General features: G+C 70.1%; 41 protein-coding genes (2 of these 41 only partly in view). 21 read left to right on the top strand and 20 right to left on the bottom strand.

The window, feature by feature from the left end; genetic code table 11:
• Both G361_RS0112690 and G361_RS0112685 read right to left on the bottom strand, forming a co-directional pair.
• A protein-coding gene (locus G361_RS0112690) for a sensor histidine kinase (protein WP_019927457.1) crosses the window boundary here: on the bottom strand, positions 1-952 show its 5' portion. It extends 329 nt beyond the left edge of the window; 952 of the gene's 1,281 nt are visible here — the first part of the coding sequence; the start codon lies at positions 950-952; its stop codon lies off the left edge, out of view.
• A gap of 77 nt (positions 953-1,029) precedes the next feature.
• Entirely contained in the window at positions 1,030-1,482 is a 453-nt protein-coding gene (locus G361_RS0112685) for a hypothetical protein (RefSeq protein WP_019927456.1), read from the bottom strand.
• 179 nt (positions 1,483-1,661) lie between these two features.
• On the opposite strand from G361_RS0112685, the gene lanKC reads away from it, so the two are divergent.
• The 5 genes from lanKC (at position 1,662) to G361_RS0112645 (ending at position 10,735) form a co-directional block, all read left to right on the top strand.
• Positions 1,662-4,244 (top strand): class III lanthionine synthetase LanKC, encoded by a 2,583-nt coding sequence (gene lanKC / locus G361_RS0112680; protein ID WP_019927455.1) that lies wholly within the window; start codon positions 1,662-1,664, stop codon positions 4,242-4,244.
• Positions 4,245-4,807: 563 nt separating this feature from the next.
• Positions 4,808-6,061, top strand: coding sequence for an MFS transporter (locus G361_RS0112660; RefSeq protein WP_019927452.1), 1,254 nt, complete (start codon positions 4,808-4,810; stop codon positions 6,059-6,061).
• On the top strand, positions 6,061-8,130 hold the full coding sequence (locus G361_RS0112655; protein ID WP_052172655.1) for a prolyl oligopeptidase family serine peptidase: 2,070 nt from the start codon (positions 6,061-6,063) through the stop codon (positions 8,128-8,130). The genes G361_RS0112660 and G361_RS0112655 overlap by 1 nt, the downstream gene beginning before the upstream one ends.
• Positions 8,131-8,174: 44 nt before the next feature.
• Positions 8,175-10,061, top strand: a complete 1,887-nt coding sequence (locus tag G361_RS0112650; RefSeq protein WP_019927450.1) for a long-chain fatty acid--CoA ligase — start codon at positions 8,175-8,177, stop codon at positions 10,059-10,061.
• On the top strand, positions 10,058-10,735 hold the full coding sequence (locus G361_RS0112645) for a PAS and ANTAR domain-containing protein (RefSeq protein ID WP_019927449.1): 678 nt from the start codon (positions 10,058-10,060) through the stop codon (positions 10,733-10,735). Before G361_RS0112650 ends, G361_RS0112645 begins: the two co-directional genes overlap by 4 nt.
• On the opposite strand, the gene G361_RS43430 is transcribed toward G361_RS0112645, so the two are convergent.
• Positions 10,698-11,561: an enoyl-CoA hydratase/isomerase family protein gene (locus G361_RS43430; protein WP_019927448.1), complete on the bottom strand. Its 864-nt coding sequence runs from the start codon at positions 11,559-11,561 to the stop codon at positions 10,698-10,700. The two genes, G361_RS0112645 and G361_RS43430, sit on opposite strands and share 38 nt — an antisense overlap.
• A 76-nt stretch (positions 11,562-11,637) precedes the next feature.
• Here G361_RS43430 and G361_RS0112635 point away from each other — a divergent pair, with 76 nt between their 5' ends.
• Entirely contained in the window at positions 11,638-12,096 is a 459-nt protein-coding gene (locus G361_RS0112635; protein ID WP_019927447.1) for a helix-turn-helix domain-containing protein, read from the top strand.
• Between the two features lie 69 nt (positions 12,097-12,165).
• The gene (gene ligA, locus G361_RS0112630) at positions 12,166-14,157 is read left to right on the top strand and encodes an NAD-dependent DNA ligase LigA (RefSeq protein WP_019927446.1); all 1,992 of its coding nucleotides are present in this window, start codon (positions 12,166-12,168) and stop codon (positions 14,155-14,157) included.
• Between the two features lie 43 nt (positions 14,158-14,200).
• Here ligA and G361_RS0112625 read toward each other — a convergent pair whose 3' ends face one another.
• From G361_RS0112625 to G361_RS0112580, 10 genes are all read right to left on the bottom strand, one after another.
• Positions 14,201-14,641 carry a roadblock/LC7 domain-containing protein gene (locus G361_RS0112625; protein ID WP_019927445.1) on the bottom strand — a complete coding sequence of 147 codons (441 nt, stop codon included), beginning with the start codon at positions 14,639-14,641 and terminating at the stop codon, positions 14,201-14,203.
• A gap of 377 nt (positions 14,642-15,018) precedes the next feature.
• Positions 15,019-16,491: a FadR/GntR family transcriptional regulator gene (locus tag G361_RS43425; protein WP_019927444.1), complete on the bottom strand. Its 1,473-nt coding sequence runs from the start codon at positions 16,489-16,491 to the stop codon at positions 15,019-15,021.
• Positions 16,492-16,711: 220 nt separating this feature from the next.
• Positions 16,712-17,590: a mycofactocin-coupled SDR family oxidoreductase gene (locus G361_RS0112615; RefSeq protein ID WP_019927443.1), complete on the bottom strand. Its 879-nt coding sequence runs from the start codon at positions 17,588-17,590 to the stop codon at positions 16,712-16,714.
• Positions 17,591-17,639: 49 nt separating this feature from the next.
• Positions 17,640-18,857 carry a cytochrome P450 gene (locus tag G361_RS0112610; protein ID WP_019927442.1) on the bottom strand — a complete coding sequence of 406 codons (1,218 nt, stop codon included), beginning with the start codon at positions 18,855-18,857 and terminating at the stop codon, positions 17,640-17,642.
• Between the two features lie 14 nt (positions 18,858-18,871).
• The gene (locus G361_RS0112605) at positions 18,872-20,356 is read right to left on the bottom strand and encodes an aldehyde dehydrogenase family protein (RefSeq protein WP_019927441.1); all 1,485 of its coding nucleotides are present in this window, start codon (positions 20,354-20,356) and stop codon (positions 18,872-18,874) included.
• A complete protein-coding gene (locus tag G361_RS43420) occupies positions 20,349-21,374 on the bottom strand; it encodes an SDR family oxidoreductase (protein ID WP_019927440.1) in 1,026 nt (341 codons plus the stop codon). Before G361_RS43420 ends, G361_RS0112605 begins: the two co-directional genes overlap by 8 nt.
• Positions 21,367-22,506, bottom strand: a complete 1,140-nt coding sequence (locus G361_RS0112595; protein WP_026342973.1) for a spirocyclase AveC family protein — start codon at positions 22,504-22,506, stop codon at positions 21,367-21,369. Before G361_RS0112595 ends, G361_RS43420 begins: the two co-directional genes overlap by 8 nt.
• A gap of 2 nt (positions 22,507-22,508) precedes the next feature.
• Positions 22,509-23,624, bottom strand: a complete 1,116-nt coding sequence (locus G361_RS0112590; RefSeq protein ID WP_019927438.1) for an ABC transporter substrate-binding protein — start codon at positions 23,622-23,624, stop codon at positions 22,509-22,511.
• Between the two features lie 100 nt (positions 23,625-23,724).
• Entirely contained in the window at positions 23,725-24,555 is an 831-nt protein-coding gene (locus tag G361_RS0112585) for a CbbQ/NirQ/NorQ/GpvN family protein (protein ID WP_019927437.1), read from the bottom strand.
• 185 nt (positions 24,556-24,740) lie between these two features.
• A complete protein-coding gene (locus tag G361_RS0112580) occupies positions 24,741-26,396 on the bottom strand; it encodes a nitric oxide reductase activation protein NorD (RefSeq protein WP_019927436.1) in 1,656 nt (551 codons plus the stop codon).
• Between the two features lie 247 nt (positions 26,397-26,643).
• Here G361_RS0112580 and G361_RS0112575 point away from each other — a divergent pair, with 247 nt between their 5' ends.
• The 3 genes from G361_RS0112575 (at position 26,644) to G361_RS0112565 (ending at position 30,398) form a co-directional block, all read left to right on the top strand.
• Positions 26,644-27,924, top strand: a complete 1,281-nt coding sequence (locus G361_RS0112575; protein WP_019927435.1) for an amidohydrolase family protein — start codon at positions 26,644-26,646, stop codon at positions 27,922-27,924.
• Between the two features lie 125 nt (positions 27,925-28,049).
• Positions 28,050-29,378, top strand: coding sequence for a TetR/AcrR family transcriptional regulator (locus G361_RS0112570; RefSeq protein ID WP_019927434.1), 1,329 nt, complete (start codon positions 28,050-28,052; stop codon positions 29,376-29,378).
• Between the two features lie 174 nt (positions 29,379-29,552).
• Entirely contained in the window at positions 29,553-30,398 is an 846-nt protein-coding gene (locus G361_RS0112565) for an MBL fold metallo-hydrolase (RefSeq protein WP_019927433.1), read from the top strand.
• A 57-nt stretch (positions 30,399-30,455) separates the two neighbouring features.
• Here G361_RS0112565 and G361_RS0112560 read toward each other — a convergent pair whose 3' ends face one another.
• From G361_RS0112560 to G361_RS43415, 4 genes are read right to left on the bottom strand one after another with little or no spacing between them, the layout of a single operon-like run.
• Positions 30,456-31,274: a carbohydrate ABC transporter permease gene (locus G361_RS0112560; RefSeq protein WP_019927432.1), complete on the bottom strand. Its 819-nt coding sequence runs from the start codon at positions 31,272-31,274 to the stop codon at positions 30,456-30,458.
• Positions 31,275-31,305: 31 nt separating this feature from the next.
• The gene (locus G361_RS0112555) at positions 31,306-32,268 is read right to left on the bottom strand and encodes a carbohydrate ABC transporter permease (protein WP_019927431.1); all 963 of its coding nucleotides are present in this window, start codon (positions 32,266-32,268) and stop codon (positions 31,306-31,308) included.
• Positions 32,265-33,641, bottom strand: coding sequence for an ABC transporter substrate-binding protein (locus G361_RS0112550; protein ID WP_019927430.1), 1,377 nt, complete (start codon positions 33,639-33,641; stop codon positions 32,265-32,267). Before G361_RS0112550 ends, G361_RS0112555 begins: the two co-directional genes overlap by 4 nt.
• Before the next feature lie 32 nt (positions 33,642-33,673).
• Positions 33,674-34,804, bottom strand: a complete 1,131-nt coding sequence (locus tag G361_RS43415) for an ABC transporter ATP-binding protein (protein ID WP_019927429.1) — start codon at positions 34,802-34,804, stop codon at positions 33,674-33,676.
• Between the two features lie 328 nt (positions 34,805-35,132).
• Here G361_RS43415 and G361_RS0112535 point away from each other — a divergent pair, with 328 nt between their 5' ends.
• The 3 genes from G361_RS0112535 (at position 35,133) to G361_RS0112525 (ending at position 39,585) form a co-directional block, all read left to right on the top strand.
• Positions 35,133-36,080: a LysR family transcriptional regulator gene (locus G361_RS0112535; RefSeq protein WP_026342970.1), complete on the top strand. Its 948-nt coding sequence runs from the start codon at positions 35,133-35,135 to the stop codon at positions 36,078-36,080.
• Positions 36,081-36,256: 176 nt separating this feature from the next.
• The gene (locus G361_RS0112530; RefSeq protein WP_019927426.1) at positions 36,257-37,834 is read left to right on the top strand and encodes a PfaD family polyunsaturated fatty acid/polyketide biosynthesis protein; all 1,578 of its coding nucleotides are present in this window, start codon (positions 36,257-36,259) and stop codon (positions 37,832-37,834) included.
• Positions 37,831-39,585 carry a long-chain fatty acid--CoA ligase gene (locus G361_RS0112525; RefSeq protein WP_019927425.1) on the top strand — a complete coding sequence of 585 codons (1,755 nt, stop codon included), beginning with the start codon at positions 37,831-37,833 and terminating at the stop codon, positions 39,583-39,585. Before G361_RS0112530 ends, G361_RS0112525 begins: the two co-directional genes overlap by 4 nt.
• Positions 39,586-39,588: 3 nt before the next feature.
• Here the strand turns inward: G361_RS0112525 and G361_RS0112520 are convergent, their stop codons facing one another.
• On the bottom strand, positions 39,589-40,119 hold the full coding sequence (locus G361_RS0112520; protein ID WP_081635373.1) for a PaaI family thioesterase: 531 nt from the start codon (positions 40,117-40,119) through the stop codon (positions 39,589-39,591).
• Positions 40,120-40,380: 261 nt separating this feature from the next.
• Here G361_RS0112520 and G361_RS0112510 point away from each other — a divergent pair, with 261 nt between their 5' ends.
• The 4 genes from G361_RS0112510 to G361_RS43405 all read left to right on the top strand — a co-directional run bounded on the left by G361_RS0112510 (position 40,381) and on the right by G361_RS43405 (position 52,392).
• Complete coding sequence (locus G361_RS0112510; protein ID WP_019927422.1) at positions 40,381-41,583, top strand: NAD(P)/FAD-dependent oxidoreductase; 1,203 nt, start codon at positions 40,381-40,383, stop codon at positions 41,581-41,583.
• 13 nt (positions 41,584-41,596) lie between these two features.
• On the top strand, positions 41,597-42,211 hold the full coding sequence (locus G361_RS0112505) for a GDSL-type esterase/lipase family protein (protein WP_019927421.1): 615 nt from the start codon (positions 41,597-41,599) through the stop codon (positions 42,209-42,211).
• An 84-nt stretch (positions 42,212-42,295) separates the two neighbouring features.
• Positions 42,296-49,504 carry a type I polyketide synthase gene (locus G361_RS43410; protein WP_019927420.1) on the top strand — a complete coding sequence of 2,403 codons (7,209 nt, stop codon included), beginning with the start codon at positions 42,296-42,298 and terminating at the stop codon, positions 49,502-49,504.
• A gap of 539 nt (positions 49,505-50,043) precedes the next feature.
• Positions 50,044-52,392 (top strand): beta-hydroxydecanoyl-ACP dehydratase, encoded by a 2,349-nt coding sequence (locus tag G361_RS43405; protein WP_155981425.1) that lies wholly within the window; start codon positions 50,044-50,046, stop codon positions 52,390-52,392.
• Between the two features lie 119 nt (positions 52,393-52,511).
• Here G361_RS43405 and G361_RS0112485 read toward each other — a convergent pair whose 3' ends face one another.
• Together G361_RS0112485 and G361_RS0112480 are read right to left on the bottom strand one after the other, a co-directional pair.
• Complete coding sequence (locus G361_RS0112485) at positions 52,512-53,429, bottom strand: alpha/beta fold hydrolase (RefSeq protein ID WP_019927418.1); 918 nt, start codon at positions 53,427-53,429, stop codon at positions 52,512-52,514.
• A gap of 14 nt (positions 53,430-53,443) precedes the next feature.
• Entirely contained in the window at positions 53,444-53,974 is a 531-nt protein-coding gene (locus G361_RS0112480; RefSeq protein ID WP_019927417.1) for a PaaI family thioesterase, read from the bottom strand.
• A 190-nt stretch (positions 53,975-54,164) separates the two neighbouring features.
• Here G361_RS0112480 and G361_RS0112475 point away from each other — a divergent pair, with 190 nt between their 5' ends.
• The 4 genes in view from G361_RS0112475 to G361_RS0112460 are tightly spaced (at most 34 nt apart) and all read left to right on the top strand, a layout consistent with a single transcriptional unit that may run on beyond the window.
• Positions 54,165-55,112, top strand: a complete 948-nt coding sequence (locus G361_RS0112475; protein WP_019927416.1) for a PDR/VanB family oxidoreductase — start codon at positions 54,165-54,167, stop codon at positions 55,110-55,112.
• Between the two features lie 26 nt (positions 55,113-55,138).
• Complete coding sequence (locus G361_RS0112470) at positions 55,139-56,683, top strand: acyl-CoA carboxylase subunit beta (protein ID WP_019927415.1); 1,545 nt, start codon at positions 55,139-55,141, stop codon at positions 56,681-56,683.
• Positions 56,684-56,717: 34 nt separating this feature from the next.
• Positions 56,718-56,909 carry an acyl-CoA carboxylase epsilon subunit gene (locus G361_RS0112465; protein WP_019927414.1) on the top strand — a complete coding sequence of 64 codons (192 nt, stop codon included), beginning with the start codon at positions 56,718-56,720 and terminating at the stop codon, positions 56,907-56,909.
• Positions 56,906-57,671 carry the 5' end (the start) of an acetyl/propionyl/methylcrotonyl-CoA carboxylase subunit alpha gene (locus G361_RS0112460; protein ID WP_019927413.1) on the top strand. It continues 1,007 nt past the right edge of the window, so only the first 766 of its 1,773 coding nucleotides appear in the window; its start codon is at positions 56,906-56,908; the stop codon falls past the right edge of the window. Before G361_RS0112465 ends, G361_RS0112460 begins: the two co-directional genes overlap by 4 nt.

The following is a 57,671-nucleotide window of genomic DNA, read 5'->3' as shown; positions in this document are numbered from 1 at the left end:
CCTCGCTGCGCACCCGCAGCCCGGTGCGGTGCGCGGTGTCGAGCAGGCCGTCGACCTCGGTGAACCGGTGTTGCGGGGCGGCCGCGCCGGGGGAGCGCAGCAGGCCCAGCATGGAGTGCAGTTCGGTCATGGCCTGCGCACCCGCCTGCTCGATCACGTGCAGCGCCCGGCCGACCCGCGGATCCGCGCCGGTGGTCATGGCCCGCGCGGCGGCGGCGTGCAGGATCATGCCGGCGACCGCGCCGGAGACGCTGTCGTGCAGTTCGCGCGCGAGTTGCAGGCGTTGTTCGGCCAGCGCCTGTTCGGCGGCCGCGACCAGCCGCTCCCGTTCCGCGCGCGCGTGCTGTTCCCGGCTGTACACCAGCCGGCCGAGGCCCCAGGCGACGGCGAGGATGATCGCCCAGATCGCGGCGGCGGGCAGGAAACCACCCACCTCGTGCTGGGCGGCGGACCGGGCGGAGCGGTAGCTGAACAGGGTCAGCGGCAGTGCCGAGGCGACGAGTACCAGACGGGCGGCCGGGCTCGGCGCCCGCCGCGCGACCGTGTACACCGCCACCAGCAGATAGGCGAACGGATAGTATTGCGGCACAGCGAGATTGATCGCGGTGAACAACCAGGTCGCCACCCACACGGTGAGCGGGAACCGATGCCGCAGCAGTAGCGCGCAACACAGGGCCACGGTCAGCGTGGGCAGTCCCCACCACGGCAGCCGGCCGCCGCCGGTCAGATCGCGGTGCGCCCCGCCCCAGACGGCCATGTCCACCAGGCCGACCACGACGACCAGGGTCACGTCGGCGATCCCGCGGCGCAGTGCGGCCGCCCCGGTCCGCGCCGGTGGTCGCCGGCTCGTCGCGGCCGGACCGCCGCCACCGCGCGCGGTACGCAGACGCGCGAGCACCGGCCGGCGAACCGGTGCGGGTTCGCCCGGATCCGTCGGCTCGGGCCGCTGCATACCCGTCAGTGTCCCACGGGCCCCGCCGCCGGTCGTGGCCATCGGGACGGCTTCCGGGAGAAGGGGGTCCGGCCGGTTCAGTCGTTGCCGAACACGTGCAGCAGCCAGCGGATCGGGTCGTTCACGAACGATACGGACGATCCGGCCGGGGCCGGTGGCGGCGGCTCGGCGAGCACCGCGCGCAGTGCGTCGACGACCTCCGCCCGGGTGGGCTCGGGGGTGGGCGCGCCGCCGTCCGGCGTCGTGACCGGTATCTCGTGCGGGGGCGCCGCCGACGCCGAGAGTAGTTGCAGCAGAACCAGTTCCGGCGCGTCGGGAATCACGCGGACGCGCGCGACGTCGATCACCTCGGTGACGCCGGGGGCGGATACGCCGATCCGCAGCGCGTGGAGGCCGCTCGCCAGTTGCTCGTTCAGCGGTCGGTCGACGAGGGCGTATTCCGGATCGACCAGGGTGGCCGCGCCGAGCCGCGGGCCGGTGGCCCCGTCGTCGCCGACCGTGTACACCGCGACGAAGGTCTGCGTCGTCATGGACAGCAGTGTCGCACGGAACCCGGTGCTACCGCGGGGCGATGAGCATCCTCATCGCGCCGCGGTAGGCGCGGAACACCGCAGCGGGCCGATTCGCGCGAGGGCCGCGCCGGGCCATTCTTGCCTTGTTCGATTCCCACCCCGGCGGATCCCGCCGAAGCCAGAAGGGCAGCAGCACAATGCTTCACGACGCAGCATTCGCGTTCGCCCACCCCGACCACTACGAGCCGTACGAGCGCACCGATCCGGGCACGCGATTCAATCCCACGCGGCCCCCGGCCGGCTGGACGCGGCACGAGTCCGACGTGTGGACGCAGTGGACGCCACCGCACACCGAACTGCCCGAGCAGGGCTGGAAGGTGCACGTGTCGAGCGCACTCGCCACCACCGGCCAGGTGCTCGACGTGGTGAGCGCGATCTGCGCCGAACTGGTTGTGCCGTTCAAACATCCGACCGGTCTCAACTATTTCGCGTGGATGCACGGCAAGCACAGCAGCCGCGTGCAGAGCGGCAAGTTCTGCACCCTGTATCCCGCGACGGCGGACCTGGCCGCGACCCTGCTGGCCCGGCTGGAAGCCGAATTGTCCGGAGTCGCCGGGCCGTATGTGCTGACCGACCGGAGATTCGGTGCCTCGCAATGCGTTTCCTACCGCTACGGCGCCTTCCGGGCGCGGTACCGGCTGGAGCCCGACGGCACCCGGGTGCCGGTCGTGCGCCTGCCCGGCGGCGCCGACATCCCCGACGAGCGCCGTCCCGAATTCGTCCTGCCCGAGGGTGTCGCGGACCCGTTCCAGCCGGCCGACGAGCCGGATCCGGACGAGGAGGTGAGCTTCCACGGCTACACCTTCGACAGCGTGCTGCGGCACAGCAACGCCGGCGGCGCCTACCGCGCGCACCGGGCCGACGGCACCGTCGTCTTCGTGAAAGAGGCTCGGGCGCATACCGGTTACGTCGGGGACGAGGATGCCGGCACCCGGCTGCGGCGCGAATATCTCACGCTGCGGGCCCTGCACGCGGCCGCGCCGGGCCTGGCGCCGGAACCGGTCGAACTGTTCACCGAATGGGAACACACCTATCTGGTCACCGAATTCGTGCCCGGCGCCACGCTCGACAAGTGGATGGTCGCGAACACCCCGCTGATCCACGCGGGGGAGGAGTCCGCGGTCCTCGCCGACTACTACCGGCGGTGTACGCACATTCTCGACCGGGTCACCGCCCGGCTGGCGGAACTGCACGAGCTCGGTTACGCCTTCGTGGACGTCTCGCCCGGCAACATCCTCGTCGACGCCGGAGATACCGTGCGGCTGATCGACTTCGAGGCGACCCAGCCCGCCGACCGTCCGCTGGGCCTGCTCGGCACACCGGGTTACGAACCACCGGAATCGCGGTCGCGCAGCGGCCGGGCCACGACCGATCCGTTGCATGTGGACGCCTACGGGTTGTCCGCGCTCGCGCAACTGCTGGTCTTCCCGATGCACGAGGCCGCCCGGCGGTGCCCGGAGACGCTGGACCACCTGTATGCCGAACTGGCCGAACGGTGTCCGCCACCGGCGCCGCTGTGGTCGGCTGTGCTGCGGAACCGCCCCGGCCGGACCGTGCGGTACCTGCCGGGCCCGGCGCGGGTGCGCTCGGCCCCGGCGGAGGCGGTGCGCCTGCTGCGCGACCGCACCGCCGACGCGCTGGAGCGGATGGCCGAGCCCGGCAATCCACGCTGGGTGTATCCCACCGGGCCGCAAGGACATCGGACCAACACCCGATGTGTGGCGCACGGGACCGCCGGGGTGCTGCACGCCCTGCGCGCCGCCGGTCGCGAGATCGACCCGGCGGTGTCGAACCGGCTGCGCGCCGATGCGCTGCGCGAACGTCGTGCCACCGGCCCGGGACTGTTGTTCGGCAATGCCGGAATCGCCTGGGTCCTGGACGATCTCGGTGAGCACGACGCCGCGGCGGAACTGCTCGCCGCGGCCGGCGCGCACCGGCTCGCGACCGAATCACCCGGCTGGGGCGGCGGCGCGGCGGGTGTCGCGACGACCCACCTGTCGTTCTTCCACCGCACCGGTGATACGTACCACCTCGACCGGGCGCAACGCCTGCTCGACGGTATCCCCGACGGTGACGCGCTGACCGCCGCGCTGGGGCCGGACCATCCGTCCGGCCTGGTGCGCGGCCGTCCCGGTATCGCCCTCGCGCTGTACTACCTGGCCGCCTTCACCGGGAGCGACGAGCCGTTCGAGCGCGGATTACGCCTGCTGCGTGACGAACTCGTCCACGCCGAGCCACTGCCGGTGGGCGCCACCGGATTCCGGATGTCGGCCACCGATCGGCGCAACATGCCGTATCTGAGTTGCGGCAGTGCGGGTTTCGCACTCGTCGCGGCCCGGTACCTCGGCCGCCGGCCGGATCCGGAACTCGCCGAACTGCTGCGCACCTGCGTGCGGGCGGTCGACATCCGGTTCACCGCGAGCCCTGGCCTGTTCCAGGGGCAGGCCGGAATGGCGCTCGTACAGGCCGATCTCGCCGCCCGCTTCCCGGCCGGGAACTTCCTGCCGGATCCGGCCGCCCGGCCCACGGCCCTGTTCAAGTACGCGATCGCCGACGAGACCGGCGTCCGCTGGCTCGGCACCTCCGGGCAGCGGCTCACCGCCGAACTGGCCAGCGGATCCGCGGGCATCCTGCTCGCCCTCCAGCACGCCACCGCCGGCGTCACCGATCCGCTGTTCACCCTCGACCACTGCCTCGAACCCGCCCTGTGCGCGCGCTGACCGGCACCCATCCCCCCGACCCCCGAACCCGACGAGCCGACGAAAGGAGGTGAACGACATGACCAAGGTTCTGAAGCTGCAGCTGCAGTCCGATCCCGAGCTCGGTGACGACGCCCCGATCAGCACGCAGAGCAACGGCCCCGTGTGCATGGGCGTCGACGAGGCCGTGGCCTGAGCCGAGCGCACTCCCCCCGACCCCGACGAAGCGACGAAAGGAGGTGAACGACATGACGAAGGTTCTGAAGCTGCAGTTGCAGTCCGATCCGGAGCTCGGTGACGACGCTCCGATCAGCACGCAGAGCAACGGCCCCGTGTGCATGGGCGTCGACGAGGCCGTGGCCTGATCCCGGCGTCTCGGCCGGTAGCGATTCGCCGGACCCGGCATGTGGTGCCGGGTCCGGCGGATCGGTTCGTACCCACCATGATTCGAGAGGAAACAACGATGAAGAGAACCAATCCGGTCGCGCTGGCGGTCATGATCTCCGACGACGAATTGTTCGACGACGTGCCGATCAGCGTGCTGTCCATCACCTATTGCGACGACGCGTATTTCGGGTGACGTCATGAGAATCACGGCTACCGCGACCCCCGCCGCCGATCTGCGGCGGTACCGGGTGGCGCAGACGGCCTCGACCTTCGGCAGCACCCTCACCGCGACCGCGGTCTCCGTGGTCGCGGTCGTCGGGCTGGGGGCCGGGCCGCGCGGGACGGCCTGTGTCGTGGCCGGCGCCATGATCCCGTCCCTGGTACTCGGTCCGGCGGCCGGCGTGCTGCTGGACCGGGTGCGCCGACCGCGGCGGCTGCTGCTGACGGCCGATCTGGTCGCCGCGGCCGCCGTGCTCACCTGCGCGGTGGCGACGACCGCGGGCGCGCTGACCCTCGCCGGACTGATCGCGCTGTCCGTCGTACTCGGCACGGCCCGGGTGGTGATCGAGGGCGTCTACTTCGCCCATCTGACCACGCTCGGGGTGACCGACCTGGGCCGGGCCCGCGCCGGACTGCAATCGGCCACCATGGCTTCGCGGTCCGTCGCGGCCACCGTCGCCGGGCCGCTGGTGACCACGGTCGGCGCGGCCGCGATGTTCGCCGGTGACGCGATCACCTACCTGTTCAGCGCGTACTGCCTCGTCCGCATCACCGCGCCGGATCTGCGGCCGACCGAGCCGCGGCAGGGCTTCGCCCGCGAATTCGCCGACGGCGTACGGGTGGTGCGCGGCCATCCGTTGCTCGCGGCGCTGGCGCTGTACGTGCTCGCCGGTGGCGTCACCGCGGGCGGGGTCAGCGCGCTGCGGGCGGTGTTCCTGTTGCGCGTGGCGGCGTTACCCGTTGCGGCGTACGGGATTCCGGCGGTGATCGCGACCCTGGCCGCGGCCGCCGGTGCGCTGGTGGCGCCGCGGCTGCACGTCCCGGCGGGCCGGGTGCTGTCGCTGTCGGTGCTCGGCGCCGCGCTCGGCACCGCGGTGCTGCCGGCGGCATCGGGGCCGGTCGCGGTCGTCCTGGTCACCGCCTGCGTGGCGACCGCGGTGCCGATGTTCTTCGGCGCGCTGTTCAACATCGCGCTGGTGACGGTGATCGGTGACGGCGCCGGTGACGGGTATTTCGCGCGGATCGGCGCCCTGCTCGCCACCGGGACCACCGCGGCGGGCCTGCTCGGCGCGGTGCTGGGCGGGACGCTCGGCGAACGTTTCGGGGCCCGCACCGCGATCGGGATGTTCGTCGTCGCCGATCTCGTTGTGGCGGTGGCCTTTCTGGTGGCCGTCGAGCGGGTGGGCGCCGCGCGCGCCGCCACCGCCGACCCGACCGTGGCGGTGGCGTGATGTGCGCCGGACATCCCCGGCCGCCCCGGTCGGATACGTGGGATACGTTGCACGGCATCCGGATTCCGGATCCGTACCGCCGATTGGAGGATCCGGCGGACCCGGACGTGCCGGGCTGGCTGGCGGCCCAGCGGCAGCGCACCGACGCCTGCCTGGCCGGCCTGCCCGGTCAGCAGCGGCTGCGCATGCTGGTGCGCGACATCCTCGTTCCGGGACCGACCGCCTCGCCGGTGAAAGCCGCTGGCGCGCACCGGTTCCGGGTCGGCCGGGCGAATCCGGCGGGACCGTGGCACCTGCAGATCGCCGACGGCCCGGATGCGGACTGGCGAACCCTGCTCGACGCGACATCCCTGGGCGCACGGCCGATCCTGCGCCGTTGGGTGCCCGCGCCGGACGGCCGGTACCTCGCCGTACAGGCGAGTATCGGCGGGTCGGAGGACACCACCCCGCTGTCGCTGATCGACACCGCGACCGCGACCGTGGTGGAGACCTGCCCGCTGACCCGGTACTCGCCGGTGGAGTGGCTGGCCGACGGCAGCGGCTACTTCTATGTGCGCCGCCACGGGAACCGTTGCGGCAGTGGGGTGTACCGGCATCTGCTGGGAACCCCTCATACCGCCGACGAACTGCTGATCGGCGACGAGGATCCGGTCGGCCGCTACCACCTCGCCCTCTGGCACGATCGCTGGCTGGTCGTCACCGGCCGATCCGGCACCAGCCGCAGCACCCGGGTCTGCGTCGCCGACGTGGTCGCGGGCGGGCCGCCGCGCGCGGTCGGGCTCGGCGGGCTGTCCTCGGCCGGCATCGTGATCGACGGCGCTGACCGGATGCTGGCATTGTCCACCGCGGCAAGCGAATTCGGGCAGCTGCTGGTGGCCGACCCCGTACCGTCGGGTGGCTGGGGCCCGTGGCGGGTGCTGGTGCGGGCCGACGAGCCCGCAGTGCTGTCGGCCTTCGCGGTGGCCGCGGCCGGCGAGGAGGATCGGCTGCTGATCGTGCGGGAGCGGGACGGGTGCGTGACCCTGTCGGTGCACGACGCGCACGACGGGACCTGGCTGCTGGACGCGGATCTGCCCGGCGCGGGCACGGTCGCGGCGATCACGGCCGGCGACGAGCCGGGCGTACTCGTGCTCAGTTACACCGATTGGCTACGGCCGCTGGGCATGTGGCGGCTGGACGTGCGGACCGGGGCCGTCGCCGCGGCCGATCCGGCGGCGCGCGCCCTGTCCGGAATCACGGTCACCCGCACCACCTTCCGCTCCGGTGACGGCACCGAGGTGCCGCTGACCGTGCTGGCTCCGGCCGGGCCGCGGATACCGCGGCCCACCATCCTGAGCTGCTACGGCGGTTTCGGCATCACCCTGCGGCCCGGATATCAGCCCGACGGGCTGACCTGGGTGCGGGCCGGCGGGGTGATGGCCATCGCGGGGGTCCGCGGCGGCGGCGAACGCGGCCGGCAGTGGCATCGCGACGGCGCAGGCGTGCACAAGCCCAACGCCTTCGCCGATCTGCACGCGGCGGGGGACTGGCTGGTGGCCTCGGGCTGGACCCGGCGCGGCGGGCTGGCGCTGCAGGGCGGCAGCAACGGCGGGCTGATGGCGGTCGGCGCGATGGTGGCGCGGCCGCGGGACTACGCCGTGGTCGTCAGCGCCGGCGCCCCGCTGGACATGGTCCGCTACGAACGCTGGGGGCTGGGCCGGGCCTGGCGCGAGGAGTACGGCTCCGCGGCCGATCCCGTCGCGCTGCGGGTCCTGTTGCGGTACTCGCCCTATCACAACGCCGTCGCGCGGGCCGGCACGCCGTGCCACTGGCCGCCCACGCTGCTGACCACCGGCGACAGCGACACCCGGGTCCCCGCGGTGCACTCGCTGAAGATGGCCGCCGCGCTGGACTGCGACGGCGGCGGGCCGGTCCTGCTGGACGTGATCGCGGGCATGGGCCACGCCGGGGGCGGCCGGGACCCCGAACTCGCCCTCGTCCGCCTGCTCGCCTTCGTCGCCCGCCACACCGGATTACGACTGGACTACGACCCCGAATCCGCTGATCCGGCCCCACCGCAGCCGGGCTAAGTTAACATCGATTCTCCAGGCTCGGATCGGCAGTGGAGTGGACGATGTTGCACCGGCGCGGTCCGTTGGTCACCTTCGGGCATGCGTCGGGGGCGGTGGTCGTGACGCTACCGGAGGCGTTCGGGGAGACCGTGTCGATGCGGCCGGACGCGATCGCGCTGTGCACCCAGGACGGTGACCGCGCGCTGACCTGGGCCGACTACGACGGCGAGGTACGCCGGATCGCGGCGGGTCTGGCGGCACTGCTGCGGGGGTGGGGTGAGACGATCGGGCTGCTGCTGACCAACCGGATCGAATTCCATCTCGTCGACACCGCGGCACTGCATCTCGGCGCGACCCCGTTCTCGATCTACGCGACCCTGCCCGCGGCCCGGATCGCCGAGATCTGCGCGAACGCCGGCAACCGGATCCTCGTCACCGAGCGGCAGTTCTTGAATGTGGTGTGGGACACCGGGATCGCGTTCGCCTGTGTGATCTGTGTCGACGGGCCCGCGTCGGGTGCGGTCGATCTCGCCGACGTGATGCGAAATCCACTGCCGCACTTCGATTTCGACGCGATCCGGCGTCAGGTGCGGCCGGAGGATCTGGCCACGATCGTCTACACCTCCGGCACCACGGGCGCGCCGAAGGGCGTCGAGCTGACCCACGCCAACATCCTCGCCCAATTGGCCGCGCTCGCAGTGGAATTGCCGACCGGCGGCGGCGATCGCATCATCTCCTATCTGCCCGCCGCGCACATCGCCGACCGTGTCACCGCGCACTACGCGAACATCGCGCGCGGGATGCGGGTGGTGCCGATCGCCGATCCGCACCGGTTCGCGGACGCGCTGGTCGCGGTGCGGCCCACCGTCGTGTTCGGGGTGCCGCGGGTCTGGCACAAGGCGCAGGCCGCGATCGAGGGGGCCGTGGCGGCTGACCCGCGGCGGCTGCGGCGCCGGATGGCCCGCTGGGCGCTGGGGGTCGGGGTGCGGGCCGCGCGCGCCGAGCGGGGCCGGGGCTGCGGGCCGCTGCTGCGGCTCCGGTATCGGATCGCGGAAACCCTTGTGCTGGCACGTATCCGGCGCCGGATCGGACTGGACGAGGTGCGGTTCGCGGCGTCGGGCGCCGCGCCGATCTCGGCGGAGGTCCTGGAGTTCTTCCACGGCCTGGGGATCCGGCTGACGGAGGTGTGGGGACTGTCGGAGGCCGCCGGGGTCAGCACCGCCACCACCGTGACCGAGCCCGCGCTCGGTTCGGTCGGAAAGGCCGTGCCCGGAACGGAACTCGCGCTGGCTGCGGACGGTGAGATCATGCTGCGCGGCCCGATGGTGATGCGCGGCTACCGCCGGGACCCGGGCCGGACCGCCGCCACGTTCACCCCCGGCGGCTGGCTGCTGACCGGCGATCTCGGCATGCTCGACCCCGACGGCAATCTGCGCATCATCGGCCGCAAATCCGAGATGATCATCAACGACTCCGGGAAGAACATCGCCCCGGCGCTCATCGAGAACGCCGTGCGCGCGGCCTCCTTCCTGATCGGACATGTGGTGGTCGTCGGCGAGGGCCGGCCCTATCTGGTGGCGCTGATCACCCTCGACGGCGACGCCATCGGCAGCGACGCCCGGACCCAGGGCGTGGTCGCCGCGGACGTCGCGGAACTCGTGCGGCGCGCCGGCGTGCGGGAGCGGGTCGTCGCCGCGGTCCGGTCCGCCAACGCCACCGTCTCCCGGCCGGAACGGATCAAACGGTTCGTGCTGCTGGATCATGTCTGGCAGCCCGGCAGCGACGAACTGACCCCGAAGATGTCGGTGCGCCGCGCGGCCGTCGAACGCAACTACGCCGACGTGATCGAGGACCTCTACGCCGACGCGCCCACCGGGGATGTGCAGGATACGGTGGATCCGACCCCCCGTCGTCCCGAGCCGGTCCGCAGACGGAGAATGACGCGATGACCACACCGAACCCGTCCGAGACCCCCGCGCACGCGACGGCCGACACCGAGGCCGGCAGCGGGCCGGTCGTCGGCGCGTTCACGTTCTGGTTCGCCACCCGGCGCTGGGAATGGTCGCCGGAGGTGTACCGGATGCACGGCTACACCCCCGGCGACGTCGAACCGTCCACGACGCTGTTGCTGTCCCACGTCCACCCCGACGACCGGGCCCGGGTCGCGGACCTGATCACCGAGACGGTCGAACGCGGTGAGCCGTTCTCCAGCCGGCACCGCATGGTCGACGTCGACGGGCAGGAGCACGCGGTGATGGTCGTCACCGACCAGCTGCATCACGAGGACGACACCCCGGTCGGCGTCAGCGGGTACCACATCGACCTGACCGACACCCTGCTCGACACCACGCTCGCCGACACCACCGACGACAACCGCGCCATCATCGAGCACCGCGCGGTCATCGAGCAGGCCAAGGGGGTGATCATGCGGACCTACGGCATCACCGCCGACCAGGCGTTCAAGGTGCTCGCGTGGCGGTCCCAGGAGACCAACGTCAAACTCCGCGACTTCGCGGCCCGGCTGGTGGCCCAACTGCCCACCATCCCACCCCCGCCGGCCACCACCGCCTTCGATCACCTCCTGCTCACCGCGCACGATCGCGTTCCGCCCCAACCGGATTGAATGCCGCCGGGCCGCAATGCTCGATCAGGCTCTCCAGCTCGAGCTCGCCGGCCCGGGTCTGGGCCCCGGCCGCCAGTGCCGCCGAAAAGCGTTGCCGGGCATCGTCTCCGGTGAACAGCGGCAGCAGCAGCTCGGTCTCGCGGGCCAGCCCCTCGGCCAGCGGCAGTTCCGCCGCGGCCCGTACCGCCCGGAGCGCGGCGGCCACCGCGGCCGGTGGCTGCCCGGCGATGCGGCGGGCCAGATCGTCGACGAATTCGCCGAGTTCGGCGGCGGGCAGCGCGCGATCGATCCAGCCGTACCGTTCGGCGGTGCGCGCGTCGTGCAGCCCGCCGCCCAGGACGACCTCGAGCGCGCGGGAACGCCCGATCAGCCGCGGCAGCAACTGGGTTCCGCTGCCGCCGGGGAAGATCCCGAGTCCCACCTCGGGCTGCCCGAACCAGGCGTGATCCAGTGCGGCATAACGCATGTCGAGGGACAGCAGGAATTCCGCGCCGCCGCCGCGCACCCGGCCCGCGATCTTCGCGATGGTGGGCCGCGACAGTTCCCGATACCGCGCGAACAGGGTCGGCGCCGGTCCGCGCGCATACGCCGCCAGCGCCTCGGGATCCGTCACCAGCCGCATATCACCGTGGGAGAGAAAGAATTCCGGGTCGGCACTGGTGAACACGACCACCCGGGTGCCCGGATCGTCGCGGATGTCGTGGTACAGCCGGTCCAGATCGGCGATCAGGATCTCGTCGAACAGATTGACCGGCGGATGGTCGATCGTGACGGTGGTGACGCCCCGCGCGGAATCGACGGACAGCGCGGTGTAGCGATCGCTCATGGCACTCCTGAGTTCTGTTGTAGAACTCAGAATCTAGCTGACTTCTCATAGAGAACTCAACCGGTAGGATTTCGGCATGGAGTGGACATCGGTGGGCCTGGGCAACTGCCCGCTGGTCCGCGCCCTGGAGGTCGTCGGCAGCCGCTGGACATTGCTCGTGCTGCGCGAGATGTTCAACGGCGTGCGGCGTTTCGAGGACATGCAGCAGCACCTCGGGGTGTCCACCTCGGTGCTGAGCCGCCGGCTGGCCGAGATGGTCGGCGAGGGCCTGGCCGAGCGCCGCCCGTACCGGGTGGACGGCCGCCGCGAACAGCACGAATACCTGCCCACGGCCAAGGCCTGGGAGCTGTATCCGGTGGTGGTCGGCCTGATGCAGTGGGGCGACCGCCACCTCGCCGACCCCGAGGGGCCGCCGGTCCGGCTGGTCGACCGCGACTCCGGTGCGGACGTGATCGCGGCGGTCGTTCCGGCCGGCACCGCGACCTGCGCTCCCGCCGACATCGTCGTGGTGCCGGCCGCGGGGAACGCCTGCTGAACCGGTCCGGCGGACGGTGACGACCGGTCCGTTCCCGGGTGTCGGTGGGACTGGGTAGCGTCTGGTCCCGTGGAAACCGGTGAACGCATTCGAGAGCTCGCGGATCGCATCGTGGCGCTGCGCGACGCCTACTATCAGGGCGCGCCGCTGGTCGCGGACGCCGAGTACGACGCGGTCGAGGACGAGCTGCGGGAGCTGATCGCCGCGCATCCGGACCTCGCGCCCGATCCGAATCCGCTGGAGCAGGTCGGCGCGCCCGCGGTGCTGCACGCGCCGATCCGTCATTCGCGGCCGATGTTGTCGCTGGAGAAGGCGACCAGACCGGAGCAGGTCGCGGCGTTCTTCGACCGGTTCCCGGGGCAGCCGGTGGTGGTGATGCCCAAACTCGACGGGTTGTCGCTGGCCCTGGTGTACGAGGACGGGCGGCTGGTCCGCGCGATCACCCGGGGCGACGGGACCACCGGTGACGATGTCACGATGCTGGTCCGCGCGCTGGTCGACGGCGTGCCGGAGCGTATCGAGGTACCGGGCCGGGTGGAGGTGCGCGGCGAGGCGGTGATGCTGCGGTCGACCTTCCTCGCCTACAACACCGCACATCCGGACAAGCCGCTGATCAACCCGCGCAATGCGGCGGCGGGCACGCTGCGGGCGAAGGATCCGGCCACGGTCGCCGAGCGGCGGTTGCAGTTCCACGGCTTCGATCTGGACACCTCCGACGGTGGCGCCGCGGTCGATCTGGGCGAGGGGCTGCGGGCGCTCGGGGTCGCGGGGGCGGCGATGCGGGTGTGCGCCGACGCCGAACAGGCGCAGGCGGCGATCACCACGATCGAATCCGGCCGCAACGAGCTTGACTACGACATCGACGGCGCGGTGCTGCGGCTGGCCGACCGCGACGCGTACGCCGCCGCGGGCACCCGGTCCAACAGTCCGCGGGGTGCGCTCGCGTTCAAGTTCGCGGCGGAGGAGAAGACCACGCTGCTGGTCGACGTGGTCTGGGATGTCGGCAAGACCGGCAAGATCGTCCCGGTCGCGTGGCTCGAGCCGGTGTTCGTGGGCGGTACCACGGTCACGAAGGCGACGCTGGCCAATCAGGAGGTGATCCGCGGCCGCGATATCAAGGTCGGGGATACGGTGCTGGTCCGCCGCGCCGGCGATGTGATCCCGTTCGTGGCGGGTGTGCTCGATGCCTCGCGGCGCACGGGGGCCGAGCGCGAGATCGTCCCGCCGACGGCCTGCCCCTCGTGTGGGCAGCCGGTGACGGAACAGGGCAACAGCCGGGAGTTGTTCTGTACCAACGCTTCCTGCCCCGCGCAGACCGTCCGGCGGCTGATCCACTGGGCGTCGCGCGCGGCCGCGGATATCGATGCGATCGGCCCGGTGTGGATCGAACGTCTCGCCGAGGCGGGCATTCTGGAGAATCCGTCGGACTTCTACACGCTGACCCAGGAGCGCCTGCTCGAATTCGATCGCATCGGGGAGGTTTCGGCCGCCCGGATGATCGAGTCGATCGATATCAGCCGCGCGGTGGGCCTGCGCCGTGCGCTGATCGGCCTCGCGATCCCGATGGCCTCCGACGGCACCGCCGCGCGGCTCGCGCGGTCCGGATTCGGATCCCTCGAGGAGGTCGCCGACGCCGGTGCGGAGCGGCTGGTGGCCGTCGAGGATATCGGGCCCAAGGTGGCCGCCTCGCTGGTCGAGCACCTCACCCGGCTGCGCCCGGAACTGGAACGGCTGCGCGCCGCCGGTGTGTCGCTGGACGTGCGCGCGGAGGACCTGCCCCCGGTGGTCGCCGCGGGCGCGCCGCTGGCGGGCAAGACGGTGGTGATCACCGGTGCGCTCACCGACCCCCGATCGGGTGAGAAGGTCGCCCGGCCGACCTTCCAGCGCCTGTGCGAGAAGGCCGGTGCGACAACGGCTTCCTCGGTCTCGGCGAATACCGATCTGCTGATCACCGGCGCGGGCGTCGGCGACAGCAAGCTGACCAAGGCGGAGAAACTCGGCGTCGAGGTCATCGATCAGGGCGAGATCTGGACTCTGCTGATCGACGCCAAGATCGTCTAGGCCGATCGTGCGGCGGGCCGGTGTGGCCCGCCCGCACGACCGCCTAGGACTGCCCGAGCGTCGGCATGCTCTGCGCCCACTGCCGGCGCGGCAGGCTGCCGAGTTCGTGGCCCACCCGGACGGCGATCTCGTTCATGCGGTGCGCGACCAGATTCACATCGGCGTCGCGGATGGTGGACACGCCGATCAGCGCGCCGTCGCCGACCGCGGTGATGAAGATCATCCCGTCGTCGTATTCGGTCATGTTCTGCCGGACGCTGGTGACGTTGCCGGAGAATTCGCCCAGCGCCTTGCCCAGTGAGCGCAGCCCGGACGCGGCGGCGGCGAAGCGCTCCGCGTTGTCGAGGGTGATCTCGCCGATGTGCGCGATCCGGAGGCCGTCCTCGGAGAGCAGGACCGCGAACCGGACATCGGGCACCGCCAGCCCCTCCAGCATCCAGGCCGCCTTGTCGGCATTGGTGGTCGCGCTCTCGAATGTGCTCATAGGAAGTAATCCCTTCGGTCTGACCGGATGTGGCGGCAGCGTCGGCTCATCCGGGCGGCATTCGTGGATCGGGGCCTGCGCTCCGCCTTTTCCGGTAACCCCGAAATCGGGCACGACAGTGTGCCGTCGAATGCTGGAGTCCCCTCCCGACATTTCAGCACGTGCGGCCGCGCGCCGGTAACTCGCTGTCCGATTCCTGCCGATTGCCGGGCGTGTCCCGAATACGACCGACCGGTCGTCCCACCAGGCATCCCGGCGGGCAGAATGGTCCCGCGGCGGTTCGCTGTGACCGCTCTCGCCGCCACGCTGGACGCGATTGTCATTCGTCCCAAATGTGCGTCCGATGTTTGCATTCCGTCTGTCAACGGCATGGGAATTCACTCGATTCGATAATTCGGATCCGGCCGTGCGCCGGGTCGGTGTGCGAGCGCGCCGAGATGCCGTCGCATCCGGTGCCGGGCGAGCGCCGTATCGCCCTGCCGGATGGCGTCAAGGATGCGGTGATGTGCGGGCGGGGGGTCGTCGCCGGGGGTGTCGCCGGGCGCGGACGGGTCGCCGGCCGGATGTCGGTGCGACAACTCCATGACGACCGAGAGGAACAGGGTGAGCACCGGATTGCCCGCGACCGCGGCGAGTTCGGTGTGGAAGAGCTGATTCGGGCACGGTTCGTCCGCCGCGTCGCCGAGCCGATCGGACAGTTCGCCGTCGGCGTCGGCGAGCCGGGCGGTCACCCGGCCGATGATGCCGAGTTCCAGGGCGTTGCGCACGATCCGGAGGTCGTCGGTGGTGACGCGCTCGTACTCCAGTAGCAGGGCGATCGTGTCGACACTGGCCTGCGGCTCGGGTTCGGTGACGATCAGGCCGCCGCCGGGGCCGGGCCGCATCCGGGCCACCGAGTGATATTCCAGCAGCCGCACGGCTTCCCGGAGCGCGGGGCGGCTGATGCCGTAGCGGGTGACGAGATCGGTTTCCGAACCGACGACGGTGCCGACCGGCCAGCCGCGGGCCGCGATGTCGTCGTGGATCCGGCTCGCGAGAACCTCCGCCAGTTTGCCGGTAGGCGCTGTGGCGCAATCGAATCCGGTCTCGGCGGCCGGGGCGGCGCGGCGGGCCCGGCGCAGATCGACCCAGGTGGAGAGGAATTCGAGATGTGCGGTCAGCGCGACCTGTGCGCGGGCGCCGTCGCCGTCGATCACCGCCTCCGCGATCGCGCGATGCGCGGCATGCGAATCCTGCCTGGCGGCATCGACTTCCGCGGCCGACCGCCTACCGGAGGCGTGCGCGTAGCGGGTGGTGAGCCGCGCCAGCACGTCGATGAACAAGTGCAGCACCGGATTTCCGGACAACCGGCCGAGCAGTGCGTGCACCGGATCCTGCGCCCAGCACTGCGGACCGCTGAGATGCGCGTGCTCGTCGCGCAGCGCGTCGCGCAGCGTCGTGATCCCGTCCTCGGTGATCCGGTCGGCGGCCAGCTGGGCGGCGACCGGTTCGAGCAGCGATCGGGCCTCGAGCAGATCGGTGACGCGGGTACCGACGTATTCGAGATAGATCACCATGGCGTGGATGGCCGGTTCGCCGTCGGGCGCGCACACGAACAGGCCGCCGTGGGGCCCGCGGCGCATCCGGGCGACCTGGTGGTGTTCGACCAGGCGGACCGCCTCGCGCAACACCGGCCGGCCCACTCCGTACCGTGCGCGCAGATCGCTCTCGGATCCCAGGGATTCGCCCACCGGCCAGCCGCGGCCGATCACCGTCTCCTCGATCCGCCGGGCGATCTGGGTGGCGAGCCGGCCGGCGCCGGTCGCGATCGACTCGCCGTCGGCGGGTTCGAACTCGACGGCGCTCGCCATGCACGGACTCCTCGCGGATGATTCGGTACTCGGTGCGGTATGCCCGCGACCCGAGGCCGGCGCATATCCCCGCAGCGAACAGTATCAAGGTTACTCACACCTGACCTGGGCATCGAGACCGGGCGGGAGAGGCCCGGCGGTCCGGTCGGCGGCGCGGAACACACCGACCGGTCGGCCTTCACTGGCGGGGATGGTAATCAGAGCCGTGCCGGAATTGCGGTTACTTGCCCGGACCGTTGGGCCATTTGAGCAGCGAGCCGGCGTCGACGCGGATCTGCTGCCCGGTGATGTAGCGGCTCCGCTCACCGGCGAGGAATACCGCGAGGTTGGCGATGTCCTCCGGTTCGACATACGGGATGGGCATGGCCTGGAAGATGGAGAACAGCGGTTCGGCGTCCTCGCGGGTGGCCTGTTTCCCGGCGGCGGTGAGGTCGGGCCGGAACATGCTGTACATGCCGTCGTTCTGCAGCAGGTCGGTATTGCAGTTGGTCGGATGGATCGCGTTGATCCGGATCATCCGCGGCGCGAGGTGCAGGCTCATCTCCTCGACGTATTCGATGACGACGCGCTTGCTCCAGCCGTATCCGGCGCCGCCGGGTCCCATGTTCGGGTTGTCGGTGGTACCGCGGATCATGCCGGCGGTCGAGCCGGTGACGATGATCGACGAGCCGTCGGGCAGGTGCGGCACCGAGACCGCGACGGTGTTCAGGACACCGAGCAGATCGACGTCGCTGGCGTCGACGAAATGCATCGGGTCGGGTTTGCCCATCGCCATCGGGAGGATGCCGGCGTTGGCGACGACGATATCGATCTTGCCGAATTCGGCGACGCCGGTCGCGACGGCGTCCCGGAGTTCGTGGCGTTCACGGACATCGGCGATGCGGGCCACGATGCGGCGGCCGAGTTTCTCGACGCCGCGGCTGGTTTCGTCGAGATCCTCCGGTGTGGCCAGGGGGTACGGATTCGAGTCGATATCGCGGCAGATGTCGATCGCGATGATGTCCGCGCCCTCGCCGGCCATGGCGAGGGCGTGTGCCCGGCCCTGGCCGCGCGCGGCTCCGGTGATGAACGCGACCTTGCCGGCCAGGCTCCCTGTCATATGTCCTCCGTCGGTTCGGATTTCGGTGTTCGGTCGGTGTGTGGGTGAATCAGGTTGCCGGAGTGTCGAAGACGACCGGCAGGGCGGCGGGTGAGCGGAAGACCTGGCCGCGGATGTGGACGTCGCCGGCGTCGGGATCCAGGCGCAGATTCGGCAGCCGGTCGATCAGCAGGTTCATCGCGGTCCGCATTTCCAGGCGGGCCAGATGCATGCCGAGGCAGACGTGCACGCCGTGTCCCCACCCGACATGGGATTTGGTCGAGCGGAAGATGTCGAAATCGTTGGGATGGGTGTACCGGTCCTCCTGCCGGTTCGCCGCGCCGAGCATCGGCATCACCGAACATCCCGCCGGGATCGGCACACCCCCCAGTTCGGTGTCGCGGGTGGTGACCCGGGTGATCGTGAGCAGCGGGGCGTCCCACCGGACCACCTCCTCGATCGCCTGCGGGAGCAGGGACCGGTCGGCCTTGATCGCCTCGAACTGGTCGGGGTGGGACAGCAAGGCGTACAACAGGTTTCCCAGCGAGCGGTAGGTGGTCTCGATCCCGGCCGGCAGCAGCAGGCGCAGGAACGAATAGATCTCCTCGTCGTCGAGTTTCTCGCCATCGATCTCCGCCTGGGCCAGGCTGCTGATCAGGTCGTCGCGCGGTTCGGCGCGGCGGGCTTCGAGGATCGGCGCGAAATAGCGGACCAGGGCCTCCGAGGCCGCCTTGCCGCGTTCGGGATTGATGGTGAAACTCAGCAGCGAGATCGACCACCGCTGGAATTGCGGATAATCCTCCTGGGGCAGGCCCAGCAGCCGGGCGATGATCCGGGTCGGATACGGAAAGGTGAACTGCTTGACCAGATCCGCCTTCCCGTCGGAGGCGAAGCCGTCGATCAGTTCACCACCGACCTTGCCGACCAGTTCGTCCTCCCAGCGTGCCAGCGCTTTCGCCGAGAAGGATTTGGACACCAGCGCGCGGTGCCGGCCGTGCTGCGGTTCGTCCATGCCGAGCATCACCTGTTTGCCCAGCACATCGCCGAATGCGCTGATGACGATCGCCGACGAGAACGTCTCGTTGTCCCGCAGCATGGTGACGATGTCCTCGTGCCGGTACACGATGAATACGGGTTTCCCGGCCTCGCCGGGCATACCCGACATATCGATCCGCTGGATCGGTTCCTCCCGGTTCAGCCGCGCCAATTCCGGATAGGGATCACGGACATTGCCGGACACCACGTCGTCGAAGGCGCCGAAATCCTGGAGATCGTCGAACAGTTCCATTGCTGATACCTCTTTCAGTCGACCGGGTAGGCGACGGATTTGACCTCGGTGTACTGGCCGAATCCGGCCGTACCGTTCTGCCGGCCCACACCGCTGTTCTTGTAGCCCCCGAACGGCACGTCGGCGCCGTATCCGGCGCCGCCGTTGAGACCGATGAATCCCGCGCGCAATCGGCGCGCCACCGCCAGCGAGTGATCCAGCGAACTCGACATCACATTCCCGGCCAGGCCGTAGGGGCTGTCGTTGGCGATGCGGATCGCGTCCTGTTCGTCGTCGTAGGGAACGACCACCAGCACCGGTCCGAAGATCTCCTCCTGCGCGATCGTCATGGAGTTGTCCACGTCGATGAAAAGGGTCGGGGTGACCCAGAATCCCTTGTCGAAGCCCGCGGGCGGCTCGGTCCCGCCGACGAGCAGATTCGCGCCCTCGTCGATGCCCTTGCGGATATAGCCGAGCACCCGCTCCCGCTGCTTCGCCGAGATGACCGGACCGCACAGCGTGCTCGGATCCTGCGGATCCCCGGCCGCGATGTTCTCGTAGATCCCGCGCAGGATCGCGATACCCTCGTCGTATCGCGAGCGGGGCAACAACATTCGCGTCGGCGCCGCGCACGCCTGGCCCGCGTGCAGTAGCGGCCCGATCCCGATCATGCACGCGGTGTTCAGATCCGCGTCCTCGAGCACGATCGTCGCGGATTTGCCGCCGAGCTCGAGGAAGAGGCGTTTCATGGTGGCGCTGCCTTTTTCCATGATCCGTTTGCCCACCGCCGTCGAACCGGTGAACGAGATCATGTCGACCTTCGGCGACAGCGTCAGTTCCTCACCGACGAGATGGTCGGAGGCGGTGACGACATTGACCACGCCGGCGGGGATATCGGTGGCTTCGGCGATCAGACGGCCCAGCCGGGTGGCGTTGAACGGTGTGTCCGGGGCCGGTTTCAGCACGACCGTATTCCCGGTGGCCAGCGCCTGGCCCAGCTTGTGGATCGTGACCTCGAACGGGAAATTCCACGGGGTGATCGCGCCGACCACGCCGACGGGTTCGTGCCATACCTTGCGGCGGGTCAGCCGCCCGGTGAGGGCGACGAAGCTGTCGCCGAGATCGGTTTCCCACCCGAAGGTGCCGATCAGATGCGCGGGATATTTCAGCCCGTCGGACAGCGGAGCGTCCAGTTGCGGTCCGGCCGTTACCGCGCGCGGGCAGCCCACCTCACGAATCAGTTCCTCGCGCAACGGCTCGCGCTCGGCCTCGATCGCGGTCTGCAACTGTTCCAGGCACCGCTTGCGGAACATGTGGTTGCGCGACCAGTCGGTCTCGTCGAAGGCCCGGCGGGCCGCGTCGATCGCGCGGTGCATATCGCCGGTGGAGGCGTCGGCGACCTCGCCGAGGACCTCCTCGGTGGCCGGATTGATATTCGCGAAGGTGCCGGCCTCGCCCGAGACGAGCCTGCCGTCGATCATCATCCGCGGCTCGTAGCCGACCTTCAGGGTGTCAGGCATGGTTGTCGCTCTCTGGCGTCGGGGTGTCCGGCGAACCGGGCTTGGGTGCGAAACGCGTGGCCAGCAAGGCGATTCGCTGCATCGCGGGCGCGGGCAGGACCCGCGCGGCGGAGATCATCGCGCGCTGGCTCACGGTGAGCGGGACGGTCCCGCCGCGCAGTGCGCCGTGCCGCGGCAGTCCCAGCGCCAGCCGGGACATCTGATGCATCCCGGACGGCGGCAGAATTCTGGCCGCCAGCAACAACATTCGCGCGTCGGGGCCGACCGGCCGGCGCCGGAACGGGCCGCGGTGGTCCAGCGCCTTGCTCAGGCCGGCCGCGAACCGCTCGGGTGGCCGGGCGAAGCGGACGGCGAATCGCCCACGGGTATCGGTCGATTCGTGCAATCGCGCGTACGGCCCGGCGAAGTCCCGGTCGTCGGTGGTGCCCGCGTCGGTGATGATGTCGGTGTCGTAGGTGCCGGTCACCAGGATCGACACCCCGAGGCCGAACGGCGCGATCTCCCCGGCCAGCGATTCGCCCCAGCGTTCGAGTGCGCCCTTGGCCGCGGAATAGGGTGCGATGCCGGGCATTCCGCGCACGCCACCGGCGCTGGACACCAGGACGATCCGGCCGCGTCCCGCCGCGCGCATCGCGGGGAGCAGGGCCTTGGTGAGGGCCACCGGGCCGAGCAGGTGGGTGGCGAACATCCGCTCCCACAACTCCGACGGCGCTTCCTCCACCATGCCCGCGGCCGAGATGCCCGCATTGTGCACCACGGCGTACGGCGCACCGATCCGTTCGACGGCCGTTTCCGCGGCCTCGGCGACGGAGGTGGCGTCGGTCAGATCCAGCCGTAATCCGATCAGTCGCGAATCATTCTGTGCCGCACCGGTTTCGGCGCGCAGCCGGTCGAGCCCGGTTTCGGGGGACCGCATGGCCGCCACGACGGTCCAGCCGCGCGCGTAGAGATGCTTCGCCGAGGCCAGGCCCAGCCCGCGCGAGGCGCCGGTGATGAGAACACTGCGCTGCTCAGCCATGATGCGGCTCCGGGGCGCAACGGCCGCCGCCGGCGGGGAGACTCACATCGGGCCGGCCGTGCGGCTGGCCGCTCATCCAGGTGGACCAGATCCCCACCGAATACGGGCCGGGCTGACCGTTCTTCTCGTACATGCCCTGGGGGTCGTACACTTTCGCCTCCGGATAGGGCCAGGGGCAGGCGACGGAGGTGGCCGTGCCGCTGATCTTGATGAGCTGGAAGCCGAAGCCGTAGGCGAAGTACGCGATGTTGATGATCACGAACATCACGGCGAACATGCCCAGCGCCGGTCGGCCGGGAAACAGCCGGGCCCGGCGCGCGAGCTTCTCGGCGACCGTGCGCCCGGTGTCGTCCCGGTACACCAGGATCCCGGCCGGAATCATCACCAGGCACACCAGCGTCGACTCCCACAGCAGCGGGAATTGCCAAGGGCGGCCGACGAATATCGACCCGAACGGGATGACCTGCGAATAGATGTACATCCCGGTCCGCACCAGCGTGACCTCGAGGATCATGTCCATCACGAAGCCGAACACCAGCAGCAGCACGGTCAGCGAGATCAGCGGATGGCGCCAGACGAACGAATCCGTCGGCCGGGCGGCCTGGATCCGCTTCAGCACCGGATTCGCCAGGAAGTAGGGGCCGAAATAGAAGGAGGCGTAACCGATCACGAGGAAGGGCTCGACCGTCGGCGACAACGACACCAGCGGCCAATCCTCCGGCCAGTGCGCCAGATCGGGGTTGTAGACCGCGAACGGCGACCAGTTCATGATCGGGTCCTGCCACACGATCAGCGTGGTGACCACACCCATCAGCAGATAGGGATGGCCGGGATGGCGGCGGATCGCCCAGACCAGCAGCCCGAGCATCTGAACCACCATCACGACGGTCAGGATCTGCAGCAACGCCACCCAGTGGTGGTAACCGAACAGCGGATCGACCGGGCGCGGCGCGGGACCGTCCGGGAAACCGGGTGTGCGGATGCGCGCGGACACCGCGCCCACCCGGGCGTGGTAACCGATCAGGATCAGCACCACGAGAGCGAGCGCGGTCCAGATCACCGGCCACAGCGGAAACTTCCGCGGCGTGGGACCGCTGACATCGGCGGCGATTCTCACAGGTTTCGTCGTCATGGTCACTCCTGGCCGAATCGGGCGACGAGATGGGAGTTGACGCCGTCGGGATCGAGGGTCCGGGCCACCAGGTAGCCCGCGCCCATCCAGGCGCGGCGCGTCCATTTACCCAGCGAGACACGGGTTCCCGGCGCACCGGAGGCGGCGGGCAGCATCTTGACCCGCTCCAGGGCCTCCTTGACGCCGCGCGGGCTGAGCGGATGCGCGTCGGTGAAGGCGCGGACCAGGGTGGCGGCGACATCCCGATTCACCACCGGCACACAGTATTCGGGCCGCCGGCCGTCGTACTTCGCCGCGTAGCGGTCGAGGAAGTCCTGTCCGATCGGGTTGCCCTCGTCGTACTGGTCGACGCCGATCCAGCCCATGAACGCGTTCCACATGATCGGGTTCACCCAGGCGTTCTGGAATGCGGTGGTGGTGAATCGCGGCGGATCCCAGCCGACCGCCTCCAGTGCCGGATTGACGAACACGATGCCGAATCCGAAGCCCAGATGGACGATCGCCTCGGCCTTCGCATCGTGGAGGGTGCGCACGGCGGTGGTGATGTCCTGCGCGGTCTGCGCGATCACGGCCTCGGCCACGATCCGGATTCCCTTGCGGCGGGCGGCATCCCGGAGGTTGCGCAGATAGCTCTCGCCGATCAGGCTCTGCTCGGCCAGCACCCCGATCTCGGTGATCCCGCGCTGCGCGATCAGGTCGACCAGGAAGATCGGCTCATCGGTCATCGACCCCTGCGGGAATGCGAAGGTCCACTCGCCCAGCCAGTCGTCGGTACCGGTCACGCTGATCGCGGGCACCCGGAACCGCTCCTCGATCGCCTCCCGGGTGGGTACGGCGTTGTCGGTGATGTTGGGGCCGAACACGACCAGGCAGCCCTCGTCGACGAGTTCCCCGTAGGCGTCGATCACCGCCTTGACGCTGCCCTTGGGCAGCCCTTCCACCTCGCGGTAGATCATCTGCACCCGGCGGTCCAGCAGGCCCTGCTCGTGGGCCTCCTCGAAGACGAGGTCGAAGACCCGGGTGAAGTCGGCCTTCATCTCCTCCGGAAAGCCCGGCGGTAGGGTGAAATCCATCAGGTAGCCGACCTTGATCGGCTCGGCGGCACTTTCGTAGGACATATGACCTCCCGGGAGGAGCTGGGGCCCGGCGGAGCCGAGCGTGTGAACGAATATTTGTTTTTGACCGGGGACACACCGGTCCGCCGGTTGCCGGCCGGGTTCAGGCGCCGGGTGTGCCCAGGTACACGTCGATCATCTCGATGAGACCGCGGGTGATCGCCGGATCGTCGGTGAGCGGGCCCGCGATGGCCGCCACCGCGGCCGCCCGCGGATCGAGCCCCGCGGCGATCAGGCGGCCGGTGGCGACGAGTACGCGGGTGGAGGACACCTCGCGCAGCCCGCTGGTCTCCAACCGGCGGATCGCCCCGGCCAGCCGCACCAGCAGCGCGGCCGTCGCCTCGTCGACCCCGGCCTCGCGGGAGACGATGCGCTGCTCCAGATCCGGTGCCGGAAAGGAGAATTCGATCGCGACCAGGCGCTGGCGGGTCGAATCCTTGAGATCCTTGAGCACACTCTGATAGCCCGGGTTGTAGGACACGACCAGGCCGAATCCCGGTGCGGCGGCGAGGGTTACCCCGAGCCGTTCGATCGGGAGCTCGCGCCGGTGATCGGCCAGCGGGTGCAGGACCACGGTGGTGTCCTGGCGCGCCTCGACCACCTCGTCGAGATAGCAGATGGCGCCCTCGCGCACCGCGCGCGTCAGCGGACCGTCGACCCACTCGGTATCGCCGCCGCGCAACAGGTATCGGCCGACGAGGTCGGCGGTGGTGAGATCGTCGTGACAGGCGACGGTGATCAGCGGCCGTCCGAGCCGATGCGCCATCGCCTCGACGAACCGGGTCTTGCCGCAGCCGGTCGGCCCCTTCAGGACGATCGAGAGTCCTTGATGGTAGGCGGCTTCGAACACCGCCTCCTCGTTGCCCACCGGGAGGTAGTACGGGCGGCCGGGCGGCGCGGGCTGCGGTCGTTTCGCGGTGGCGGAGGTCGTCATACGCGGGCCGTTCGCGCGGAAGTGCCGGAAGGTGCGCCGGCGTCGATGCCAGACATCGCTTCTCCTTGGATTGAGTCCCGGGTCGCAGATCCCCGACCCGGGCAGACCACAGCGTAGCGTGGAACAGATATTTGATACAACCGTTCGGGCGGGTGGAAATCCGCCGGTCCGGCCGGGGTGGCCGGTCACGCCGGCCGCCGGCGCCGGATATCGGCGCGGTCGAGCGCGAGTCGCAGCAGCGGCCCGGCGAGTCCGCGCAGCCGGTCGGGCCGGTCGATCGTGGCGTGGGCCGCGGCGCCGAACACCTGCCGCAGCGCCTCGGCATCGGTGGCGGCGCCGATCGTCAGGCACAGACAGCCGATACCCTCGTTCCCGGCCTCCGCGAGCGCCTTTCGCGCGTCGGCGGCGCCGTAGGCGCGCTCATAGCCGTGGTCGTAGGCCAGTCCGTCCGACAGTACGACCAGCAGCCGCCGCGGTGTGCCGGACCGCTCCCGCAGAATCGCCGTGCCGTGCCGGATCGCGGCCCCGAGCCGCGAATAGGCCCCCGGCCGCACGCCGTGCAGCCGGGCCGTCGCGGCGGCGTCGAGCCGATCGTCGAACCGCTTGATCGGCGTCAGGTGCACCGCCGAGCGGCCCTGGGAACTGTAGGCGAACACCGCGACCCGATTGCCCAGTTCGTGCAGGGCCCCGGCGAGGGCGGCCGCCGCCTCGCGCTGCTGTTCGTGCACGGTGCGCCCGGCGGTCCCGGCCTCGGCGGCCGATCCCGACACATCCAGCAGGATCAGCACCGAAAGGTCGTGCCGGCGACGGAGATTGGCCACGTAGACGGCCTCGTCGGGGGTGGAACCGGCCGCCGTCTCGACCCGCATCGCCACGGCCGCGTCCACATCGATGTCGTCGCCCTGGGGCTGCCGGCGCCGATGGGTGAAGCCGAGTCCCAGCCGGGCCAGCGAGGTTCGCAGCGCGCGGGTGTCCGGCGCGGCCGGGGCGGATTCGGTGCGCGGGGCCTCGATTTCGATCACGGTGCACCACGCCTGCCGGTAATGCCCACGGTGACAGTCCCATTCGGGATAGCGTGCCCCGGAGGCGCCGGGCCGGGCGTCGTCCGCACCCACCGCGGCCGCCGTGGAGACGACGGCCCCGGCGCCGCGGGTCGCCGAGCGCCGGGCATGGGTCGGCGCGTCCGCGCCGGGCGGGCCGCCGCCGGAGAGCCGGCGCGTGGCGCTCGTCAGCCGCGCGAGCAGTGCGCCGAGGGCGCCCGCGCCGCCGACCGGGCTGGAGAACGGATCGGACGTCGCGTGGTCCTCGGCCGAATCCTCGTCCGGGCCGGGCAGTTCCGCGCCGGATCGCCGCCGTGGCACATGCGCCGCGTCACCCGCCTGTCCGCCCGCCCGCCCGGCGGCGAGCAGGGCGGCCGGCCGGATCACGCCGAACGCGGCGGGCGGGTCCGCGATCGGGGACCGGCCGGCGGCCGCGGCCAGGGATTCGGCCGGCGTTGCGGCAGTGCAGGTTCCGGCCGGCAGCGCGCCGAGCGCACCGGGCGGCAGCCACGCATTGGCGAGTAGCGCGCGGCGGCCCTCGATCGCGAGGTAGCGCCGGGTGAGGGTGCGCCGGTGCGCGAGCCGCCGGACGATATCGGGCGCGAGCCCGCCGCCGGCGAGCAGTGAGGCCTGGACGGCCAGTGCCTCGAGCCGCTCGCGGGGTTCGGCCGTGGCGTCGAGGTACACCGTCCGGCCGTCGGTCCAGGCCGGTTCGCCGGCGGGCAGCGCGGCGACCGTCACCGTCCGGCCCGCCAGCGCGGAGGCCAGCATGGCGAGCCGGCCCATCTCGTCGTCTGCCATCGGGACTCCTTGCCGCCGAGCGCGATCGGTATTGACCAAATATCTGTTCCAAAGTAGAGTCCGGGGCACCGGCAGTCAATCGTCTTCGCACCGGATCCCGGCGGACGCCGGAACTGCCCCGATCCTCGAGTCCCGCACCGGCGGAAGCGCATTCGGCCCCCGACGATCCGGCCGGATTGTCCACCCCCGGTCGCGCGCACGTGCCGGCCGAGTCCGCCCCCCGGCACCGCAGAACAAGGAGTACGACATGGACATGAACGACCTGGTGCTGGTGTCGGTCGATGATCATCTCGTGGAACCGCCCGATATGTTCCGCAACCACATTCCCGTGAAGTACCGGGATCAGGCGCCGAAGGTCGTGCAGCGCGCCGACGGTACCGACGCCTGGGTGTTCGAGGGTCAGGAGGCCACCAACGTGGGTCTCAACGCCGTCGCCGGTCGCCCGCCGGACGAGTACGGCGCGGAACCGACCAAGTTCAGCGAGATCCGCGAGGGCTGTCACGACATCGAGGCGCGGATCCGCGACATGGACGCCAACGGCGTCGCCGCCTCGATGAACTTCCCGTCCTATCCGCAGTTCTGCGGGCAGTACTTCGCCCGCGCGCAGGACAAGGATCTCGGCCTGGCGGTGTTGCGCGCCTACAACGACTGGCATGTCGACGAGTGGTGCGGCGCGCACCCCGGCCGCATGATCCCGCTCGGGCTGCCCCCGATCTGGGATCCGCAGCTGATGGCCGACGAGGTGCGGCGGCTGGCGAAGAAGGGCTGCCACTCGGTCTCCTTCTCGGAGAATCCGACCAAGCTGAACTATCCGTCCCTGCACGACCCGCACTGGGATCCGTTCTGGACCGCGTGCAGCGACGAGAACACCGTGGTGAACCTGCACATCGGCTCCTCGTCGTCGGTGGTCATCACCTCCGTCGACGCGCCGATCGACACCATGATCACCCTGCAGCCGATGAGTATCGTCAACGCCGCCGCCGATCTGATCTGGTCGCCGATGCTGCGCAAATTCCCGGACCTCACCTTCGCGCTGTCCGAGGGCGGTATCGGCTGGGTGCCGTATTTCCTCGAACGGATCGACCGGGTGTACAAGATGCACCGCGCCTGGACGCATCAGAACTTCGGGGACAGATTGCCCAGCGAGGTGTTCCTCGAACGCATCGCCCTGTGCTTCATCGACGACGAATTCGGGATCGAGAGCCGGAACCGACTGAACCTCGACATGATCTCGTGGGAATGCGACTATCCGCATTCCGATTCGACCTGGCCGCAGGCGCCGGAAAGCCTCGACGGTTATCTGGTGGGATTGTCCGACGACGAGATCGACCGGATCACCCATCGGAACGCGGCGCGGCTGTATTCGTTCGACCTGTTCGAGCACCACACCCGCGAACAATTGACCGTCGGCGCGCTGCGGTCCGGGGCCACCGATGTCGATCTCGGCTACCGCTCGTCGGAACGGCTGCGCAAGACCGGCACCGAGACGGTCACCGTCCTGAATCTGGTCTCGAATCTACCGAGCTGAGCCCAGCGCGGCACCGCGCCGCACCGCCGCCGTCCGGTACCCGGCCCGTCGGTAAACTCGGCGGATGCCGGGCTCCGCCGCCGGCTCGGTGCAATGGGCACAGTGGTGACACCCGAAGGAGTCGAATGGCCGCGCAGCTACCTTCGGGTGTCGATCGAGGCGTCGCGGCGCCGAGCTCCCGGACACCGCAGGCGGTCGCCGCCGGCGCGGATCCGAATGCCTCCCGCCGCACCGAGATTCTGCGGACCGCGAATTCGGTGATCGCGACCTCGGGCCTGCGCGCGTCGCTGCAACAGATCGCCGATGCGGCGGGAATTCTGCCGGGCAGCCTGTATCACCATTTCGAATCGAAGGAAGCGATCCTCGTCGAATTGATCCGGCGGTATCAGGACGAACTCGATCGCATCGGTACCGTCGCACTGGAACGGCTCGACGGGGCCGGATCGCAGCCGCCGCCGGAGCAGATATTCGCACTGGGCCGCGAGATCGCCCGCTGCGCGGTGGAACACGGTGCGGCCCTGCAGATGTCGTTCTACGAGGGGCCCGGCACCGATCCCGAACTCATCGCCCTGACCCGGCGGCGCTGGACCACCGCGCAGGAGGCGATGCTGCGGATCCTGCGGGCCGGCCACGAGAACGGCGACATCCGTCCGGAGCTGGATCTGCCGGTGCTGGCCGACCGGCTGTGCCAGAGCATGTTGCACGTCGGGCTGGATGTCATCCGGCACAAGGCATCCGGGGACCGGGTGGCCACGGCGATCGGCACCGTCCAGTTGTACGGGCTGGCGAGCGAATCGCCCGCGGACGCCGCGCTGAACGGTTCGGCCGCGTTCGCGGCCGCGGAACGGGTGATCGCCACCTGGGCCGGCGACGAGGACGCCGTGGCGGGGGAGCGGGCGGCCCATGTGCGGGCCGTCGCCAGAGCCGAATTCGGCCGTCGCGGTTACGAGATGACCACGGTCCGCGACATCGCCGCCGCCGCGGGCCTCACCCTCGGCACCGCCTACCGGCTGATCGGCTCCAAGGACGAGTTGCTGATGTCGATCATGTTGTCGTTCGGCCGCAAGGTCGGCGCCGGGTGGACGGCCGTGCTGCGCTCGGAGTCCACCCCGCTGGAAAAGCTCGACGCGCTCAGCTGGGTGAATATCAATGCGCTGGACCGGTTTCCGGACGAGTTCCGGATCCAGCTGGCCTGGATGCGCCAGTCGCCGCCGGACATCGCCGATCCCGGCTGGTCGTTCACGACCCGGGTCCGGCAGATGAAATCGCTGCTGTCCGAAGGCCGGAAGTCCGGTGAGCTGCGTATCGACGGGCCACCGGCGGAGATGATGGCGCGCTGTGTGATCGGCCTGCAGTGGATTCCGGAGAACATTCTGCGTGACCTCGGCGTCCGGCCGGGCTCGACCCATGTTCGCGATACCGTACTGCGCGGTGTGCTGGTGCGCCGGTCCTGAAACTCCCGGTGGAAACCCGATAGGCACTGACTATCGAGTATGTGGAACATTTTCACTCAGCACTGTTTCCGTCTCGTTGCGATCGAAAATCACTCAAGATGACATAACCCGTATCCGTGTGCCCAGAGGCGGGCGGATTCGGGATTTCTGGGGAATCGTGGAACGGAGACAAGGATGCAAATCACCGTGCTCGGCTGCCGGGCGGGCATGCCTGCCGAAGGACAGCCAAGTTCCGGCTATCTGGTGGACACCGGGGACAGTCGTATCCTGCTGGATTGCGGGCCGGGTATCGCGGCCTCGCTCTCGGCCGTCCTGACTTCCGCGGAGCTCGACGCGATCGTGATCAGTCACCTGCATCTCGATCACGTGTACGACCTACTGCCCGTGGGTAAGTCGCTGCTGGCGCCGATCGCGCTGGCCGGATATCCGGGCGCCGCGTCGTTCTTCGGCCCGGGGCCGCACGAATTGCCGCGCATGCCCCTGTATCTGCCGGCCGGATCCGGCCCGCTGCTGGAACGCTGGTCGTCACTGCTGACCACGAACACGCTGCCGATGCTGGATCGCGTATTCGATGCCGCATTCGACGTGCGCGAATATCGGCCCGACGATATCGTGACCGTCGGCGACAGCACGATCGAATTCGTGGAAATGCGGCACGCCAAACCCAATTGCGGCGTCCGGATCTGCGCGCCGAGCGGATCGCTGGCCTACACCGGCGATACCGGTCCCACCGACGCGCTGGTGCGATTGGCGGCGGGTATCGGCCTGTTCGTCTCGGAGGCGACCCTGGAGGTGTCCGATCACGGTGCGCACGGGCATCTGTGCGCCGCCGACGCCGCGCGGGCGGCCAAGGCGGGCGGGGCGGAGCAGCTGTTGCTGACCCATTTCCCGACCACCGACGAGATTTGGCTGAAGGCGCGGCTGGCCGAGGCCGCCGCGGAGTTTTCGGGCCCGATCCATCTGGCCCGGCCGAGCTCGGTGTTCCGGGTCGGCGACCCGGTCGTGGCGGCCCGGGGCTGAACGGATCGCCGGCTGCCGCGGGGAAGGGCCCGCGGCAACCGGCGGATCACACCGCGGCTACCGGATACCGGATCGGACGAACGCGCTGACGATCTGCCGCTGCAACACCAGATACAACGCGAACACCGGCAGGCAGGCCAGGCCCGCCGCCGCCATCAACGCGGACCAGTCGGTGCCCTCCGGGGAGAAGAAACCCTCCAGGCCCAGCTGGATCACCGAGCGACTGTGCCGCAGCACCATGGCCGGCCAGAAGTACTCGTTCCACGAGGTGATGAACAGCAGGATGGCCAGCGAGGCAAGGGGCGCACGGAGATTCGGCACCACGACCGTCCACAGGGTGGCCCACGAGGACCGGCCGTCCATGGTCGCCGCCTCCAGCAGTTCCCGCGGGAACGCCTGCAGATGCTGGCGCAGCATCATCACCCCGAGCACCGAGCACAGCATCGGCACGATCACCCCGGCCAGCGTGTTGAGCAGGCCGAGCTGCACGATCACGATGTAGTTGGGCAGCATGGTCACCTGGAACGGGACCAGCCAGGTGCCGACGAACAGCAGATAGGCCAGCTGCTGTCCGCGAAAACGCCAGCGGGTCAACGCATATGCGGCGAAGAGGCTGGTCAGCAGCTGGCCCGCGGCGGTCAGGCCCGCCACCGTGAAGGTGTTGAGCAGCAGGCCGCCGATGTCGATGATGTGCGCCGCGTCCCGATAGCCCTGGACCGACAGCGGCCACGGCACCAGGGAGGCGGCGCCCACGTCGGCCGGGCGGCGGAACGACGTGGCGTACATCCAGTAGATCGGGAAGATGCAGGCGATGCTGAGCAGGCCCAGCACCACGTGCCCGATCCATTGCTGTCGCGGCCGCCGGGTTTCGATCATGTCGGCTCGTCCTCCGGATATCTCTCGAGGTTCAGTTGTCGTGCACGCCGAGCCGGTCGGACAGGCGCACCAGCACCAGCGCCAGGACGCCGAAGCCGAGGAAGAACAGCACGCCGGCGGCCGCGGCGCTACCCGCCGCGAAGCCCTGGAACGCGGTCTCCCAGAGGAAGTAGTAGATGTTCGTGGTGGCGCCGCTCGGCCCGCCCTGGGTGAGGTTGTCGATCACCGGGAACGACCACTGCGCGGACAGCAGCACCGTCATCAGCGCCAGGAACAACAGCGTCGGGGACAGCAGCGGCAGCGTGATCCAGCGGGTGGTCTGGCCGCGGCTGGCGCCGTCGAGTGCGGCGGCCTCGGTGTAGTCGTCGCTGATCCCGGCGATGCCGGCGGTCACGATGAGTACGGCGAAACCGAGGACGTGCCAGCCGGTGATCACGACGATCGCCAATTGCGCGGGGCCGGTCTGCTGCAACCAGTTCAGATCGGTGCCCAGCAGCCGGTCGACCGCGCCGTAGCGGGGATCGAGCAGCCACTGCCACACCACCGCGCCGGCCACCGGCGGCACCAGCATCGGCGCGAACACCAGCGCCCGGTACAGCGCGGCGGTCCGGCCGCGCAGCCGGCGGGTGACCAGGCCGACGAAGGTCGGCACGATGATCGTGAACGGCACCATGCCGAGGATGAAAACCACGGTGAGCCACAGGCTCCGGCCCAGCTGCGGGGAACTCAGCAGCCGCCGGTAGTTGTCCAGCCCGGCCGGTTCGGCGGGACTGGTGGGCAACATGTCCCAGTGATAGAAGGACAGCTGCACGGTCTGCGCCAGCGGCCGATAGGTCCAGAAGACCACGCACGCCAGGGCCGGTAGCAGATACAGGTACGGCGGTAGGGCCCGCAGTACCCGGCGCCAACGGGCCGGGCGCCCCGAGGGCGCCCGGCCGTCCAGTGGAAGTGCCTGCACCGCAGGCACTTCCACGAAGATTCCGGTGGTCGTCACTTGGCCGGCATGAGGGCCGAGGCCTGCTGCTGGGCCGCGGTCAGGGTCGCGTTCGGATCGGCGTTCTGGAAGACCGACTTCTCCACCGCCTCCAGCATGCCGTTGCGGATCTGCACGTAGTTGTCGCCGGGGAAGGCGAGCCACGGGTGCAGGCGCTTCAGCTGATCGAGATTCGGTCGCACCAGCGGATTCTGGGCGACCCAGGAGGCCAGGCTGCTGTTCGGATCGTCGACCAGACCGGTGCGCAGCGGCAGGTAGCCGATCTTGCGGGCGATGATCGAGTACGCCTCGTCACCGGTCAGGTACTTGACCAGTTCCCAGCCCGCGCGCTGCTGCGCCGGGTCGCTCGCGGTGACGAACAGCGCCGCACCGGAATTCGTCGGCGCGGCCGGCTTACTGCCGAACTGCGGCATCGTCGCGGCGGCCAGGTCCCAGTGTCCGTCGGCCGCACCCTTGACGAAATTGCCCTGCAGCGAACTGCTTTCGAGGAACATGCCGATATTGCCGGCGGCGAACTGCGGGAAGGCCTGCGTCTGGGTCAGCTGCGGCATCACGCCCGAACCGACCAGATCCCGTGCCATGCCCACGGCCTCGACCGCGGGCGCGTCGGCGAAGGTGAGCTTGCTGCCGTCGCCGGAGAGCACGCTGCCGCCGTTGGACGCGACCAGCGCCTGGTAGCACCAGTCACCGGAAACCTTGGTGAGGCAGTCGATGTAGACGCCGTCCTTACCGGTGTGGCTCTTGATCGCCTGTGCGGCGGTCTTCACCTGATCCCAGTTGGCCGGCGGGTTGGCCGGATCCAGCCCGGCCGCGCGGAACAGCGAGGCGTTGTAGTAGAGCACCGGCGTGGAGAACACGAACGGCACGCCGTAGGTCTTGCCCTTCACGTCACCCAGCGGCTTGGCGGTGTCGGCGAACGGATGCGCGCCACCGAAGTTGGCCTGCACCGCGTTCCGGCCGAACAGGTCGTCGTACGCGTGCGCGTGCAGCTTGTCCACCATGAAGTCGAGATCGCCGAAGATCTCCTGCGCGACGGTGGGCGGATTGCCGGCGGCGACCTCGCTCTGCAGGCTGCTCATCGAGTTGTTGACGCCGTTCGCCGAGGCGCCGCCGGGCTTCTGGGCGGTCACGGTGATGTTCGGGTGCTGCTTGCGGAAGTTGTCGAGCAGTTCGTTGAAGGTGTCGGTCCACGGACCGGCCGTGGACAGGTTGTAGCTCTCGAAGGTGATCGAGACCTTCTGGTCGGGTGCCAGTTCGGGGACGGTGGCCACGCTGGTGCTCGGGCCGCCCGACGGCGTGCCGACACTACAGGCGGTGAGGCTGAGCAGGGTCGCGGCTACCGCTGCGGCGCGGGCCGGCCAATGCCGGATCATCTCGGGTACTCCTTTTTGCGGGGGTGATCCAATTAGGCTGGGGCAGTGTCGAATTCGGATTCGGTTTCGGCCGCGGCCGGCTGCGGGGCGTCCCGCCAGGCCAGCCGGCGGCCGGTGGCGGCGTCGAACAGGTGCACCGCGCCGAGCGGGATGCTCAGGCCGACGCTCGCGCCGGGCGCCAGGTTCAGCGGCCGGGGTCCGCGCAGGGCGAGCCGGGTGCCGGCGGCGTCCAGGTACGCGACCTCCTCGTGGCCCATGTTCTCGACCAGTCGCACGGTGGCACGGATCGGCGCGGTCGCGGCATCGGCGCGGACCAGGCCTTCGGGCCGGACCCCGAGCACGACCTCGCGCGCGGGGGTTTCGCCGGGCCACAACGGCAGTTCGATTCCGGGCGCGCGGACCCGCAGCCGGCCGTCGACGGTCTCGATCGTGGCGTCGACCAGGTTCATCGCCGGCGATCCGAGGAATCCGGCGACGAAGACCGAGGCCGGCCGGTCGTACACCTCCGCGGGTGCCCCGACCTGTTCCAGCCGGCCGCCGTTGAGCACCGCGACGCGGGTGGCCATGGTCAGCGCCTCGATCTGGTCGTGGGTGACGTAGACGAAGGTGGTGCCGAGCCGCCGATGCAGATCGGAGAGGTTCGCGCGGGTCGAGGTGCGCAGCTGGGCATCCAGATTGGACAGCGGCTCGTCCATCAGGAACGCGCCGGGATCGCGGACCAGGGCGCGGCCGAGGGCGACGCGCTGGCGCTGGCCGCCGGACAACTCCCGCGGTTTGCGGTCCAGCAGCTGTGCGAGGTCGAGGGTGCCCGCCACCTCGTCCACCCGGCGCTGCACATCCGCGCGCGACCGGCGCCGGGCACGCAGCGGGAAGCCGATGTTGCGGGCCACCGACAGATGCGGGTACAGCGCGTAACTCTGGAACACCATGGCCAGATCGCGGTCACCCGGCGGGACATCGGTGACGTCGCGGTCGTCGATGAGCAGCCGGCCCGCGCTCGGTTCGATCAGGCCCGCGATCATCCGCAGCAGTGTGGATTTGCCGCAACCGCTCGGGCCGAGCAGGACCAGGAACTCGCCGTCGGTGATATCCAGGTCGATTCCGTCGACCGCCGTCACATCGCCGTATTGCTTCGTCACACCGTGCAACCGGATACGGCTCATGCGAGAACTCACCTTCGACAGGGCGGGCCGCCCGAAATATGTTGTAACAGCGAACCGTGTCAGTCGAACATTGATCCGTGTACTGCAAATGAACTGGGCCGAAACGCTTTCCGGTGCTCCGGAGCGGGCAGAACGCGCTGATCTGGCGCTATTCGCGCGGCCAATCGACGATCGGGAAATCGTAATTGTCCGAGCCGGGTTCACGGCCGGTGAACAGCAGGTGCCGCACGGCAGATATATACCTGTACGCCATCCGATCGCGAACTGGGTTCACCGTCGGTTAGTCGGAGCGGATACGCTGAGCTCACCTCACGGACGGGACCTGACGATGGAATTTAGACTCTTGGTATCCTTCCTCGCCGTTGCGGAAGAACTGCATTTCGGTCGTGCCGCGGCACGACTGCACCTGGCTCAACCCTCTCTCAGTCAGCAACTTCAGCGGCTCGAACGGAGCCTCGGCGTCCGGCTCGTCGATCGCACATCGCACCAGGTCGGCCTGACCCCGGCCGGCGAGGTGCTGCGCGAGCACGCCCGCACCATCATCACCCAGACCGAAGAAGCCCGGACGGCGGTGCGCGAGGTGGCGCTCGGCCGGGCCGGGGTACTCCGGATCGGCTACAACTTCCCTGCGGGACAACGGATTCTGCCCGCCGCACTGGCCCGGATGAACACCATACTACCCAACGTCAACGTGAATCTGGTCGACAAGCGCACCGGCCCCCAGCTCACCGCGCTCGCCGACGGCGAACTCGACATCGCCCTGGTGTACGGCCGCCCGGCCTCGGCCGGTTTCCAGTTCCGCCCGCTGCTGCAGGTGCCGCTGGTGGCCGTCGTCGGCCGCGGGCACAGCTGGGCGCGCCGATCCCGGACCTCGTTCAGCGAGCTGGCCAGCCAGTCCTGCATCCTGTTCGAGCGTCAGCAGAGTCCCGCGATGTACGACGCGCTGTTCATCGCGGCCGAGCGCAGCGGGATCAAACTGAGCGTCGATCACCTGCTCGACGATCCCAATGCCATGGGCATCATGGTCTCGGTGAAGCCGGTGGTCGGGTTCACCTCCTCGTTGCACGCCGGATTCGCCTCGGCCAATCCGGGTTACGTGCAGACCGTCACCGTCGCGCTGCACGATCCGGTGCCGATCGTGGAGCTGTGCGCGGTGTGGCGCGCCGACGACAACCGCCCCCTGGTCCGCTCCTTCCTCGGCTGTATCGAGTCGGCCAAACCGCTCGACAGCCTGCCCAGACCGGACGCGGTGCCGACACAGGTGTCGGCACAGTAGTTTCCGGGAACGACGAGAGCGCACCGCGCTCGCGAACGATTCGCGGGCGTGGTGCGGCGGCGTGCGCGGCAACGGCGCCCGCACCCGGAACCGGCCATCACGCAACCGAATCGGACGATGGTTTTCCCGGTCCGCCGTATTGACCCTGCCTGCGAATTCGCCGAAGACTTGGTGACGTGACCATCCCCATTGCATCGCCTGTACTGGCCAGGGACGACGAGTCGATCTATCAGGCGCTGTCCGTGTTGGACAAGCCGGTGTTCGTGGTGCGCGACGATCGTGGCGTCGCGGTGACGACGGATCCGGAGGCGGCGCGCGGCCTCCGGGTGCTGGCCTCGGTGCCCGCGCTGCGGCCGGAATCATTGGGGGACAGCGAGTTCCGCAAGGCGCACGGCGTGCGCTACGCCTACCACGCCGGGGCGATGGCGAACGGGATCGCCTCGGCCGGGCTGGTGGTCGCGATGGCCCGCGCCGGATTCCTGGCGTCCTTCGGCGCCGGCGGGGTCCTGCCCGCCCGGATCGACGAGGCGCTGGCCACCATCCGCCGCGCGGTGCCGGGGGAACCCTTCGCGTGCAACGTGATCCACAGCCCGAGCGAATCCGCGCTGGAGCGGTCCATCGTGGACGCCTGCCTGCGGCACGAGGTCCGGTGCGTCGAGGCATCGGCCTTCATGGATCTGACGCCGCACATCGTGCGGTACCGGCTCGCCGGCCTGCAGCGCGACCCGAACGGCCGGGTGGTGGCCCGTAACCGGGTGATCGCCAAGGTTTCCCGCGGCGAGGTCGCGGAGCTGTTCCTGCGGCCGGCGCCGCCGAGCCTGGTGCGCGGCCTGTACGAATCCGGTGAGATCACCGCCGAGCAGGCCGAACTGGCCGCGGCGATCCCGATGGCCGACGACATCACCGGCGAGGCGGATTCCGGCGGGCACACCGACCGCCGCCCGCTGGTGGTGCTGCTGCCGTCGCTGCTCGCGCTGCGCGACCGGATCCGGCGCGAATGCGGGTACGCCCAGCAGGTCCGGGTCGGCGCCGCCGGCGGGATCGGCACGCCGGCCGCGGCGGTGGCGGCGTTCACCATGGGCGCCGCCTACGTGGTCACCGGTTCGATCAACCACGCCTCGGTCGAGGCCGCGCAGTCCGATGCGGCGAAGCGGCTGCTGGCCGCGGCCGGGGTCGCCGACACCGTGATGGCGCCGTCCTCGGACATGTTCGAACTGGGCGTCGACGTCCAGGTCCTGCAGCGCGGCACCATGTTCGCGAGCCGGGCCCGGCGGCTGTACGACACCTACCGCGCCTACCCCGGCGTCGACGCGATCCCCGCGGCCGAGCGCGCGGAGCTCGAGCAGCGCATCCTGCAGCGCTCGTTCGACGAGGTGTGGGCCGACTGCGTGCAGTACTTCAGCGAACGCGATCCGGAGCAGATCGAGCGGGCCACCGGCAATCCGAAACGGCGGATGGCCTTGATCTTCCGCTGGTACCTCGGCCGATCCTCGGGCTGGAGTATGGCCGCGACGCCCGAACGCGCGGCGGACTACCAGATCTGGAGCGGCCCGGCGATGGGCGCGTTCAACGAATGGGTGGCCGGAACCTATCTGGCCGCGCCGGGGCATCGGCACGTCGCCGAGATCGCGCTACAGGTCATGCGCGGCACCGCATTCGCCGCACGGGTCGGCCAGTTGCGGGCCGCCGGGGTGCGGCTGCCGGCCCGCTGCGCGACCTACATCCCGGTCCCGTTGACCCGGGGCACGCGATGAACCGGCAGGAATACCGGGTGGCGCCGCTGGTGACGATGGCCGACGCCGACAACCTGGCGAACGTGGTGTACGACGGGGCGCAATCCCGGCCCGCCGCCGCCGTATTCAGTCACGGGACCGGCGAGAGCCGCCGCGACATCGACTTCGCGGAATTCGCCCGGCTGGTGGCGGGGATCGCGAAAGGCTTGGCGGCCAACGGAATCGGCGCCGGTGACCGGGTGCTGATCCTCGGCGCGACGAGTTACGAGTGGTCGGTGGCGGATTTCGCGGTGCTGAGCCTGGGCGCGGTGACCGTCCCGGTGTATCCGACCTCCTCGGCGGAGCAGATCCGGCACATCGTGGCCGATTCCCGTCCCCGCGCGTGCTTCACGGAATCGGCCGCGCAGCGCGAGCTGATCGGCGAGGTCGCGGGCGCGGCGGTGGCCGGGCGGTCCTGGCTGCTCGGCGGGTCGTTCGAGGAACTCGCCGCGGCGGGCCACGCGGTCGGCGACGACGAGGTCACGCGGCGGCGGCTCGCGGTACGGGCCGACGATATCGCCACCATCGTCTACACCAGCGGCACCACGGGAATGCCCAAGGGCTGCATGCTGACCCACCGCAACATCTTCGCCGCCGCGGCCAATGTGGTCGAGTTGCTGCACACGGTGTTCCGGCGCAGCCCCGACGATCCCGCGTCGACGCTGATGTTCCTGCCGCTCGCGCACGTGTACGGGCGGGTGGCGCTGTTCGGCTGCGTGTGGGCCGGGGTCCGTACCGGTCTGGTCGCCGCCCCCGCGCAATTGCCCGGTCTGCTCCCGGAATTCCGGCCGACGTTCCTGATCGGCGTCCCGTACGTGCTGGAGAAGATCCGCAAGGGCGCGCGGCAGGCGTTCGGCGGCGCCGACTATGCGGCGGTGGAGGCGGCGGTGATCGCCACCGGTCACGCCGACCGGCACGGCGAGGCGAGTACGGCGGCCGTCGACGAGCAGTGGTACCGGCGGTTGCGCGGCATGCTGGGTGGCCGGCTCGAATACGTGATCGCCGGTGGCGCCTCACTGGAACCGTCGACCGCGGACTTCTTCACGGGTCTCGGCGTGGAGATCATCGGCGCGTACGGCCTGACCGAGGCGTCCTCGACGGTCAGCATGAGCGCTCCGAAGGCCAACCGGCCCGGCGCGGTCGGCCGGCCGGTGCCCGGTACGACCATCGCGATCGCCGGCGACGGGGAGATCCTCGTCCGCGGCGACCAGGTCTTCCCCGGCTACTGGCCCGACGGCGGGCACGAGGCCACCGACTGGCTGCCGACCGGTGACCTGGGCCGTCTCGACGAGGACGGATTCCTCTTCATCACCGGCCGGCGCAAGGAGATCATCGTCACCAGCGGCGGTAAGAACGTGGCGCCCGCGCCGCTCGAGGATCGGGTCCGCCTGCATCCGCTGGTCAGCAACTGCATGGTCGTCGGCGAGGGGCGTTCGTACGTGACCGCGCTGATCACCCTGGATCCGGCGGTGCTGACCCGGTGGGCCGCGGACCACGGGGTCGACGCGACCGGCGGTGTGCCGACCGAGGATCCGCGCCTGGTGGCCGAGATCGGTACGGCCGTCGACGAGGCGAATCTGCTGGTCTCGCGCGCGGAGTCGATCCGCCGGTTCGCGATCCTGCCCGCGGACTTCTCCGTCGAGCAGGGCCATATGACCGCGTCGCTGCGGTTGCGGCGCAAGGCGATCGAGGAGGACTTCGACGCCGTCGTCGAAGCCCTCTATCGGAGCTGATCGCTATGCGGCGGCCAGCCAGCAGAAGTACTGCAGGTCCACCTTCGCGACGAGCGCGCCGGAATCGTCACGCAGCAGGGCCTTGCCGGTGAGGTCGAACTGCTCCTCGGTCCCGCGCCCGACGATGTCGGCCAGGGCCGGGGAGGAGACGGTGCCGTGGGCGCGGATCCGCCCGCGCGCCGCGCGGAGGAAGGTGGCCCGGGTGTCGCGGAGCACGAAGGTCCGCAACTGCAGGATCCGGGGTGCGAAGGCGCCGGAGAACGCACCGGCGCAGGCGACCTCGGCGGCGAGGAACAGCGCCCCCGCGTGCACCGTGCCGAGGTGGTTCAGCTTGTCCGGCTCCGCCGGTATCTCGGCCACCGCCGAGTCCGGGCCCAATTCCGTCATGCGTATCCCCGCGAGATTGACGAACGGCACGAGCGTGTCGACCGTCCGGCGGATCTGTTCGTAATCAGGTATTTCCGTGCCGGCCATCTCCACCAGCCGAGCCTGCGCTGCGGCGATTTTCGAGGCCGGTTCATTTCCTGTCGGCATGTATTGATTACCGCACGCCGGTTGTACCCCGCGATGAACGGTGGCTGAACTCGAACATTCGGCCGCACAACGAGTTTACGAATACTTTGCCATAGCCTGTGATCGTCGCCCGATCGGATTTCAGAATTGCGGGTGTCGATCCGGGCGATCGCGTCAATATACTCGATATCGGCGTGGTTGCCGGTCATCTCTCGGTTTCCGGCTCACGGCACTTCACAGCGATCGACCGCACAAGTGATTGATTTCCTAGGAGGCGCCCGGATGTATGACGCGATCGTGGTAGGCGCGCGCTGCGCTGGTTCACCGGTCGGGATGCTGCTGGCGAGGCGGGGTCACCGGGTTCTGGTGGTGGACCGCGCGACATTCCCCAGCGACACCGTCTCGACCCACTACATCCAGCAACGCGGCCTGGCCAAGCTGTCCGCCTGGGGCCTGCTCGACAAGCTGGTCGCCACGGGTATGCCGGCGATCAAGCATATGACGGTGTCCTACCGGGACATCGTGATCGCGGGCTTCGCGGACTCCATCGGCGGGATCGACGCCACCTACGCGCCCCGGCGGACCGTCCTCGACCCGATCCTGGTCGAGGGTGCGCGCGCGGCCGGCGCCGAGGTGCGCGAGGGCTACACCGTGCACGAGCTGATCATCGAGGACGGCCGGGTGGTGGGCATCCGCGGTTCCGAGGCCGGCGGCGAGATCCGGGAGGAGCGGGCCCGCATCGTGATCGGGGCCGACGGCACCAACTCGTTCGTCGCGAACGCGGTCGAGGCCGAGTTCTACACCCGGGTGCCGGCCGAATGCTTCGTCTACTACACCTATTACAGCGGCCTGCGGACGGATTTCCACAGCCGCATCGGCGATCGGCAGCAGATCGGCATCTGGCCCACCCACGACGACCTGACGCTGGTCGCCGTGATGCGGAAGCTGGACGCCTACCAGGACTTCCGTGCCGATGTGGAGGGTAATTTCCTCGGCATCGCGCGCGATATCGTGCCCGAGTTCGCCGAGGAGCTGACCACCCACGGCAAGCGCGAGAGCCGTTTCCAGCCGATGCGCTACCCGGACAACTACTACCGGCAATCGCACGGCGACGGCTGGGCCCTGGTGGGCGACGCGGGCTACCACAAGGATCCGCTGACCGGACTGGGCATCTCGGACGCGTTCGAATACGCGGACCTGCTCGCCGACCGCGTGCACGAGGGCCTGTCCGGCCGCCCGATGGACGAGGCGCTGGCGGAATATCAGCGGATCCGGGACGAGAAGTCGCACTCGGGCTTCGAATTCACCACCTCGATCTCCACGCTGGAGCTCACCCCGCAATTGCTGGCAGTTTTCCAGGCGCTCGGCTCGAACGATATCGCGGCCAAGGATTTCTTCGCGATGATCGGCGGCGGAATGACCGGCGAGGAGTTCTTCGCGCCGGAGCGGATCGGGAAACTCCTCGGCACCGGAGCGTCGGCGTAGCCGGCGGAATCCGATGTCGGAAAACAATCTGACGGTAGTCGGGGACAGTTGTGCGGAGGGCCGCGGCGGCATGGTGCGCGCCGACGGCTCCTTCGCCGGATTCGTGGTGCAGATCGCGACGATTCTCGGTATTTCCGGTGCGACCCTGAACCTCGGATCCTTCGGCGCCACGACGCAGGATGTGGTGGATCGGCAATTACCGGTGGCGCTGGCGAATCCCGCGCCGCTGACGGGTGTGATCGTCGGCGGGAACGACCTGGTCACCAGCTACGAACCCGAGCGATTCCGCCGCAACCTCCGGCACATCTACGCGAGCCTGGTGAGCCCGGGACGCCTGGTGTTCACGACGAACTGGCCGAACATCCCGGACAAACTCCCCGGCCTGCCGGAGTCGTTCCGGGCCGTGCTGCGCGCGCGATTCGCCGAGGCGAACGACTATCTCGACACACTCGTCGACGAGTTCGATCTCGTCTGCCTCGACCTGGTGAACGCGCCCATCTGCGCGGATCCCGTCATGTGGTGCCCGGACGGAATGCATCCGAGCCCCGCCGGGCATCAGCTCATCGGTACCGCACTGGCCGACCTCATCGACGAGGTCCGCACGGTGCGCGTCACACAGACCCGATAGATCAGAACATCCTCGCTGATCAACGGCGATCAGAGCAGACATTCTCGCATTGCCCGGATCGGCAGCTCCAGACAGAGGTAGCACATGAACGACCAGAACCCACTACGGAACGAGCCGCCGAACGCGTGGCGCCTGGCCGACAATCCGATCGCGATCGTCGGAATGAGCGGCCTGTTCCCGATGGCGCGGAACTTCCGGGATTTCTGGCAGAACGTCGTCGACGCGGCCGACTGCATGTCCGATGTTCCGCCGTCGCGCTGGAATCTCGACGACTACTACGACGAGGATCCGACCGCGCCGGACAAGACCTATTGCCGGCGTGGCGGTTTCGTGCCGGAGACGCCGTTCAGCGTCACCGAGTTCGGGCTGCCGCCGAATCAGCTCGAGGTCACCACGGTCGTGCAGCTGCTGAGCCTGGTCGTCGCGCGCAATGTGCTGGCCGACGCCGGTGCCACCGGATCGCAGTGGTACCGGCCGGAACGCACCGGCGTCGTGCTGGGTGTGGCGGGGCCGACCACGTTGTCGCACCCGCTGGCCGCCCGGCTGTCGACCCCGGTGCTCAAGGAGGTCGTGCGCAGCTGCGGGCTGACCGCCGCCGACGCCGAGCAGATCGCGCAGCGGTACGTCGAGGCCTTCGCGCCGTGGGAGGAGAACTCGTTCCCGGGCCTGCTGGGCAACGTGATCGCCGGCCGCGTCGCCAACCGCCTCGACCTCGGCGGGATGAACTGCACGGTCGACGCCGCCTGCGCGAGTTCGCTGTCGGCGGTGCACATGGCGATCGGTGAACTGGTCTCCGGCCGGGCCGATCTGATGATCACCGGTGGCTGCGACACCGAGAACTCGATCTTCGGTTACATGTGCTTCAGCAAGGTCGGGGCGCTGTCCCGCTCCGGCACCATCAAACCCCTCGACGACAGTGCCGACGGCACGCTGGTCGGCGAGGGCATCGGCATGCTCGCGCTCAAGCGGCTCGCGGATGCCGAGCGCGACGGCGACCGGGTGTACGCGGTGATCCGCGGGATCGGCTCCTCCAGCGACGGACGGTTCAAGAGCATCTACGCGCCGCGCGCCGAGGGCCAGCAGGCCGCGTTGCGCCGCGCCTACCAGGACGCGGACTGCTCGCCCGCCTCGATCGGGCTGTTCGAGGCGCACGCCACCGGCACCCGGGTCGGCGACCAGACCGAGCTCACCGCCCTGAACGCGGTGCTGCGCGCGGAGACCGACGAGACCGGCTACGCGGCCATCGGCAGCGTGAAGTCCCAGATCGGGCACACCAAGGGCGCCGCGGGCGCGGCCAGCCTGATGAAACTCGCACTCGCGTTGCACCACAAGGTACTTCCGCCGACGATCAACGTCACCAAGCCGAACAACGCGCTCGACGACACCTCGCCGCTCTACGTCAACACGCGGACTCGGCCGTGGATCCGCGACCCGCGGCGGCCGCAGCGCCGCGCCGCGGCCTCGGCGATGGGCTTCGGCGGCACCAACTTCCACGCGGTGCTGGAGGAGATCACCCCCGGCCGTGAGCAGCTGCGCACGATGCACCGCACCGCGCGCGTGCACCTGTGGCACGCCGCCACCGGAGCCGAACTGGCGAACCTGCTCGGCTCCGGCGCGGAACCGAACGGGGACAACGGGATTCCGGCCGACCATGCCCGCGTCGGATTCGTGGCGCGGGACGCGCAGGAGGCGACGGCGCTGCGCGAGCTGGCCGCCGCCGAACTGGCCCGCACCGGCGATGCCGAGGACTGGTCGCATCCCAAGGGCGTCTTCTTCCGCCGCCGGGCCCTCCCGGACCTCAAGGTGGGCGCGCTGTTCGCCGGCCAGGGCAGCCAGTACGTGGACATGGGCCTGGCCGCCGTGCTGAACAACCCCACCGTCGCCACCGCCTTCGACGAGGCCAACGCGGTCTTCACCGATGCGGTCCGGCCCCCGGCCGCGGTGGTGTTCCCGCCGCCGGTGTTCGACCCGGAGGTGCGCAACGCGCAGGAGAACATGTTGCGGCGCACCGAATACGCGCAGCCGGCGATCGGCGCGCTGTCGGTGGGCCAGTTCCGGTTCCTGGCCGAGCGCGGCCTGGAATGCGCCGGGTACATGGGCCACAGCTTCGGTGAGCTGACCGCGCTGTGGGCGGCCGGTTCCCTGGACGCGGGCGATTTCTTCACCCTCGCCAAGGCGCGCGGCGCGGCGATGGCCGTCGACGCGGCCGATCCCGGCACGATGGCCGCGGTGCAGGCCACCCGCGAACAGGTGACCGAGATCCTCGGCGCGCACCCGGAGGTGAGCGTCTGCAATCACAATGCGCCGGAACAGGTCGTGGTCGGCGGCGGGACCGATGCCGTGGCCGCCCTCGTCACCGACTGCCGCGCGCGCGGGCTGACCGTCCGGGAGCTGCCGGTGGCCGGGGCCTTCCACACCTCCTTCGTCGCGCACGCGGTCGAGCCGTTCCGGGCGGCCGTGGCGGAGATCGACATTCGGGCGCCGAAGCATCGGGTCTACGCGAATTCCGAAGGTGCCGAGTACAACTCGGACGTCGAGGTGAACCGCCGCGCGCTGACCGATCAGCTGCTGCGGTCCGTGGAGTTCGTGCACGGCCTGGAGGCCATGCGGGCCGACGGCTGCAACGTCTTCGTCGAGTTCGGGCCGAAGGGCACGCTGACCCAGTTCGTGCGGCGCACCCTCGGCGCCGATGTGGTCGCGATCGCCACCGATCAGGGGCCGACCGGGGACGGCGATGTGGCGCTGAAGAAGGCCGCGTTGCAGCTGGCGGTGCTCGGCGCGCCGATCGTCGATGTGCACCGGCACGACGCGCCGGCGTTCAGCGAGGCCCCCGCGGAGGGGATGGTGGTCGAGCTGACCGGGCGTGACTTCGTGCCGGACTCCCGCCGGGAGCGCTTCCGCACCGCGATCGGGGAGCCGGTCGTGCTGGAGGCGGTATCGTCCGCCGCGGCCGAGGCGGCGGAGACGGCCACGGTGCTCGCCGAATCGCTGCGGCCCGCAACGGTTTCCGCGCCTGCGCCGGAGCCGGTCGCGGTGGCCGGGCAGCATGCGGATGCGGTGTTCGGGCAGTACGCGGATGCCGTGCCCGCTCAGCATGCCGTCGCCGTGCCGGTTCAGCACGCGGTCGCCGGGCTCGATCGGTACGAAGCGGACAGTGTGCCGGAACCGGTGTACGCCGGTCCGGGGCTGGACGTGGTCACCCAGCAGCACCTCGCGATCCACAGCCGGTACACGGAGGGACAGCTCGAGGTCGCCGAAGGGCTGGTTTCGGTGCTGCGCGAGGCGCAGCGCACCGGCGACACCGACGATCGGCTGTTCGCCACCGTCGATGCCATCAAGGAACAGAGCCTGGCCATCGGGCAGACGCACACGCGGGTCAACGAGATCCTCGCGTCGCTGACCGAGCTCGAATTCGGTGGTGACGCTTCGGCTTTCGCGCCGCCGATCCCGCCGGCCCCGCAGCCGCACGGCACGAACGGTTTCCACACCGATCTGCCCGCCGGAAACGGGAACGGCAACGGGAACGGGAACGGGCACGGCAACGGGCACGGTGTGCCTGCGCTGCCGACCGCGCTGTCCGAGAGCCCGGCCGGGCACCGCGCAGATGCGCCGGTCGATCGGACGGAAACGATTGCTCCGCAGACGATTCCGGCACCGCAGCCGGTGGCTTCGCCCGCTCCGGTCGCACAGCCGCCGGTGAACGGAGCCGCGGCCCTGGACACCGATGCGGTGTGGTCGGTGCTGGTGGACGTGGTGTCCGAGAAGACCGGTTATCCGCCGGAAATGCTTGCGCTGTCCATGGATCTGGAAGCGGATCTGGGTGTGGACTCGATCAAGCGGGTGCAGATCATGGGTGCGCTCGGTGAACGTGTCGAAGGTGTGCCCACGGTCGGACCGGAACAGGTCTCGGAGCTGCGCACCCTGAACGACATCGTGGGCTTCGTCGCCGACGCCGCAGGCGCCGCTCCGGCCGGGGCGGCTACCGCGACCCTGGACACCGATGCGGTGTGGTCGGTGCTGGTGGACGTGGTGTCGGAGAAGACGGGCTATCCGCCGGAAATGCTTGCGCTGTCGATGGATCTGGAAGCGGATCTGGGTGTGGACTCGATCAAGCGGGTGCAGATCATGGGTGCACTCGGCGAGCGCGTCGAGGGTGTGCCCACGGTCGGTCCCGAGCAGGTCGCGGAACTGCGGACGCTGAACGACATCGTCGGCTTCGTCGCCACCGCCGCGGGTGCGCCGACCGGCGGCACCGCCGCGGTGGGCCCGGACGCGGTGTGGTCGGTGCTGGTGGATGTGGTGTCGGAGAAGACCGGTTATCCGCCGGAAATGCTTGCGCTGTCGATGGATCTCGAGGCGGACCTCGGTGTGGATTCGATCAAGCGGGTGCAGATCATGGGTGCGCTCGGTGAGCGCGTCGAGGGTGTGCCCGTGGTCGGACCGGAACAGGTCGCCGAGCTGCGGACGCTGAACGACATCGTCGGCTTCGTCGCCGGCGCGGCCGGTGCCCCGAGCGGGACTCCCGCCGGATCGACCGCTGCGGCGGGTGCCGACGCGGTGTGGTCGGTGCTGGTGGAGGTCGTCTCGGAGAAGACGGGCTACCCGCCGGAAATGCTTGCGCTGTCCATGGATCTGGAAGCGGATCTGGGTGTGGATTCGATCAAGCGGGTGCAGATCATGGGTGCGCTCGGTGAGCGCGTCGACGGTGTGCCCGCCGTCGGTCCCGAACAGGTCGCCGAATTGCGGACGCTGAACGACATCGTCGGCTTCGTCGCGGGCGACGCGGCACCCGGCGCGGCCGGAAATGCTTCGGCCGCAACCGAATCCGTCGACGCCGAACAGGCCGGGGCCGACGACACCGCGGCCGATCCCGTCCGGTTGCGCATCGAGCCGGTTCAGCTCCCCGGAGTCGACCGCGCCGAGAACCCCTACGCCGCCGACCGGGTCGCGCTGATCGTCGACCACGGCGACGAGACTGCGGGGGTGCTCGCCGGGGCGCTCACCGGCAACGGGTGGACCGTTCGCACGGCAACCGTTGCGGCCGAGACGGATTCGGGAGTCATCGGCTGGGACGGTGAGACGCTGACCACGGCACTCACCACGGCCCTGGCGACCACGGACCGGCTCGACCTCTGCCTGACCGTGCTCCCCGCCGACGGGCAGTGGCCGGGAAGCGCACGCGCGCTGGCCGACAGCGTGCTCAGCGCCAAGCTGGTCCACGATCGGCTCGTGGCGACGGCCGAGGCCGGCACCCGCGCGGCCTTCGTCACCGTCACCCGGATCGACGGTGCGCTCGGCCACCGCGGCGACCGTCCCGCCGCCGCGGCACTGGTCGGCGGCGTCGGCGGAGTGGTCAAGACCCTCGCCCAGGAGGCGCCGGGATTGTTCTGCCGCGCACTGGATCTCGCACCGGAACTGACCGGCGAGGCGCTGATCGACACCGTGCTGGCCGAACTCGACGATGCGGCGGTCGACGCCCGCGAGGTCGCGGTCGACGCCTACCGCAACCGTTCGACGCTGCGCCTGGTTCCGGTCGAAACATCGGACACCGGTTCGGATCTCACCGTCACCGCCGACGACGTACTGGTCGTCACCGGTGGCGCTCGCGGTGTGACCGCTTGGTGCGTCCGCGAATTGGCGAGCCGGCAGGCCTGCGAGTTCCTGTTGCTCGGCCGCACCGATCTCGAGGACGAGCCGGAATGGGCCGCAGGCGTCGAGGACGGTGCGCTCAAGTCGGCCGCGATCGCGGCCGTACGTGCCGCGGGGGAGCAGCCGACCCCCAAGCAGGTCGACCGGATGGCCCGTAATCAGCTGGCGCAGCGCGAGATCCGGGCGACCGTCGCGGCGGTCGCCGCGACCGGGGCCCGGGTGCGCTACCTCGCGGTGGACATCACCGATCCCGAGGCCACCCGGCAGGCGCTCGCGGCGGATGCCGGGCGCGTCACCGGGATCGTGCACGGGGCCGGTGCGCTCGCCGACGCCCTGCTGCCCGCCAAGTCCGCCGGCGATATCCGCGCGGTGCTCGCGACCAAACTCGACGGGCTGCACAATGTCGTCGGCGCGCTGCCGGACGCACCGCTACGGCACGTGATCGTCTTCGGTTCGGTGGCAGGCGTTTACGGCAACCCGGGCCAGGCCGACTACGCGGTCGCCAACGAGGCGCTCAACCGGGCGGCGATGAGCTGGCGGCAGCACGGCTTCGCCGGACATGTCACCGCGGTCAACTGGGGCGCCTGGGACGGCGGCATGGTCACGCCGGAACTACGGGAGATGTTCCTCGCCAGAGGCGTTGCGCTGCTGGGTATGGACGCCGGGGCCCGGATGTTCGCCGAGCAGTTCACGACCGGCCGCGCCGGCGACGTGGCGGTGCTGATCGGCCCGGCGGCCCCGCTCGCCGTGGCCGCACAGGTCACCGCCGGCCGTGCGTTCGCCACCCATCGCGATCTGGCGCCGCTCGCGGCGGATCCGGTGATCCTCGATCATCGGGTCGGGCAGTTCCCGGTGTTCCCGACGGCCGCCGGGCTGGGGTGGACGATCAACACGCTGGAGCGGGCCAATCCCGGTCTGCGCGTGATCGAATGCTCCGGCTTCGAGGTGCTCAAGGGCATCGTCTACGACGGGCCCGGTGAGCGCGACTGCCGGCTCGAGGTGCAGGCGGGCGAGGTGACCGGCGATCACCTGACGGTGAAGGCCCGGATCACGAGCGTCGAACCCGGAAAGACCTTCGCCCCGGCACATTTCGCGGGCACCTTCGTCCTCGCTCCCGCACCGGCGCAGGCTCCGGTGGTATCGGGATGGCCGGGTTACCCGATCGGCGAGGGCCCGGAAAACGGGCTCGACGTCTACCGTGACGCGTTCCTGTTCCACGGGCCGCTGCTGCAAGGGGTCCGGCGGATCCTGGAGCGGGCGGATCGGCGCCTGGTCGTGGAATGCGAACTGGCCGATACGCCGATCGCCGAGGGCAATTACGCCGGCGCCCTGCACAGCCCGGTGCTCTCCGATGTGGTGATCCAGGCGGGTGCGCTGCTCGGCGTGTGGTTCATGAACTCGGGCTGCCTGCCGCTGGCCATCGGCCGGGTCGAGTACTTCGACGCACTGCCGTCGAGCAGCCCGTTCGTGGTCGTGGTCGACGACCTGCGCGTCGACGCGACCGGGAAAGCGGTGACGGTGACGGTCACCGCGTGCGATCCGGACGGCCGGGTGTTGCAGCGCTACACCGATCTCTTCGTGGTCGCGACGCCGGAGATGACCGAGAAGTTCGCCGAGGCCGTGCGTCTGCGGGAACAGCGCTGATGACGACCGTCGACGCGTGGAGAGGAGATCCGATGACGACACAACTGGACGCCCTCGATTTCGACGGCGAGCCGTTCGACGCCCTCGAATGGGGGATCGTGACGGAACCGGCACGGCCGGTGGCCCACCCGGGCGCTGCGGCTCCGGCCGGCCCGGCGTCGGCTGTACCCGGCGCGGTTCCGGGTGGGTACGCCCCGGCCGGGTACGCACCGGCTGGATCGGCCGCGGCGGGATCGGCATCGGCCGGGTCCGCCCCGGCAGGATCGGCGGTTGCCGGGTCTGCCGTGGCCGGATCGACTGCGGCTGGTGCGGGACTGGCCGGATCGACCCAGGCTGGATCGGCACTGAGCGGATCGGCAGCGGCCGGATCGACCCAGGCTGGATCGGTAGCGGCTGGATCCGGAGCGATTCGTTCGGGATTGGCTGGATCGGCAGCGCCTGGTGCGGGATCGGCCGGGTCTGCCGCGGCTGGTGCGGGACTGGGCGGGTCTGCCGCGGCTGGATCCGCAACGGCCGGTTCGGGATTGGCTGGATCGGCAGTGGCCGGGTCCGCAGTGGCCGGGTCCGGCGCGGCCGGGTCCGTCCCGGCCGAGTGGGCGGCGTCCGCCTCGCGGCCGGTACCCACCCGGCAGGCCGCCGTCTCCGCGGGCCGGACCACCGGCCCGCGCGGCGGTGACCCGGTTTCCCAACTGCTGCAAGACTTCCGGGCCGAACTGGTCTCCGCACATCTGTCCGCGATGGCCGTACAGACGGCGTTGCAGCGGCAGGCGTTGAACGCACTCGGCCGGCCCGCGCCGGTCGGCGCGGGCCGCTCGGCGTACGAGATTCCGGCTGTCGGGTCCAGGCCCGCGCACCAGGCCCCGGCCGTCGGGTCCGGGTCCGCGCAGCACGCCCCGGCTGCCGGGTCCGGGTCCGGGCCCGCGCAGCACGCCTCGGCTGTCGGGTTCGGGTCCGCGCACCAGGCTTCGGCCGCCGGGTTCGGCCCCGCGCAGCACGCCTCGGCCGCCGGATCCGGGTCCGCGTACGCGCGGTCCGCGCCGGAGATCGTGGCCGAGCAGGCGTACACCGTCACACTCGACTACGCGCCGGAGACCGGTCTCACGGTCACCGCCACGCCCGGCCGGGATGTGGTGATCGACTCGCCGCAGCCCGCGACGAGCATGAGCGCCTTCAAGGCGCTCGCGCGGACCCCGGTCACCGCACTGGACGGCCGCGCGCTCGCGGCGCTGGCCCGCGGTGAGATCGCGGCCGTCTTCGGCTCCGCCTACGATCAGGAGGGGGTCAACCCCGCGGTCCGGCTGACCGAGGGTGCGCACGGCACGCTCATCGAGGTGCTGGACATCGCCAGGCACGCCGGCGCGTGGCGGCGCGGGCGGCTGCGGGCGGCCGGGCGGATCGACGGCCCGGATCTCGTCGCCGCCGTCGTCGAGATCGCCTGGCAGACCGCGCAGGTGTTCGCGATGCAGGTCGGCCTCCAGCTGTGCCTGGCGGACGCGCGATTCCACAGCGGCACACCGCTCGAGGCGGATCTGCTCACGGCGAGTGCCGGACCGGTCGAGGTGGTCGCCGAAGTGGTTCGCATCGACCTGATTCCGCGGCCCCGGCTGCGCATCGATGCCGAATTCCGCCGCGGCGCGGTGGTGGTGGCGCGCGTGCGCGCCCTCGCGCTGGAGATCCGGGAGGCGCCCGGCCTGCCGGTCGGGCCCGAGGCCGGCGGCGTGATCCCGCGATTCTTCGGTCGCCGCAACAGCTTCGGCGATCGTGCGCTGCTGGGTGAGTTCCACATGACGCACAGCGCGCGCGGTGATCTCGACATCGCGCTCGGCCCGGAGTTCACCCGGTACGCGGGCCGTCGCGCGACCCGTATGCCCAATCACGGTCTGCAACTGTGTGATCGGGTGATGGCCGTCGACGGTCGGCGCGGGAAGCTGACCGGCGGCACCGGGCACACCGAATACGATTCGCCCGCCGACTCGTGGTACTACGCCGAATCCGCCAACGCCTCCATGCCCAATGTGGTGTACATGGAGACCTCGCTGCAGTCGGCACTGTTGCTCGGCTACTTCCTCGGCGCCACCCTGACCGCGCCGCAGGAGGACTACAGCCTGCGCAATCTCGACGGCACGGCCACCGTGCTGCGCGAGGTCGACCTGCGGGACAAGACGATTCAGCAGACCAGCACACTGCTCAACACCACCGTCCTGGTGGGCGCGGTGCTGCAGACGTTCTCCTACGAACTCTCGGTCGACGGCGAACCGTTCTACTCGGGCGAATCGCTGTTCGGATTCTTCAACGCTCGCGCGCTGGCGAACCAGAACGGTCTGGACAACGGCGAATTCGTCCCGGCGTGGCTGGACGCTCAGCCGAGCCGGCCCGCCGTGCGCGTCATCGACGTGGCCGCGCGCCGGGCGGCGGGCACCGGTATGCGGTGCGCGACCGGACATCTGGCCATGCTCGACGAGATCGAGATCGTCGACGGCGCGGGGAATTTCGGCCTGGGCTACCTCCGGGCCGCGCGTCCGGTCCAGCCGGACGACTGGTTCTTCGGTTACCACTTCCACCTGGATCCGGTGATGCCCGGATCGCTCGGGGTGGAGGCGGTGATCCAGGCCATGCAGGAATGGGCGGTGGACGCCGGGCTGGCGGCGGAACTGGTGGCGCCGGAATTCGTGCTGCCGGTCGGTGTGCCGATGTCCTGGCGGTATCGCGGGCAGATCCTCGCCGACGAGAAGGAGATGTCGCTCGAGGTCCACATCAAGAGCGTCGAGCGGCGTCCCGGCCGGGTCCGGGTGATCGGGGACGCGAGCGTCTGGAAGCCGCGGATGCGGATCTACGAACTGCTCGACGTCGCCATCGAACTGCGCGGCGTGGGAGCGGACACCTGGTGACACCGTGAGCACCGCGGGCGCTGCCGGGCGCCCGCGGTACCCGGGATACGGAGCAGCCCTCGCCGCGAAATAGATTGCGGCGAGGGCTCATTCGTGTTCGGACGGAAAGGGTCTGCGATTCAACGTGATTCGTTGATCCAGTCCGCGATCAGCTCGCTCAGCACCGGGCCGTCCTTCACCCAGGTGAAGTGGTTGAGGTTGCGCACACCGGAATTCGCGTCGAGATGCCGGCGGGTGACCGCCGCCGCGCGCAGCCGCGCCGCGAGGAAGTCCACGGTCGGCTTCGGGCCCAGCGGATCGGAATCCAGCGACAGCATCAGCACCCGCACCGGATTGTCCCGCAGCAGCCGGTCGTAGTTCAGCCGGGAGCCGCGCGGCCGGTACCGTCCGGTCGTCGCGTGCCGCGACCAGTCGACCATGACGCCGCCGGCCATCGGCCCGGCCATCAACTTGCCGCCGGCCCAGTGCCCGCGCAGCAGGGAGACGGCGTGCACGTACTGGCTGCCGAGCAGTACGATCGGCCACCGCTGCCACGGGAACGACCGCCAGAACACGCTGCCGGTCGCCATCGTGATCACACCGGCGAGCTCACCCGGCACGGACGCCGAGTACAGCAGCGCCAGCTGGCCGCCGAGGCTGTGCCCGAACAGATACAGCGGCGCCTGCGGGAAACGCTCCCGCACCGCCGCGACGATCGCCGGCAGATCCGTCTCGATCAGCTGCCGGTAGCCGTAGTTCGGCGCCTCGCCGAGGGCCGGCAGGCTCTCGCCCTGGGCCCGCAGGTCGACCGACGCCGCCGACAGGCCCTCCTGCTGCAGGGCCGCGAGCATCGGCAGGTAGAACTTGGCCTTCATCGCGATCGCCGGGAGCATCAGCACCACCGGAGCGGCCGGATCCGCGGCCGGCAGCACCCGCACGACGAACGAGGCCGCCGCGCTCGCCGCGGACGCGGCGACCGTGACCGGCAGCGCCTCGAGGCCGGTGAAGTCGAGCTTGCGCCCGCCCTCCGGCACCGCGGTATCGCTGGAAGTGGACATGGCTCTCCTCGGTCTCAGGCGGATTCGGCAGGGAGCGCGGCGAATTGGGTGACGTAGTCGAAGGAGACCTTGCCCACCAGGACGTCGTTGTCGTCGTAGAGCATCGCCTTGCCGTCGACATCGAACCGGCGCTGCTCGGTGCGGCCGAGGATGGCCCGGATGGCCCGCTCGTCGATCGTGCCGACCGCGCGGATGCGGCCGACGGCCGGCTTGAAATACGCGGAACGCGCGTCGCGCACCACCATCCACTCGACCTGATCGATCTGCGGGGCCGCGGCGCCGACGAAGGCCACCGCGCAGGCGACGTCCGCGGCGAGGTAGAGCGCGGCGGCGTGGACGGTCTTGACGTGGTTGTCCAGGCGGGAATCCGCCGGGATCTCGGTGACCGCGTGGTCGTTGTCGAGTTCCGTGGTGCGCACGCCCGAGTGGACCGCGAACGGCACCGACTCGTTGGCGATTTCCCGGAGCTTGTCGTAGTCGGGGTTTTCGGTGGCGAACCGGGCGAACGCTGCGAACGCGCGGTCGAAGAACGGAGTTTGCGTCACGTTACGCAGTATTCCTTTGTCTGACAGTGTAAAACGCGCCCATAGGCAGATCCGATCGCCGCTCACCGGGTTGCCGAACGAGCATCGGCCGATTCGCCGGTGGCCGGTAGCCTTCGATTCGGCGGCGTATTCCAGCGCGGGAAATCGACGCGGCCGGTGGAAATTCGAAAGAGGCAAAATCGTGCCCCCAGTGAGCCCGCGTTCCGAGACCGACCTGCACGTGGTTCGTGTCGTGGCCGAGACCGACGAGGTGCGCTCGTTCGTGCTGGCCGCCGAATCCGGCGAGGAGCTCCCGCAGTGGGGTCCCGGAGCCCATATCGATCTGCATCTACCCGGCGGCCGGACCCGGCAGTATTCGCTGTGCGGCGATCCCGGCGATCGCCGGCAGTGGCGCATCGCCGTGCTGCGCGAGCCCGCCGGCCGCGGTGGCTCGCGATATCTGCACGACGAGGTGACGACGGCGTCCCGGCTGCGAGTCGGTATGCCGCGCAACAACTTTCCGCTCATCGACGCTCCGCGGTATCGGTTCGTCGCGGGTGGGATCGGGATCACCCCGCTGCTGCCCATGATCGCCGCGGTGGCGGCGGCGGGCGCGCCGTGGACCCTGCACTACGGCGGCCGCACCCGGGCCGGGATGGCGTTCGCCGACGAACTGACCGGCCACGGCGACCGGGTGCGACTGTATCCGCAGGACCGGTGCGGCCTGATCCCGCTGCCCGAGGTCTTCGGTTCCGACGACGCCGCGATCTACTGCTGCGGCCCGGAACCGTTGCTGCAGGCCGCCGAACGGCAGCAGCGGGCCCGCGGTACCGGATCGCTGCACCTCGAGCGCTTCCAGCCGGCCGACGTCGTCGCCGACCCGGCCGCGAACGGCGCCTTCGAGGTGGAACTGCGCTACGCCGGCACGGTGGTCCAGGTGGCCGCCGGGCAGTCGGTGCTGTCGGCCCTGCAACGGGCCGGCGTGGACGTGCCGTCCTCGTGCGAGGAGGGGACCTGCGGGAGTTGCGAGACCACCGTGCTCGACGGCGAGGTGGATCACCGCGACTCGGTACTGAACGACGAGGAACGGGCGGCCGGGCACACCATGATGCTGTGCGTGTCACGGGCCCGCTCGCCGCGGCTGGTCCTGGACCTGTGAGCCGCGGCGCGACAGAGAGGATCGTGATGCGGGACCGCGTCGAGGAGCTCGGCAAGATCAAACTCGCGGTGCTGGAGGGGCCGGATCCGGCCGCCACCCAGCGCCAGCACGACAAGGGCAAACTCACCGCCCGGGAACGGATCGATCTGCTGCTGGATCCGGGCTCGTTCCAGGAGATCGAGGGCCTGCGGCGGCATCTCGCCACCGGATTCGGGCTCGAGCAGCGCCGCGCCTACACCGACGGCGTGGTGACCGGCTGGGGCACGGTCGAGGGCCGCACGGTCTTCGTCTTCGCCCAGGACTTCCGGATCCTCGGCGGCGCGCTCGGCGAGGCGCACGCGCAGAAGATCCACAAGATCATGGATCTGGCCCTGTCCGCCGGCGCGCCGCTGGTCGGCCTGTACGACGGCGCCGGCGCGCGGATCCAGGAGGGGGTCGGCGCGCTCGCCGGCTTCGGCGGCATCTTCGCCCGCAACACCCGCGCGTCCGGGGTGATCCCGCAGATCAGCGTGATCCTCGGCCCGTGTGCCGGTGGCGCCGCCTACAGCCCGGCGCTCACCGATTTCGTGTTCATGGTGCGCGAGACCGCGCAGATCTTCATCACCGGCCCGGACGTGGTGGCGGCGGTCACCGGCGAACAGGTGACCATGAACGGCCTCGGCGGCGCGGATGTGCACTCGCGCGACACGGGCGTCACCCACTTCACCTACGACGACGAACCGAGCTGCCTGCACGACGTGCGGCACCTGCTGTCGCTGCTGCCGTCCAACAACCGGGAACAGCCGCCCGCCGCGCCGAGCGCCGATCCGGCGGACCGTCGCAGCGAGAAGCTGTACGACCTGGTTCCCGTCGACGGGAACCGTCCGTACCCGATGCGTTCGGTCATCGAGGAGATCGTCGACGACGGTGAACTCTTCGAGGTGCACGAGCACTGGGCCACGAATGTGGTGTGCGGGCTGGCCCGCCTCGACGGGCAGGTCGTCGGCATCGTCGCCAACCAGCCCAGCATGCTCGCGGGCGTACTCGACATCACCGCCTCGGAGAAGGCGGCTCGCTTCGTGCAGACCTGCGACGCGTTCAACATCCCGCTGGTCACCCTGATCGACGTGCCGGGCTTCCTGCCCGGTGTCGCGCAGGAGCACGGCGGCATCATCCGCCACGGCGCGAAACTGTTGTACGCCTACTGCAATGCGACCGTGCCGCGCGTCTCGGTGGTGCTGCGCAAATCCTACGGCGGCGCCTACATCGTGATGGACTCCCGCTCGATCGGCGCGGATCTGGCGCTGGCCTGGCCGAGCAACGAGATCGCGGTGATGGGTCCCGAGGGTGCGGCCAACGTGATCTTCAAGCGTGAGATCAACGCCGCCGACGATCCGGAAGCCATGCGGCAGTTGAAGATCAAGCAATACCGCAGCGAACTGATCCATCCGTACTACGCCGCCGAGCGCGGCCTCATCGACGATGTGATCGACCCCGCCGACACCCGCCGGGTGCTGATCCGCTCGCTGGCGATGCTGCGCACCAAACATGCCGACCTGCCCATGCGCAAGCACGGGAATCCGCCTCAGTAATTCTATCCGCCAACAGAATTCGAGCGAGACAGTCATGAACGAACCCATCGTACGGATCGAGCGGGGCAACCCCGACGACCTCGAACTGGCCGCGGTGCTGATCGCCCTCGCGGCGGTCGCGGCCCGGCCCGCCGACACCGCCGGCGACCAGCCCGCCCCGGTCCGCTGGCTGCGCCGGGAACGCCGCATCGCCTTCGTCGCCTCGCACAGCTGGGCCGCGGCGTGAGTGGGCGAATCACCAAGGTTCTCATCGCGAATCGGGGTGAGATCGCGGTACGGGTGATCCGGGCCGCCCGCGACGCCGGTATCGCGAGCGTCGCGGTCTACGCGGAGCCGGACGCGGACGCGCGCTTCGTACGGCTGGCCGACGAGGCGTTCGCCCTCGGCGGGCAGACCGCGGCCGAGTCGTACCTGACGTTCGACAAGATCCTGGACGCGGCGGCCCGCTCCGGAGCCGACGCGGTCCATCCCGGCTACGGATTCCTCTCGGAGAACGCCGATTTCGCCCAGGCGGTCCTGGACGCGGGCCTGATCTGGATCGGCCCGTCACCACAGTCGATCCGGGACCTCGGCGACAAGGTCACCGCCCGGCACATCGCCGCGCGAGCGGGCGCGCCGATGGCGGCCGGAACGAAGGATCCGGTGCGCGACGCCGCGGAGGTGATCGCGTTCGCCGAGACCCACGGTGTCCCGGTGGCGATCAAGGCGGCGTTCGGCGGTGGTGGCCGGGGCATGAAGGTGGCCCACACCATCGAGGAGATCCCCGAGCTGTTCGACTCGGCGACAAGGGAAGCGACGGCGGCCTTCGGCCGTGGCGAATGTTTCGTCGAGCAGTACCTCGACCGGGCCCGGCACGTGGAAGCCCAGGTACTGGCCGACCGGCACGGCACCGTGATCGTGGTCGGCACACGGGACTGCTCGCTGCAACGCCGCTTCCAGAAACTGGTGGAGGAGGCCCCCGCGCCGTTCCTGTCGGACGCGGTCCGGG

Source organism: Nocardia sp. BMG111209 (assembly GCF_000381925.1).
Taxonomy (GTDB): domain Bacteria; phylum Actinomycetota; class Actinomycetes; order Mycobacteriales; family Mycobacteriaceae; genus Nocardia.
Note: the sequence above shows the minus strand (reverse complement) of the source record. Positions and strands in the feature narration are given on the sequence as shown.

What these genes read in the sequence shown, in the direction of transcription:
- G361_RS0112685 (WP_019927456.1), bottom strand. Translation starts at nt 1,482, where the DNA reads ATGACGACGCAGACCTTCGTCGCGGTGTACACGGTCGGCGACGACGGG.
- lanKC (WP_019927455.1), top strand. Translation starts at nt 1,662, where the DNA reads ATGCTTCACGACGCAGCATTCGCGTTCGCCCACCCCGACCACTACGAG.
- G361_RS0112660 (WP_019927452.1), top strand. Translation starts at nt 4,808, where the DNA reads ATGAGAATCACGGCTACCGCGACCCCCGCCGCCGATCTGCGGCGGTAC.
- G361_RS0112655 (WP_052172655.1), top strand. Translation starts at nt 6,061, where the DNA reads ATGTGCGCCGGACATCCCCGGCCGCCCCGGTCGGATACGTGGGATACG.
- G361_RS0112650 (WP_019927450.1), top strand. Translation starts at nt 8,175, where the DNA reads ATGTTGCACCGGCGCGGTCCGTTGGTCACCTTCGGGCATGCGTCGGGG.
- G361_RS0112645 (WP_019927449.1), top strand. Translation starts at nt 10,058, where the DNA reads ATGACCACACCGAACCCGTCCGAGACCCCCGCGCACGCGACGGCCGAC.
- G361_RS43430 (WP_019927448.1), bottom strand. Translation starts at nt 11,561, where the DNA reads ATGAGCGATCGCTACACCGCGCTGTCCGTCGATTCCGCGCGGGGCGTC.
- G361_RS0112635 (WP_019927447.1), top strand. Translation starts at nt 11,638, where the DNA reads ATGGAGTGGACATCGGTGGGCCTGGGCAACTGCCCGCTGGTCCGCGCC.
- G361_RS0112625 (WP_019927445.1), bottom strand. Translation starts at nt 14,641, where the DNA reads ATGAGCACATTCGAGAGCGCGACCACCAATGCCGACAAGGCGGCCTGG.
- G361_RS43425 (WP_019927444.1), bottom strand. Translation starts at nt 16,491, where the DNA reads ATGGCGAGCGCCGTCGAGTTCGAACCCGCCGACGGCGAGTCGATCGCG.
- G361_RS0112615 (WP_019927443.1), bottom strand. Translation starts at nt 17,590, where the DNA reads ATGACAGGGAGCCTGGCCGGCAAGGTCGCGTTCATCACCGGAGCCGCG.
- G361_RS0112610 (WP_019927442.1), bottom strand. Translation starts at nt 18,857, where the DNA reads ATGGAACTGTTCGACGATCTCCAGGATTTCGGCGCCTTCGACGACGTG.
- G361_RS0112605 (WP_019927441.1), bottom strand. Translation starts at nt 20,356, where the DNA reads ATGCCTGACACCCTGAAGGTCGGCTACGAGCCGCGGATGATGATCGAC.
- G361_RS43420 (WP_019927440.1), bottom strand. Translation starts at nt 21,374, where the DNA reads ATGGCTGAGCAGCGCAGTGTTCTCATCACCGGCGCCTCGCGCGGGCTG.
- G361_RS0112595 (WP_026342973.1), bottom strand. Translation starts at nt 22,506, where the DNA reads ATGACGACGAAACCTGTGAGAATCGCCGCCGATGTCAGCGGTCCCACG.
- G361_RS0112590 (WP_019927438.1), bottom strand. Translation starts at nt 23,624, where the DNA reads ATGTCCTACGAAAGTGCCGCCGAGCCGATCAAGGTCGGCTACCTGATG.
- G361_RS0112585 (WP_019927437.1), bottom strand. Translation starts at nt 24,555, where the DNA reads ATGACGACCTCCGCCACCGCGAAACGACCGCAGCCCGCGCCGCCCGGC.
- G361_RS0112580 (WP_019927436.1), bottom strand. Translation starts at nt 26,396, where the DNA reads ATGGCAGACGACGAGATGGGCCGGCTCGCCATGCTGGCCTCCGCGCTG.
- G361_RS0112575 (WP_019927435.1), top strand. Translation starts at nt 26,644, where the DNA reads ATGGACATGAACGACCTGGTGCTGGTGTCGGTCGATGATCATCTCGTG.
- G361_RS0112570 (WP_019927434.1), top strand. Translation starts at nt 28,050, where the DNA reads ATGGCCGCGCAGCTACCTTCGGGTGTCGATCGAGGCGTCGCGGCGCCG.
- G361_RS0112565 (WP_019927433.1), top strand. Translation starts at nt 29,553, where the DNA reads ATGCAAATCACCGTGCTCGGCTGCCGGGCGGGCATGCCTGCCGAAGGA.
- G361_RS0112560 (WP_019927432.1), bottom strand. Translation starts at nt 31,274, where the DNA reads ATGATCGAAACCCGGCGGCCGCGACAGCAATGGATCGGGCACGTGGTG.
- G361_RS0112550 (WP_019927430.1), bottom strand. Translation starts at nt 33,641, where the DNA reads ATGATCCGGCATTGGCCGGCCCGCGCCGCAGCGGTAGCCGCGACCCTG.
- G361_RS43415 (WP_019927429.1), bottom strand. Translation starts at nt 34,804, where the DNA reads ATGAGCCGTATCCGGTTGCACGGTGTGACGAAGCAATACGGCGATGTG.
- G361_RS0112535 (WP_026342970.1), top strand. Translation starts at nt 35,133, where the DNA reads ATGGAATTTAGACTCTTGGTATCCTTCCTCGCCGTTGCGGAAGAACTG.
- G361_RS0112525 (WP_019927425.1), top strand. Translation starts at nt 37,831, where the DNA reads ATGAACCGGCAGGAATACCGGGTGGCGCCGCTGGTGACGATGGCCGAC.
- G361_RS0112520 (WP_081635373.1), bottom strand. Translation starts at nt 40,119, where the DNA reads ATGCCGACAGGAAATGAACCGGCCTCGAAAATCGCCGCAGCGCAGGCT.
- G361_RS0112510 (WP_019927422.1), top strand. Translation starts at nt 40,381, where the DNA reads ATGTATGACGCGATCGTGGTAGGCGCGCGCTGCGCTGGTTCACCGGTC.
- G361_RS0112505 (WP_019927421.1), top strand. Translation starts at nt 41,597, where the DNA reads ATGTCGGAAAACAATCTGACGGTAGTCGGGGACAGTTGTGCGGAGGGC.
- G361_RS43410 (WP_019927420.1), top strand. Translation starts at nt 42,296, where the DNA reads ATGAACGACCAGAACCCACTACGGAACGAGCCGCCGAACGCGTGGCGC.
- G361_RS0112485 (WP_019927418.1), bottom strand. Translation starts at nt 53,429, where the DNA reads ATGTCCACTTCCAGCGATACCGCGGTGCCGGAGGGCGGGCGCAAGCTC.
- G361_RS0112470 (WP_019927415.1), top strand. Translation starts at nt 55,139, where the DNA reads ATGCGGGACCGCGTCGAGGAGCTCGGCAAGATCAAACTCGCGGTGCTG.
- G361_RS0112465 (WP_019927414.1), top strand. Translation starts at nt 56,718, where the DNA reads ATGAACGAACCCATCGTACGGATCGAGCGGGGCAACCCCGACGACCTC.